The organism is Candidatus Hydrogenedentota bacterium, assembly GCA_019695095.1.
Lineage (GTDB): Bacteria > Hydrogenedentota > Hydrogenedentia > Hydrogenedentales > SLHB01 > JAIBAQ01.
In genome coordinates this window covers 57,672-111,476 of record JAIBAQ010000001.1, presented here as the reverse complement: position 1 = coordinate 111,476, position 53,805 = coordinate 57,672, and the positions used below count along the sequence as shown (strand labels likewise).

Sequence of the window (53,805 nt, the reverse complement as noted above, 5' to 3'; positions counted from 1 at the left end):
CTGTGCTTGGGGATGCGCGCGAGCGCTGCATCGAATTCGGTCCACGCGATGTCACCGGCGCGGTTGCCTTGCGCATCCACGGGCATGGCGGGAAGTGGCGGCCCGTAAATGACGGACACGCCGTGATCGAGCATGTCTTGCACGGCGCTGCCGGAGTATTGCGGCGCGTTGAAGCTACTCCAATTGATCTTCGCGTACACGGTGTCCGGAAGCGCGACCGGCCACACTTCAATTCGGATGGGGACAGTTCGGATAGCTGCTGGATTGGTCAGGCTTGCTAGATGAAGCGTCGCTTCGTGCGTGCCGGGGGGCAATCCGTGCGTGTCAATCTGAATCCAGAGTTGACGCGCCTCGCTGGGAGGCAGCGTTAACGTCTGCGCGTCATTCAGAAGCGGCAACGCATCCATGACGCTGGCTACCGTGGTTGCCGGCACTTGAATGCCTTCGCGCAACGTGAGCTTCGCGGCGATTTCCGGCGCAGCGGGAGCTTGTTGTGCGCCGGTAGGTTGCGGTGCGAACGTACACCGTACGTGCATCGGTGCGGACGTGAGATTGAGTATGTTCAGCGCGACATCTTCGAATTCGTTTCCATACGCTTGCACGGTCATGAGCGCGCCGGCGGCAAGCGACGCGGGAACGGCGGACGCATCGAACGCATCCCAGGGATTGGTGTCTTGCCAGCACGCGAAGGTGGCTGCATCTCCCGTGCGCCAGGCCGCATCGAGCGCGCCGACGAGTGCCTTGAGGCGATGGGCGCTTGCACGAAGTTGTGTGGCCTTTTCCGCAATCAGCGAGGGCTGTGCGCCGCCGATAGCGAGTTGCTTGACGGTATCCTGCATCGCCTTGAGCGCCGCAATCTGGTTGCGTAACGGCGACGTGTCGATGTGCGCGGCCTCACCCGACCGAAGCGCGCCTTCCGCTGCCTGCCACACTTCGGAGAACGCGCATTCCTCGGGCGGTTCTGGCGATGCGTCGCGTATGGCCACGAATACGGGTTTCAGTTGGCCGGGGACGTGCAGGCGCGCGACGACGCTGGCAGAACCCTTTTCAGAGAATGGCCAATGCAGATCCACATTGGTTGCCCCGGCGGGCAAGTCGACTATGCGGGTTTCGTCTGGCCCATTGGAGTAGATTGCGAGAAATTCGAGGTAAGCATTTTCCGGAACCGGCTCAGACCAAGTGAACGCCCATGTATTTTCGCCCCACATGACAGGACCCGCATCAATTTTAACGGTGCCTTGAGGGTGCATGTCGGTAAGTTTCTCGGGTGTGCCCAACGGCACGTTGCAGTTCGCGGTCATTGCGGAAGAGCCGCGCAGTGAAGGCCACGCGATGCGTCCCGTGGCGCCCCACGTCAGGCAATGCAGCTTGTTTGGATTCTCAGCGGCAACTACGACATCCAGTTTGCCGTCTCCGTTCAAATCGCCGATGGCGGGCGTGGCATTGGCAGCTCCACCCAGCGGAATCTTGCCGTCTATGGTGCCGTCTTGCCCGACCACGAAGACATTGGCTCCAGAACCATTCTCCGCGCCGCGCATGCCCGCGACGATTTCGAGGTAGGTATCGCCATCAATATCGGCAACCGCGGGAGCCCAGAAGAGGCCTCGGCCGCCCAACTCCACACGCCAGGCTTCTTCCCCGTTCGGTGCGGTCTTATACAGCCAATTCCCTTTGTCGCCATGCAGGACATCCAATTTCCCATCGCTGTCGAAGTCCACAGGGACGATCGAGAAGTAACTTTGTTGAACGTCGCGCGTGCGCCACTTGAATTGGCCGGTCGCGCCGTCGATTGCCATGAGCGCGGTCGCATTGCCGACGTTGCTGCGCGTGATCAGGATTTCCGCTTTGCCGTCCGCATCAAGATCGGCGATGACGGGACCCGAACGGCCGTAGGGAGCATGCTCGTGGTATCGCCATTGCGCGTGGCCCCAAGCGTCGAGGCAATAAACGTTGCCGTTATCGGTCCCAAAGACAATCTCCGGTGCGCCGTCGGCCTCGACGTCGCCGACCGCAATGCCACCCACGCGGAACCGGTCGCCAGTGAAACGCCAGATGGTCTCGCCCGTTGACGAGCAGCAAGTGAGCCAACCGTCGTCGAATCCGTAGAGGATCTCCTTGCCCTTCGAAGGCATGAGGTCGGCAGCAACAATAACTTTGAAGCCTCCGGCAGGCGTGACGCCGGGAATTGTCCAAAGGGTTTGACCGTTTGCGTCGAGACAAACCAGTGTGCCGTCCGCTAGCGCGACGAGAATCTCAGGGGCTCCGTTTTCATCGAGATCGGCAACAGTGGCAGGAGTGGCAAGGGACTGGGGCTGCTTGACGGACCACACAACCGATCCCGCGCCGTCAATTCGAATGACATTGAAGCCTGCGGTGACCACCACGCCTGTGGGAGCGGCTGCGTCGGGGAATAGGGTGGGCGAACCCGCGGACGCATCCAGATCCAAAGTCCATTGCGTCACCGCGTCTTGTCCCCACACTACCGTGGAAAGCAGAAAGGACATAGCCAAGCAAAGACGTTTCATCGGGAAGCATCCTCTGTGACGCACGCGTGCCGGAAGACCCTGCGGGAGCTCTGAGGAATTAGGCAAAAGCCGCATGCACATCTTGGGTTCCTTGAGTCAGCCGTATTCGGATCCATCGACGGCGAAACATGCGTTTGCAGGGCCATGAGAGCGCCTGCCCGAACACCAGTCTCCAGCGTCGAAGCTATCCAAGCGATAGTAAACAAGGACCAACATGGGATCAATGTTTCTCGCATTGTTGTGAAGTGAGTGAAGGCTTCGACAATCGACACCGTGAACGCTACACTGAAGGCAGTGCCGTCACTTGGGAGTGGCGCTCGTGCCGTACGCTTCGGAGGGGGGGCCATGCGACTAATGTCTGGTCTTGCAGTCATGCTTTGCGCATCCGTGTGCGCGTGCGCGGAAGACGCTGTCCGGCACACGGTTTGGTCTGGTTTCAATGCCTGGCTTACGCAAGGGGGAAATGGATTCAGTGTGCCCGCCACAAACACCACGGACTGGAAAGGTTTTGTGGCCGAGGGAAAGCAAATCCGCGGAGAGAATGAAGGCGATTCCTTTGCCTACACCTTCGATCGCGCAGGGACTCTCTATTTCGGAGTGATTCTCAGTGACGACCCCGATGGAGTCGAGCGGCTATCCGCGGCCTTGAATGGAAAGACGCTGGGGGTTATCACTGCCGATCGTTCGGGAGGCATTGCGCTCTGCAGTTTTCCGGGGCCTATTGAAGTGAAGTCGGGAGACCGCTTGACCTTTACCTGCGAGACGTTCGTGGGATACTACCGAATCTCCAAGTTGGTCTTTTCGAAGCGCCCACTAGTGCCGCCGCCGCCGGAATTCGACTACATCGAAGCTCGCAGTGCCGAGCCGGGTTCCGTTAGCGTCTTCTGGACGACGAACATTGCCACGCCCACCGGAAGAGTCGAATACGGCGCCGACGGTTTCACTTCATCGACGCAGTCTGATGCGACCCTTGCGCGAAACCATCGCGTTCTAATCAGCAATCTCGATGCGGATGTGCAGTATCAAGCGCGCATCGTAACGAAGACCGTTGACGGCGTTGAAGCGTCGTCGAAACCGTTCACGATGCGGGGCAGCCCCGCCGTGCCGCCTGTTACGAAGCCGCTGACGCTTCCGTTGATGGTAGGCGAGCCGACGAAAGCTCCGCGAAGAGGCTGGTCGGCGACAGTCGGCATGCCGTTCGCGAAAGGCTCCCTTCGCGACACCCAGGACCTTCGTCTATTTGACGCGCAGGGCAATCCAGTGTCGTTGCAGGCGGACTGCACCTGCCGCTGGCCCGATAATAGCGTGAAGTGGGCAACTCTGACCTTCTTGGCCGACTCTGCGTTGGGCGATTCGACGCCTACCTATCGCTTGGAAGCTCGACTTGAATGGCCCGATGCCCAAGAAATCTCCGAGCCACTTGTACACATTGCCGAGTCGCAGGAGGGCTGGACTCTGACTGCGGACCGCCTCGCGATGGTACTGCACCGGAACGCACCGGTCAGCATCGAAATCAGGGACATCGACTTGGACGGCGATGGCAAGATTGGCGACTCCGAACGAAATGTCTTCTCTTCCAAGGGCACATCCTTAGAAGTCACAACAGACAGCGGAAGGACCGTGACGTGCGGTGCCGTGAGCGAATTCTCCGTAGAGGAGAACGGCTCTTGTCGCGCGGTCTTCTGTTGGTCTGGCGCTTTGGAGGATTCTCCGTGGAGCTACACGATTCGTGCCACGGTGTGGCGTGGACAAACGAACGTCAAGTACGACGTCTCTATCGTGAACAACAGCGTTGATGAGCCGGTCTTCAAAGCCTTGAAGTCGGTATCGTTTTGCCTGTCGGCCGATGAAGGTGATGTGACCGGGTCCGTTGAGGGCCGCCCGATGAGCGCACTATCCGCAGACAAATCCGTGCGCGTTGTCCAGGATCGTGACTACCAGTTTTCTGTAGTTGAAGGTGGGCAGGTCACAACGGGCGAGCGAGCCATAGGTGTCGCAGCATTGGCTGGAGCGCGCACGCAGACGATGCTTTTCCTGTGCGATTTTCGCGAAATGTATCCGAGTGCGCTGGAAGCGACCGTTGACGGAATGCGGGCCGGTTTGATGCCCGAACTGAAGCCGGATACGTATAGCGACGATGAGAGCAAGAAGCGTTTCTCGGTCTGCTATCCCTGGTTTAAGGACGGAGACTACTTGATTCGCTCCGGGCAAATGAACCGGCGCACCCTTTATGTGGCATACGGTGCTTCCGATTCCCATCCTGATGCGGCGCAGTACGCCGCGTGGTTCAACGCGCCGCTTTTTCCGATGGCACCGCCGGAGTATCTATGCGGCACCGGCGTGCTTGGATGCCCCATTTACGCGCGCACTTCCGGCGTGTGGGACGCGTACGAGACGCAATTCGAGCAGGGATTCGCTTTGTTGAATGCCGACCGCGAGAAGACGCATTACTACGGTTGGATGAACTACGGCGATTGGTACGGGGAGCGAGGCAGTAACGCGGGCAACAACGAATACGATCTTGCATGGGCCATGGCCGTGCAATGGATGCGCACGGGCGACCGCCGTTATTTTGAGCGCGGACTTCAAATGGCCCGTCACTATGCGACCGTGGACACGCTTCATGGCACGCCCGCAGCGGAGAAGATCCCATGTTTGGTCTGGCAACATTCGTTCAATCACGTTGGTTCGTGTCAGACACCGCAAGAACTCTTCATGGACGAAAAAGTGTCAGAAGCCGCTACGACCAGCATGGCAGGCTATTTTCAAGGCAAATCCGATCCACAGGGCCACGTTTACGAAGAAGGACTATGGCTCTACGGTCAGTTGACGGGCGACGCGTTTCTGCGCAAGACGGCGGATCGAGTCTGCGATGGTCTTGCCCAATCGCTTACATCGGATTTCGATTTCAGCATCGAACGAGGCGGCGGTTGGCCGCTCATCAACATGACCGCGGCCTGCGAGTTCTCGAGCAATCCCTATTACCTTAACGCGGCTCGCATAATGGTGCAGCGCTGCCTGGAACGGCATGACCCGGTCACCGGCGCGTGGTCGCACACGCCACCGTTGAGTGAAACCAACGGAAAACCGGTCATCGGAGGAAAACCGTTTGCGGCAGGTATCCTCACATACGGGCTGCTGCACTACCTGGAAGTGGAACCGCTGGACCGCCCCGACGTTCGTAAGATGTTGGTGCGATCGGTCGATTGGCTGAAGGACGAAGCATGGATTAAGGACAAAGGTTTCGTCTATATCACGAACGCACCGGAGATCAGAGATTCGCCATCGCTCGGTTACGTCTGCGCGTTAAATGCCGATGCGGTCGCTTTCGCATACGAGGAAACGAAGGACTCCAAGTATCTCGAATTCTGGAAGGAAATGATGGCGAACCACTTCGAAAGACCGAGTGGAGGAATGGGAAAATCATTCTCCCAGAACTTCCGGCAGACGGTGTTTGGGCTGGCGCGCCTTCGCGTTTTGGGAGTTACTCAGTAACCGCTACACATAAAGTCGCGGGCGCGTGGTGTGTCCATGAGGAAGACCACACCGTTCTGCTACAATCCAGTTCTTGGGATCGAGTCGCTCATGGTGCGCGTCGGCGCATGTGTTACGGCTCGGTAAATACGCATCGGGACAACACGACGTTGTTGAGATGAAGCGCCTCTTTCGGTATATAGCCCGCTTGGTGCAGGGTACTGCCGCGTTCAAAAGCGCGGGCAGAGTGTTGCGATACGTCAATTGGCCTCGAGTATTTGTGGGCTATCCCGGCTATCGCGAGCGTATGGTGCGGTCTTTGGTGGCGGCTGCGGCCATTCACGCGGTGCTTGCCTTGGTCGTGCTCGCCATGCCGCGCACGCCATTTGTGCTTGCGTCGACCCCCAGCAGGTTGCCGTTCGTAGTCAATTTGCAGCCGGACGCCGAACCTTCGTTGTTCCCGCCGCCTGCGCCCCCGCCCCCGCCCCAGCCGGAACCGTTGCAGTATGTCGACACGGTTGCGCCGGCCGATGCGCCGGTGAATCCGGAGACGGATCTCATCGCCATACAAGCCTCCAAGGCGCGCGACACGTCGGACTCGAATGGCGAGGGTGCCGCCCCGCAAGTGGATGTGATTGGACAGTCGGACGAACTCCGGGGCGCAACACAGACTCCAATGCCTCCGCCTCCGCCGCCGCAAGCGCCCACTCAACCCGAGGCAAAACCTGAAGCGCCTCCTGCGCCTGATCCGGCCCAGGCGGACGCCGCTCCGAAGGCGCCAGTGCAACAGGCTTTGCCCACCGAAGCCGCGCAGGAAGCGCAAGCGGGGCCTACTCCCGAGCAAGCATCGACAGCCGTTGAAGCACAAGGCGAGGCCATGAAACTGGCCAAAGCGATTGAGCCCACGTTGCCCAATTTGTCGCCGGGCAAGACACAAGGACGTGTGGACGGTGGCGTTAAGAGCAAAGGATTCGTCAGTTTCGAGGCCATGGAGAGCGAGATTGCGCCGTATCTGAAGCTCGTACGCGATCGCGTGGAGAAACGATGGCGCGGGCTGATGCAGGTGCGCTATTCGGGCGCTTCGGAGACGAAAGCGGTGATGGATTGCACGATTTCTCCTGACGGGCGCGTTGTGTCGGTGGAGATTGTCGAACCTGGCTCGTCGGCAACCTATGCGGCATTGTGTAAAGAAGCAATCGAACGTTCGGGGCCGTTCCCGGCGTTTCCGTTCAAAGTGCCGGAAATGTACCGCAACGAGAACCTGGAGATCCGCTGGACGTTCAGTTTTCTATAGACCGTCGAAATCAGAATTCCCGATTCAATTTGGCGTCATCAAGCGCGGCGCGAACTCTTTGTGCAAGAAGGCGTTTCTCGATGGGTTTGTAGAGAAACGCGGATATTCCCAGTTGGCGCGCCATTTCAGGGGTCAGCGCCTCGCTGTATCCAGTCATGATAATCACCGGAAGATCGGGGCGTAACAAGTGCAATTGCCGGTACACTTCTTTACCTGTCATGCCCGGCATCTGCTGGTCCGTGATCACGAGATCGTAGAAACGAGGATACTTCGTAAGATGGCGGATGGTCTCTTGGCTGTTCGTCATTTCAACAATGTCATATCCAAGCCTGCGCAGCATGTCTCCGCAGACGCGTGCCACTTGTGGTTCGTCGTCTAGGATCAGGACTCGTTCAGTGCCCCCCGGGATGGGTGACGTATCGATTGCCTCGTTGGACGTAGTCTCTGCAACGCACGGCAAGAAGACTGTGAACTCACTGCCGCGCCCCGGCTCGCTCTTGACCTGAATGAAACCGCCGTGCGACTTCACGATCCCGTGAACCGTTGCGAGACCCAGGCCGGTTCCTTCGCCTTGCTTCTTCGTTGTGAAGAACGGATCGAAAATTCGATCGGCGATTTCGGGGGCGATGCCGCAACCCGTATCGGACACGACTACCTTGAGATAGTGTCCGTCCGTCGAAGTATAGTCAGACGCAACTTGGATATCCTGAGCCGAGCATTCCGCTAGCTGGATCTTGAGCACCCCAGGCCGTTCGCCAATAGCTTGATAAGCATTGGTGCAGAGGTTCATGAGGACCTGGTGAAGTTCCGTCGGATCACCAAGTACGCATCGATTGGTCTTGCAGATAGAGGTGTTTATTTCGACGCTCGTGCTCACGGTAGAGCGCAGCAGTTTTGAAGTTTCGCGCACCAGCAAGTCCACGCGTACCGGCTTGCGTTCCTGTTCTCGTTTTCGACTAAACGTCAAAATCTGCTGCACGAGGTCGCGCGCGCGAATGACGGCCTGACGAACTTGAGCAAGGTCCTGCAAAACTCGCCTGCGATCGTCCAGGCTGTCTTCTATCAGCTCTGTATAGCCCAGGATGGCGGCAAGGATGTTGTTGAAATCGTGGGCGATCCCGCCCGCGAGTGTGCCGATTGCCTCCATCTTCTGAGCCTGCCGAAGGCTTTGCTCGAGACGCAACTGCTTGGTGACGTCGCGTTGCACGGCTACGAAATTCCGTATCTGTCCGCCAGCGTCATTGACGGGTGCGATTGTAAGTTCTTCTTCGAAAAGCACACCGTCTTTCCGCTTGTTGGTAATTAGACCGGACCAGACTTTGCCTTCAAGGATGGTGTTCCAAAGGTCTTGGTAGAATTCGGCATCATGCCGTCCACTCTTGAGTATGCGCGGATTCTGACCAATGGCTTCATCAAATGAGTATCCGGTGACCCGGGTAAACGCGGGGTTCACGTACTCAATGGCGCCGCACTTGTCCGTTATGACAATGACTTCCGGCGCTGCCTTTATTGCTGCGTCGAGCCTGGCTCTGTCTGCCTCCGCCTGTATCCTCTGGGTGATATCGAGCACCACACCTTGAATGACGGAAGGTCTTTTGTTGTCGTCGTAAAAGCACTTGGCAACGCACTTGACCCAGCGGATCTCGCGATCCTTCCGGCAAATGCGGAGCTCAAGCGAGGATGCAGAGATACGTCCTCTCTTGAGTGCGATGAGTTCTCTCAAGAAGGCCTTCTTGTCGTCGGGATGGACGACGTTCTCCAAGCGTACTCTGCCGGTAAGAAAGTCTTCGTCGGAATAGCCGGTCATTTCACTGACCAGCCCGTCGAAAAGCGTCGGCTTGAAACCATCCCACATCACGCTGAACGCAATACCTTGGAAGTTCTCTAGAAACGAACGGTATTTCTGCTCGCTCTTTCGCAGAGCTTCCTCCGCGCTTTTTCGCTCCGAGATGTCCAAAATCAGCGCGACTACGACCGAACTGTGAGTAGCCTCATCCCGCAGTGCAAAGAGCGTCACGTCGCACCAGCACAAGTCGCCGTTCTTTCGGAGATAGCGTTTCTCCGTACGATACCGATCGCACCCCCCCTCTTTGAGAAGGGACATATACTTGTCTGTTTCTGCCCGATCTTCCGGATGCGTAACGGAGTGGTTGGACAGCTCCCTGAGCTCTTCTAGGGTGTATCCGAGAATGTCTTCATAGGCTTTATTGCATTCCAGAAAACGGCCATCAAGGTCGACAACCGCCCATGCCACGATGCCGCTGGTCATAAAGACGCGACTGCTAAAATCGTGCAAGCGCCGATCTCCGGGATCCTGGCCGACAGGAAGGGAGTGATTTGATTCCAGGGAAGGACTCCGGTGTGCAGTCGGACTGGCGTCCTGTGATTGGTGGGTATTGGCGGCGGAATTTTCGGGTTTGCGCGAGTAATCGCGTTTGGCAGTCATGGAAAAGCCTCACAGAAACTTGGCTGTTTAAATATTCCCAACTATGCCGTTTAGGGCATAGATCTGTCAAGAAATGGTGTCCGAGACGAGGAGATGACTCATCCGGCGTGCACGAGAGAGGAGCCGCTGAACGGACGCAGCAGCCGGTGCTGTGTCTATCCCCACAGTAGTGGAATCTGGCCGCAGGAACCGGTGAATTTCTCCTTCCGGAACGGTTGATACCTGTGTTGCCAGGGGATAGTATGATTGATAGAACCGGCCAATTGGCTCTGTCTGGGGGGTACCCCAATCCATGGAGGAGCACGTCGTGGAATCAAAGCCGTTTTCGACCAACAGTCAACCTACCCGCCGTCAGTTTCTAAAGACAACAGGGGCCGTCGCTGCGGGCCTAACGCTGGCGCAGTCTGCGGTGAGTCAGGCGCCCGTTGAGAAGCTCGCACTCAACGGCGGCCCGAAGGCCGTCACCAACCCAAACCCGGAGGCATCTCACTGGCCGCGCTATGGCGAAAAGGAAGAGCAGGCAGTGCTTGAGTTGGTGCGCAGTCCCGGGTACTCCCCTTTGGACGAGCTTGAGAAAGACTGGTGCAGTCATTTCGGGTATCCATTCTGCAAGGCGCACTGCAACGGTACGAGCGCGCTGGCATCGATGTTCTTCGCCCTGAACCTGCCTCCCGGCAGCGAGATTATGGTGCCGAGCTATACGTTCTTCGCGACCATTCTTCCGATGCGATTGTTTGGATACGTACCGGTGTTTGTGGACATCAATCCTCGCACACTGAATCTCGATTTGGAGGATGCGAAGAAACGCCTCACGCCGAACACGAAAGCCATCCTGCCCGTACACTGGATCGGGTTGCCCGCGGACATGGACCTCATCTGTGATTGGGCAAAGGAGAAGGGACTCATCGTCCTTGAAGACAGCGCGCACGCGCACGGCGCCAAGCTGAAGGACAAGTACACGGGATCCTGGGGCAAGATGGCCATTTTCAGCTTCCAGACATCGAAGCCACTACCAGCTATTGAAGGTGGTATGGGCGTGTATCAGGATGCGGAAGACCATGCGCGCGCGACCGCGTTCATGGACTATCAAATCGGAGGCGTCGCCAAGGAGAATCCGTACTTCAAGTACAAGGGTTCCGGTTTGGGACTGAAATTCAGGATGCACCCGATGGCCGCGGCGCTGGCGCGCTGCCAGCTTGTCGATCTTGAAGCACGTAACGCAGCGGGCGCCAAGCAGGTTCGCGCGTTGAACGATGCGCTGATTCAACTGCCAGGTCTGTATGAGCAGTCGAGCGGACGCAAAGACATGCAGCGTCTTCATTACTCGTGGAACATGCTGTTCATCGATGAGAAGGAAGCGGGCATGACTCGCGAGGCCGCCGTGAAGGCATTAAAGGCGGAGGGCGTGAATGCCGACGCCTTGCACTATTTGCCGCAACATACGTGCGCGGTATACCAGGAAGACGAGTGGTGGCATCACAAACCGGTTATTCCCGAATTGCCGGGAACCGACCAGGCGAACAATACGTGTATTGCGCTCCCGTATTGGACCATGGACGTGCCCGAGATGGTCGAGCAGTATACGAAAGCGTTTCAGAAAGTGTGGGCGCACCGCAAGGAACTTGCGTAGTGTGCCTGCTTTTTGGTGTTTGAGGGGAACTGAGCGGCGCCGGGCGCGTGAGGCACTCGGCGCCTTCATGTAACAGGAGTAGTGGAACGATGAATAGAGCGGCTTTGCGTTTTTCCGGTGTGGCGGCGCTTGTCGCGCTTGCGTTGCTTTCGTGTGCGGGTTTGCCTGTGCAGGCAGATGACGCGGGGAATCCCCTCGCGGTGCGTTTGGCGAGCTACGGCAAATTTCAAGATACAGCGTGGGAACATCTGCCAACACTGGGTATTCACTACATCTTCTTGAATGTGCCCAAACCGGACCAGATCGACGAAATCACGAAGAAACTCGCGGATCACAAGCTCACAGCGCTCGTGATGCGCGGTGAAACCGATCTTTCGAAGGAAACGTGTGTAGATGAACTCGGTGTGCAGTTGGCGACGTGCGCGAAGATGGACGTGAAGTACATGTTCATCTCCGCGAAACGTAATGATGCGCCAAAGGAAGTGGTCATAGAGCGGCTTCGCAAAGCGGGCGATATCGCCAAGAATTACGGCGTGACCATTACGCTCGAAACGCACCCGGATTTGGGAACGAACGGCGACGTGCAGGTTGAGACCATGAAAGCGATCAACCATCCCAACGTCCGCGTGAACTTCGACACGGGAAACATCACCTACTACAACAAGGGTGCGGATGCCGTGGCAGAGCTGAAGAAGAGTATCGACTACGTCGGAACGGTCGAGTTCAAAGATCACGACGGCGGGTTGGAATCGTGGGTGTTCCCCGTGCTTGGCCAAGGGATTGTGAAGTTTCCGGATGTGTGGAAGGTCCTGCAAACGAAGGGTTACAAGGGGCCGATCACAATCGAGTTCGAAGGCACGAAGGGCGTCGAGTTGACCGAAGAACAGACGAAAGAAGCAATTGCGGGGTGCGTCAAGTACGCGCGTTCGCTTGGCGCGACTAAATGAGTTCCTTTGGCACAGGCACGAAGCCGGCAATTGCTCGCGAGGGGGAGTGAGTACCATGGAGAATTCCGTTTACCGAACGCTTGAGTTTCCCGACTACGCCATGTTGGTCGGTTATTTTGTGCTGATGCTGCTGATCGGGGTCTACTTTTATCGCCACATGCGGGAGATGAAAGACTACTTCTGCGGGGGTAATGCAATTCCCTGGTGGTTGAGCGGCGTCTCCTTCTATATGACCAGCTTCAGCGTTGCCGCGTTCGTCTTCTACCCGTCTGTCTGTTACCGGCATGGTTGGGTTGGGGTGACCTTGCTTTGGGTCGCAGTGCCAGCAGCGTTGTTCAGTGCATTGGTGTTTTCCAAGTCGTGGCGGCGCGCGCGTATTCACAGCCCTGTCGAGTATCTGGAGACGCGCTATGGGGCGGCGTTGCGGCAGGTATTTGCGTGGCAGGGCGTGCCGGTGAAGATTATCGACGACGCCATCAAACTGTTTGCAACTGGGAAGTTCATCTCCATTTGTGTGGGAATGGATATCAAATGGTCGATTCTCGGTGCTGGCGGCATCATGTTGATCTATACGTTCATGGGGGGGCTTTGGGCCGTTGCCGTGACCGACTTTATTCAGTTTGTCGTGCTGTCCGTGGGCATCCTGGTCGTATTGCCGCTGTCCATTAACAAGGCAGGTGGACTGACGGCCATTTTCGAGAACTCTCCCAAAGGATTCTTCGATCTGACGGGAGGCGATTTTGGATGGTCGTACGTGCTGCCGCTGGTCATCTTGTACAGCCTGGCGTGGAGCAGCATCAACTGGTCCCTTATTCAGAAATACTATTGTGTGCCGAAAGAGAGAGATGCGCGTAAGGTCGGCCTATTGGTTGTCGCACTATACGTAATAGGGCCTCCGCTGATGTTCTTTCCGGCAATTGCAGCGCATGGCTTCATCCCGGACCTTAAGGATGCCGGCGACGTTTACCCGGCCGTCTGCTCGATGCTCTTGCCCGCGGGAATGCTGGGATTGGCAATCGCCGCGATGTTTGCCGCTACGATGTCGACACTCAGCGGCGACTACAACGTGTGCGCCAGTGTGTTGACAAACGACGTATACAAGCGTCTGTTCCGTCCAAAAGCATCCGAGTGGGAATTGGTGCAGGTAGGCCGTTTGATGACACTGCTCGTGGGAGTGATTGCCTTGGGCGCGGCCTTCCTCATGTCGCGCGGCAAGGCCGAAGACCTCTTCCGCATCATGGTCACCTTGTTTGGGGTGGCAACGGCTCCCGTTGCGGTCCCGATGTTGCTCGGACTGGTATCACGTCGAGTGACCAGCTTGAGCGCCATGGTCGGGTTCATCGCTGGGCTTTCGCTAGGTTTGGGCTTGTTCTTTCTCTCACGACATAAGGCCGATGTGGCGCTACTCGGGTTCCTGCAGTGGAAGCCTGCTACCGAAGATGTCATTTTCTTTGGCACCACGTGGAAGATGGAGATCTTCATGTTCATCAGCACCACCATTGTGACGTACTTGACCATGATCGTGGTGAGTCTTGCCAAGCCGATGACCGCTGATGAGCAAAGCCGCTGCGACGAATTCCAGAAGCGTTTGTCCACTCCGATAGGCGAACTTCCGGGCGATACCGTTCAGAGCGGGACTATGATGTCGCCGTTTCGAATTGTGGGAATTTGTACGATCTTGATTGGAGTGATGATGCTGGCCTTGATTCCGTGGCTTTGGGGGTCACCGGCAATCAAGTGGAATATCGGCCTGGGGGCCGCGCTCATAGCCATCGGAGTTGGGGCGATGTTCTTGCCGCAAGCTGATAAGACAGCAGCCTGACCGCATTGGATGTGTGTGTTGCTGCGTCCCTGTATCTTCAAGGTGCAGGGACGCGTTCTTGTTTAACCGAGCCCGTGCTCGCGCAATTTGGCGACGCGTTCCCCGCTCTTTGCATTCTCAAGGGCCGCTGCAAAATGAGTGTCAAAAGGAACGAGCAATTCACGCAATCGGTCGGCCCTTGCTCCCTTGATAATAGGCGCGCCACATAGTTGATCTATCATTCCGCGGAATTCCGCGTAGTCCTGATCGATGCCTTCCACGCGATAGTGAACTGGACGTGACGCGTCCGTTAAGCCTTTCGCGAGTTCCTCGACAGCAGGCAGCAGGCGTCCCTTCTGTGCCGGCACAACCGTCTCCAGCAATGCGAGGAAGAGAATCCGAAAGAGCATGTCCGCGACGCACTTGCCTGTCCTGCGGCGAAACTCGCGATACGTGATGATGGTCGCACTGAAGTGGACGATGCGGTTGGCCCCTTCCGCGACACGTATCTTCCCCGACTTGAAATCGAGATACTGCGCGTAGAGTAGCGTGTCGAACATGATTGGGCCGTGAGGCGTTTGGTGGAGCATAGCTTTCGCGTTGCCGGGAAGACGCGACCGGATCCACCGGTTTGAGAACATCAACTCCCACGTGCCCGGCAAGCTGTAGCCAATCTCGGTGAAGGACGGGTCCCATCGAGATTCCACGCCCAACGTATATAGTCCGCCTTCAACACATTGCCTATACTGTTGCTCAAGGAACTCCGCGTCGAGGAAGAAGCTGTCGGAGTCGTGCAGGAATATGTACTGGGCCGTCGCGCAGGATGCACCTTTCACGATGGTCATCCAATGCGAGCCGCTGACACCCAACTTGCGGCTAACCAGGCGATCCTTGGGGCCAATCTCGACGAACTGAATGCGCGGGTCTGTGAACTCCGATACGACGTCGCGTAATGCAGCACCTCCATCTTCGCCGTTGCCGTCGGGAATGACCAGGATTTGACGGCAATGGGCAGTGTCCATGGATGCCAAACCCTCGAGAGCAAAGCGCAAGAGGAACGGCATGTCCATCGGCATGGGCAATAGCACGGAATACCCTTCTTCTTCCCTGGGGAGGTGTCGCCAATGCGGGTAGAGAGAGTAGAGCACTGCCCTTCGCAAGGGTCGTAACAAGGATTTGAGCACGATACTCACGAGGTCCTTTGTTGTGTGTAGAAACCCAGATGCATTATGCAGCAGCCGGGTCACGCGTTCCATTTTCCCAGGAAGTCCGTTCGTAAATGACTTAAACTCACTAAATCCGGTGGGTTACATGTGTTGAGACTCAATAGGTTGTGTGAAAAGTAGGTTTTTAGACTTGACCAACAGACTTCGATTCGCTAGTTTAGAGACAGATAAACGATGTTATTCGGCATATGTGCTGCAACTGCTTCGTCATATGCTTGGGCATAATTCTATGTGCCGGACCTACCGGCAGATGTTGGAAAAGGAATCCATCGAATCCTCATGCGGGCCGCACAATATAGAAGGCTAGAGTTCGAAGGCGAGGCGTTAGACCAGATTTCGGGGTCTAACCGATTTCGGGTTGCCCCGCGGGCAAGAACCACGCACTCGAATTCGAGCTTCTTGGCTGTGATCGTTGTTACCGTATTTGCCGCCTCGCTTCTGGCGGGCGCCTACACGTTCCGTTCCTCCATTTTTGGCGTGGAAGACAGGGCGATAACGGCATTCTCCATGACGCTTCTCAAGAGTCTCTCCGAGAACCGTCTTGAAGATGCCCTGGCCGTGTGCCCGGAGGGTAGTAGCGCGGGCCAACTGCTGTATGAAGAGGAACGGCGTGTGTTCAAGCCGGGAGAGCAGGTAGAGACAGCCGCGACGCCCGAAGCGGCCCAAAAGCGCATCGACGGGCTTGCCCTCCTGCGTAAGGAACTTGAGTCCCAGGGTGTGTCGTGGTCGGACGTTCGTCCTGTGGCGTTTGGCGGTGTGCGCGCGCGCGTGTTAGATCCGCAACGGATGCGCGCAGCGGCCACCGCGCTAACCGGAAACATCTTCTTCTCGAGCGGGGGCCGTGTTTTTGCCGTTGAAGTGTCGGCATGGCGTTGCGATGGGCAGTATGTGTTGCTCGATGTGTGGCAAGGCGCTGCGTTGCCCACGGACGCCAGTGATGTCGGCGCCTATTCGAAAGAGCAATACCGGGAGTTTCAGAAAGAATCCGGTGCGGACGGCGAAGGCGCCGAAATCGAGAGAGCCAAGCACATTTACGTGCGCATGCCATCGTGATTGCTGGGGCGATACGGTAGTCTCTTTCTACGCTCTCTCAGACTCAGGGTCCCAATTCGGAAGCCGCTTCTGATTAAACGCCGCAATTCCCTCTACAGCCTCTTGCGAAGCGCGCGCCAGCTTGTGATGTTCGAGCGCGTAAGCGAGGTCGGCATCCACGGGTCGGGGCCACATTTCGCGGAGCATGGCCTTCGAATGCGCAATAGCTCCGGGCGCACCTTTCAGCACGGCCTTTGCCAAAATAGAAGCTTGTTCGACATGCGTTCCGGCAGGAACTACCCGGTTAACCAGGCCCATTTCAAGAGCGCGATGTGCGGTAACCAGTTCGCCAAGCACGAGTAGTTCCCTGGCGTCACGCTCCCGCATCTGCCTCCGCATAAACGTCATGACGAGTCCCGCAACGAGACCTCGCCTGACCTCGGGGTAGCCGATCTTGGTGTCTTCCGATGCGATCACGAGATCGCACGCGGACATAATCCCCGCACCCCCGGCGATAGCCGCGCCATGCACGGCAGCGATGGTAACCGCGCGCGATTCGGAGATGGTCTTAAGCGTACGCGCTACGAGTTCTGCCGACGTATGCGCCAAGTCGCGTTGCTGCGATTCCTTTAGATCAAGCCCTGCGCAAAAGACAGGACCCGCGCCCGTTATGATAATGATTCGTTGCGACTCGTCCGCATTGGCCGTATCCAGCGCGTCGCAAAACGCTTCCATCACCGGGATGCTGAGCGCATTTCGGCGCTCGGGACGATTCAGCGTCAACACCACAATCCCGGTTTTCGGATGTTCGGTAAGAACCGGCGAGTTACTCATGTTTACCGTGAGCCTCGGGCGCCTGCCGGCGCCTTAAGACACGCTTCATGCATTCCTTCTTCAATCTCAATCGGCATTTCTAACGCCACCTGACCCACGGCTTTGCCCTGCGCGTCTACCCGCAGCGAACGGCTGCCCCCTCCCGCCAGAACTTCTGGCAAGACGAAGTTCAACGTGTTCAGGTTGGGGACCTCGTACCGTTTCACTTTCTCGCAACCCATGGGTTTGAAGAAGGCCTCGACGCGATCCGCCGTCAGGTAACTGCGCAGAAAATCGTAGCCGTCTTGCGTGTAGGCGAAGATACCCAGGGTGGCCGCCGCGCCCTTATCGCCGGAGCGCGCGTGTGCAATTTCGCCAAGGCGGATGGTGATACTGGGCATCGCGGGTTCCTCTCCAATTCGCAAGATTTGTTTGCTGAATCCCCATACAGGGAGCAACACCCTGGTCTGCTTTGAACCAGAGCCCCAGGAAACGAAAGAACCGATCGGAAGCCAACACTACAGCCACTTGATTGTATCGCATCGCGTCGGCCGAGGAAACTTGGACTCTTGGGAGTGGCGGGGACGAAGCGGTTGTGCGTGTAGGGGCGTACATTTGAGGATGAAGTCATGAAGCACCACACATTAGGGGAAGTAGGGTTCACAACCGATTGAAGTTGAACGAGCATTCGTCTCTTGGGGGACCGCCATGGACGCATATCTTTTCCAAGACCATCGTTTCGCGGATGAGCCGCCCCGCCTGCACGCTAACCAGTACACGCGGCGCGCGCACACTTGCTTGCTCACTGGATGGGGGATAGAATTCAGCTTTCCTGCGTGCGGGGCTTGTGAGTTTGCCTGGGATTGTGTAAGGCATTGGTTATCGAAAGGGTTTGCGTCATGGCGGAGAAGTTTCGAGCGGCGGTGATTGGTTGCGGGGCGATTTCCGAGCGATTGCATGTGCCGGATTATGCGGTGTGTCCGGAAGCGGAGATTATCGCGTTTTGCGATCCACTGGTATCGAAAGCGCGGGAATTGGCGCAGCAGTTCGCGCCCCATGCGCGCGTCTATTCGAATTACAGGGAGATGCTGAAGAAGGAGAAGCCAGATGGCGTGACTGTTGCGCTTCCGAATTACCTGCACGCTTCCGTGACCATCGATGCATTAAAGGCCGGTTGCCATGTGCTGGTGGAGAAGCCCATGGCATGTAACTCCGCCGAAGCGAAGGCGATGGTAGAGACCGCCAAGAAAATGAAGAAGCTGCTGATGGTGAACCAGAGCCAACGGAGGTTTCCGGTCCATCGAAAGGCAAAGGAAGTGCTCGATAGCGGAATCCTCGGGAAGATTCTCCACGTTACGGGGCAGTTCGGTCATGAAGGACCCGAGAACTGGAGCCCGACGGGCAAGTGGTTCTTCCGCAAGAAGGAAGCGCGATTCGGCGCAATGGCCGATCTCGGAGTCCATAAGGCGGACCTCATCCGCTTCCTGACCGGCAAAGAGATTTCGAAGGTATCGGCGTACATGGCGAACATTGAGAAGAAAAACTCGACTGTCGATGACAACTTGGTGTCGTGCTTCACGTTTGAGGACGGAACGGTGGGCACGTTGTGTGCTTCGTGGACGGTAAAGGGAATGGACGCGTCATACACCATATTCCATTGCGCCAACGGGACGCTCCAGGTCGCGTTGCAGGAAGAAAAGCCGCTTGTGGCTCGTCTTGTGAACCCTGCGTGCGAAATCGTGTTTGAGATACCGGCTCCGCTGAACCACTATCCGGGTTCGTGGGGCGTTGACGTGAGCGGCGGGTTCGTGCGCGCGGCGCTGGGACTCGAGAAACCGTATTGTTCGGGCGAAGAGGGGCGCAAATCGTTGGAAGTCATTCTGGCGGCAGAGAAGTCCGCGCTTACGGGCCGATCCGTTGCAGTGAAGCCCTGAAAGGGACAGTGCGCATGAAGCAAATGACAGTTGCGCTGGGCAAGCGCGCCTATCCGATCACGATTGGCGAAGGCGCGATTGAATGTCTGGCGGAGACACTTACCTCACTGGGCGCAAAGGGGACGGTGGCCGTTGTTACGGACACGAACGTGGCGCCGCTGTATGCCGATTTGGTGGCGGACGCAGCAGACCGCGCGGGTGTGCACGTGCGCGTGTGCGCGATGGCCGCCGGTGAAGAGCATAAGCGGCTTTCCCAGATAGAATTCCTGTGCGGTGAGTTTCTGCACGGCGGGCTGGACCGATCCAGCGTGGTGGTTGCCTTGGGCGGCGGCGTGGTGGGAGACGTCGCAGGCTATGCGGCGGCATCGTTCATGCGCGGCGTTCGTTTCGTGCAGATCCCGACCACGGTCGTGGCGCAGGTCGATTCCAGCGTCGGCGGCAAAACGGGAGTGAATCACCCCCTGGCAAAGAACATCATCGGCGCGTTTCACCAGCCTTCCGCGGTGATCGTCGATTTGAACTTTCTGCGTTCGCTTCCGGATCGCGAGTTGCGCGCGGGCCTTGCTGAAGTGATTAAGCACGGTATGATTGCCGATGCGAACTTGTTCGAGTACATGGAGAACAATGCGAAGGCGTTGCTTCAGAAGGACCTCGCAGCACTCGAGTATCCGATTGTGCGTTCGTGCGAGATTAAGTCGGAAATTGTCGTTGCGGACGAGCGCGAGCACGGTGTGCGAGCGAACCTGAACTACGGCCACACATTCGGGCACGGAATTGAGGCCTCGTCGGGGTATTCGACGTTTCTGCATGGCGAAGCGGTTGCGCTCGGCATGCACGCGGCAGGCATGCTGTCGCGTGAACTCGGACTGGTTGATGCGGGGTTCGTGGAGCGGCAGCGCGCATGCATCGCATCGTACGGGCTCCCGGTAGTCTGGTCCGAAATACCGATTGAGCAGACCTTGGAAGCGATGAAACACGATAAGAAGGCACGCTCCGGCACGCTGAAGTTTGTGGTTGCGGACTCGGTCGGGCATGTCGTGCATCGCACGGACATCACGCCGGACCAAGCGCGGCGTGCGCTTGAAGCGTTGCGTGGGTAGCTAGATAACCTGAGGACGACGTATGCCGTTCGGTGGCGAGAATGCGGAGAGTTATTACGACGAAGGCTTGACGGCGGGCATGAAGGGGGAGTTGGGCCGGGCGGCGAAGTGCTTCGAGAAGGCAATTCGCCTGGACAACTCGTACGCGGCGGCTTATCACCAACTGGGAAAGGTCTGCCTGAGGATGGGAGACCCGCAGCGAGCGATCGACCTCATTGCTCAGGTAGTCAAGAAGAAGCCTGCGCAAGCGGCGCCTCGCCTGGATCTGGGATATGCGTTTCTGGCAGCGGGGCAGCCGCAGGAGGCCCGCAAAGAATTTGAGCAGTTGTTGGGCATGGACCCGTCGAACGTGCGCGCAACAATGGGTCTGGCGCAAACATATTTCGCTGACTGCAACTGGGATATGGCGGTGCGCGAGGCACAAGCCGCGGTTGCCAGCGGAGGCTCCAATTTCGCCGCTCTGTTTCTATTGGGACGCGCGGCGAAATTCGCGGGCAATCTCCTGTTGTCGAACTCGTCGTTGGAATCGGCGGACAAGTTGCTGCAAAAATCCGTTGAATTGAACCCCGACCAGCCGGAGGGGCACTATCTTCGCGGTGAGGTGTATTTTGCGCGGGACGACTTTCCGAAAGCACTGGAGCACTATCGGGCTGCCGACGATCGTATTGGCGAGACTGAGTCGGACCGGTACTTTACGGCCTTCGGGGAGAGTTTCACGCAGTTGGATGTCCTTGCCAAGCAGGGCATGTGTTACGAGCGATTGGGCAGGGCGGACCGCGCGAGAGAGATTGGCGAACGCATTGTGGCGCGCAATCCGGACCATAGGCTTGGCCAGTCGTTGCGGAACAGCCAATAGAAGGGTAGCCGCGCTTAGAGTGATGACGAGGGCCGGCGATAACGAGAAGGACGCGGGTCTGCTATGGGCGACGTAAACGTCCAATTGGTGCGCGAATTCTTCGAGCTCAATCTGTTTCAGGTCATGACGAATTGGCAGCAGACCTCGCGGCGCTTGCGTCCGGGAGAGAATGCCGGCCAGCTCTTTGTTCAAAACACCAATCCCGGTCATCCGCGTGAATTGCCATTCTTGCTGCATCCCGCAGACCTGCCACCAATTGAGCGGGCGGTGGTCGAAGTGCGCGCATGGCATGGAGACCGGTTCTATCCGTCGGTAATCGAAGCCAATCCGGTGCTTTCGAGCTTCGTTTCGGATGAATCGCTGGCTCTGGCGCGAGACCTTTTCGGCGGGCAGCCGTTTCGCACCATTCTGGTTCTTTCCGAATTGCCCGCTTCCTCGGAATTGCGCGCGCGGTCGCTTCACTTATTGCAGCAGACCGGCGTGGGCCATGTCTTCGAATTCCCGCTGGTCCTTCGCGACCTCATAGACAAAGTGGACGAAAGCGGCAATTACGGTGCGTCGGCAACGCTGCAGACGTTGCGCTTGCTGAAGCGATACAAGCTCGTCCGGCACCAGCAGATGGAATTCGCATTTCCGCTGGGGTCGCAGAGTGTGGATGTCTCTGTTCGAATGGACGCCGCGATTGAAGAGGAGGATGACCAGCAGGAGTAGCCCGCAATTTGCACCGGCGCGATTGAGCGCCGACGCAAATTGCTCACGTGCAAAACGTTGAGGTTATGCCATGAGGATTTCTCGCGAACACACTCTGTTTTCGGAGAACCGCTTTGTTTTTCGCCGCAAGTCTCGTAAACACAATGCTTACGAGAGAGGTTCAAGTGTGTTCGTGAGAAATCCGGGGTAGGCTGTCCGAAATTCGTTTATGCAGAATGCACTGACGTTGCCGTTGCGGTCCCATGAATGACGTGACCGGAGTGGCGCGGTTTATTGGTCGGGGATTCACAATTTAGGAGAGGGATTACAATGGCTGCTGCAGGAACTACTGAGGCGCCTGCGCCGGGGCGCAAGCTGGCTGTAGACGTGTTGCGTGGGTTTGTCATGTTCTGGATTATTGGAAACGACTCTTACAGCGAAGCGTTCAAGGCGATCAGTCCCACGGGAATCGCGGGCTTCTTGTCACGGCAATTGACCCATCCCAAATGGGAAGGATTTGTCTTTTACGATGTGATCTTTCCTACGTTCTTATTCGTTATTGGTATCTCGATTACCTTGTCCCTGGACAAGATTATCGCCAATGAGGGACTAACAGGCGCCTATAAGCGCATCTTCCGGCGTTTCCTGCTAATGTTCTTTCTGGCCTTCATTTACGACGAGGGGTTCGCGAAGATTCACGAAGAGGATGTCTTGTGCGGCGTGATGCAGCGCCTCGCTTTGTGTTACCTGTTTGGAAGCCTTATCTACTGCCACGTGAAGAGTCCACGCGGGCTCTTGATTACCTTTGTAATTCTAGTTGGCTCGTATTGGGCGTTGATGTCGTTTGTGCCGATTCCTGGCCGCGATACGGTATCGTTCCTGCGCAGGGAGAATTGGAATGACTACATCAACATGACCTTCAATCCGTACCACGATTCCGATCCGGAAGGTTTCCTGAGCACGATTCCCGCAGTTGGCTCGTGCATTATTGGCCTGCTCGTTGGACTGTTCCTGAAGAACAAGACGGTTCCGGAACAGAAGAAGGTCTGGTATCTCTTAGGCGCCGGCGTGGTGATGATTGTGCTGGGTTATTTGTGGTCCTTTCAGTTCCCCATCATCAAGCGAGTGTGGTCGCCTTCCTATGTGTTTGTCGCGGGAGGGTGCAGCCTGCTCTTGCTTGCGTTCTTTCAGCAGCTACTGGATATCTGGAAGGTGCGGACGACGCTCTTTACGCCGTTTCTGTGGCTTGGAAGCAACGCCTTGGCCGTCTACATGGCCGTGAACCTGGTTTCATTCGAGAGCATCGCGGAACGATTGGTGGGCGGCCCCATTGCCGATGCGGCCGGACGCTTCGGGCCGATGTTGATTACGGTTGTGTCGGTGGCGCTGAGCCTTTGGCTGACGAAGTTCCTCTATGATAGGAAGATCTTTATTCGCGTATAAGTGCTGGCGTCTACTTTGAAGACGTTGCCAGGAACTTCTGCAGATCTTCGAGGGTCGGGTCCAGTATGTCCGTCTGAGCGAGGGACGCGCCGTCGCGAATGACATAGAAGCGCGGCGGTTCCGTGCCGATGAGACTCATGAATTGAAGGGCCTCAATGGCCTTCAACGGGAAATGGGGATCTGTCAGTGTGCGAAACTCTTCCATTTCTTCTTCCGTTCCGAGCATCAAAGACACGATTGGCAGAGCATCCGGCTGTTCCGCAAGCTCATTCAGCACGGCAACTGCAGCTTGGCAGTGTTCGCAGGTAGCGCTCAGCATCGCAACCAGGTATTCGTCTTTGCCGAGGTCGTAGGTCATTCCCTCGTCTTCGATTACGTATGCAGCAAAGGGTTTGTCCGCGGAGGTGGGCTTGGTGGGAGGCGACTCCGGGGCGGGCTTGCCGAATGCGGCAGACACGGCGACGACAACGACACCAAGAACCCCCAAGGCATAGCCGACGCGCGTAGGTCCGAGGCGTGTCGGGCCTTCGGAGGTTTCGCGTTTCTTAAGCAACGGAATTAGGCCTGCGACAACCATAGCCAACAGGACGACGTTCTTTCCGATCGAGACTCCGGGTCCCATTTTTATGTAAGCGCCAAAGCAACCGCAATCCTTGAGACCTTTGAAGGCCCACGCGTAGGCGATGAGTGCGGTAAAGCCAACTAGGAGGCCGCCGGTCGCCAGTAGGACTAAGCCACGTAATCGCAGGCCCATGAGCAGCGCGGTGCCGAACGCCATTTCGACGCACACCATCGTGTTTGCCACGAGGGGAACCAGAGTGGGTTCGCGCACGACCCCGTAATAACTGACTTGAACGGCAAAGGCGTGCAGGTCGAGGGCTTTGGTGACAGCGCTGAAAATGAACACCGCGCCGAGGAGTATTTCGATTGCTCGTAAGTATTTCATGGCCGTATTGTGGCAGAGAGACACGGTGGGGCTCAATTCTCGGACGGGACGAGCCAGTGTAGTGAATCGCAACTAAGGCAACATATTGGTCGACCTAAGGAAAGAGTCAATAGCGGCGGAAAACAGGGACTGACACAAGCGCAGCGAAGCGGAGACGTGTCTGTCCCAGTTTTCCGCCCCCAAAAACAAGATGCTATCGATATGAGTCGCTCCACTGGAGATATTGAACCTTGACAGGCAGTTGCGCGTCTCTACGGCGAAAGGCAGAAGAATCGACGTGCGAACGAAGCTGGAAATAGAGAGCGAACTTTGCCTCTTGCGCTGGCGGCAGGGGGAGGGGCATGCGTTCGAGAGGCTGGTCCGCCTGTGGGAACGGCGTTTGTTTTACTACATCCGGCGCATCGTCGTTGCCGAGGAGGATGCGTGGGATGTGCTTCAGGAGGTTTGGACCGCAGTGTGGCGGCAGGGGGCCGGGTTACGCGACGTAACGGCATTTCGCAGTTGGGTTTATCGGATTGCGCACAACTGCTCGGTGAGCCATCTGCGGCGGACCTCCCGTTGCGAGGCGCTTGAGGGAGTGCTGGACGAGCCGCTTTCGGGCGAGGATGTGACTTTTGATAGGGACGAGGCGGCACGGATTCATGCGGGGCTCGAGCAACTTCCATCGGGTCATCGCGAGATACTCACGCTGTTCTTTCTGGAAGAGTTTTCTCATGCCGAGGTTGCGGAGATCCTAAATATCCCCGTTGGCACGGTGAAATCCCGGCTGTACTACGCAAAGCGCGCGTTGCGGGAGCGGCTGGATTCGGAGACGACGTCATGAACAGACAATCGTTCGCGGAGCAATTGCTGGCGCAGGAAACAACGTCGTCAGAGTGGGAACTCCGCTACAGAAAGGAGTTGGAAACCATGACGGAACGAAGCCTCAAACCATTGGAAAAGGTGCTTTACGGATTCGCCACGGGCATGTGCATTTGCTTCTTTGTGGGTTTTGCCGTTGCTGCTGTCTTGTCGTGGGGCCGCCTGCCCCACTTGAGTACACTTGGATTTGCCCTTGGCTCAGTCTTCGGACTTGCATTTGCGGTGGTAACGACTCAGGTACTCAGGCGGGGCCGCTTCAATATGAAGAAAGACACCGGCAAGATCACGGGTATCGTGTGGATGTTTCTCATTGCGATGATGACGATCTTCCTCGTGCAGGGTCAGCAGATGCCGGATACCGCCAAGGGCACGCAGATGATCCTGGTGGGGCTTGTGTTCTTCGTGACATTCGGCGTCGTGGGCATGCTCCAATACAATATCCAGCAAGCGGAACTGCGTCTGCGTGAGTCCCTGCTCAAAGTGGAGATGCAGATTGCGGAGTTGTCGGAACGCTTGTTGCCGAAGGGGTCGAAGATCCCGGAGAATTGACTGTGTGACTTCAACGCACAGAAAGAGGGGGACGGGATGCTTCGAACGGCGATTGTGGCGGTAATAGCGTTTGGCGGATTCGCGGCGATTGCGCAACAGCCCGCAAAACCATTGGCCTTGCCGACGAAAGAACAGGCGGCGTGGCAGGATTATGAGTTGGGGATGTTCATTCACTTCGCGCCAAATACGTGGCAGGACGAAGAGTATGACAAGCGGACAACGCCGCTCAGCGAGATCAATCCGGCGCAATTGAACACGGACGAGTGGGTAGCCGCGGCGGAGTCGTTCGGGGCGAAGTACATCGTGTTTGTTGCGAAACACGTCGGCGGGTTCTGCATGTGGCAGACCGACACCACTTCGTATGGGATCAAGAACACGCCTTGGCGAGATGGCAAGGGCGACGTGCTGAAAGACCTCTCGGAATCGTGCGCGAAACGCGGCATGAAACTGGGCGTGTATCTGAGTCCGCGCGACGATACTCTTGGCGCAGACACCGGCGGCGTGTGCAAGACGCCCGAAGAACAGAAAAAGTACGACGCGATTTACCGTCAGCAGCTTACCGAAATCATGACGAAGTACGGCGAGTTGGCAGAGATTTGGTTTGACGGAAGTACGGGCATCGAGGTGGGCGATCTTCTCAAGCAGTACGCGCCGAAGGCGATGTACTTTCAGAGCAAATACGCGACCATCCGCTGGGTCGGTAACGAAGATGGGTTTGCGCCGTATCCCGCGTGGAACGCGGTGAGCGAGGCGGCGCGCGCGCGGGGCGCGACGGCCAAAGACGGCGACCCCAACGGGAATGCGTGGCTGCCGAATGAGTGCGATGCGCGTATCCGCAGGGACTGGTTCTACAGCTCGAAAAATGGGGACACGCTGAAGAGCGTCGACGATCTGCTGGAAATGTATTACCTGTCGGTGGGGCACGGCGCGGTATTGCTGCTGAACATGACGCCCGATACGACGGGGCGTTTCCCGGAAGCGGATGTGAAGCGGCTGGCCGAGTTTGGGGCAGAGATCAATCGCCGGTTCGGGAAGAGCCTCGCGGAGACGGGCGGCCAAGGGAGCGTCGTGGAATTGGCGCTGGACAAGCCCACGAAGATAGACCATATCATCACGATGGAAGACATTACGCAGGGCGAGCGCGTGCGCGAATACGTGATCGAAGGTTTCATTGATGGCGCGTGGAAAGAACTGTGCAATGGCACGGCGATTGGGCACAAGAAGATTGACCGCATCGAAAGCAGCACGGTGACGAAGGTAAGGCTGCGCGTGACCAACGCCGCGGCTGAACCGCAGATACGGAAGCTGGCGGTGTACAAGACAGAGCAGTAGCGTGAGTAGGTGGGTGGTGAGAGGGACATGGGACATGGGACATAGGACCTATGGGTCCCATGGGTCCCATGAGGCCTGTTGAGCCAGCACGGATAGGGGGACACGCGACTCTAATCACGTGGCCGAGGACGCTCGATTACTCGATGTCTTGAGTAGGCCGAGCTAAGTCATCTTCAAGGATTTGGCATTGCGCCACTTGGCCGATGTCGGTTCCAGTGACTTGCCAGACAAGGTGTTTATCTTCGGTGACTTCGAAGAGGTGCGCGCCCGAACGATTTTCCGTGTCTTTCGTGTTCCAGTTGCAGACGAGCGTGTGGCCGTTCTTCAAGCGGTGAATGCCTGCGAACACGCCGATTTCCACGTCCGGGATATCCTTCTGCGTCAGCGACCAAACGATGTTGTCGTTGCGATCGTATTCGGTGACGGCCCCGTCGGCGCTGATGAGGGTGTTGCCGTTTTCGAGGCGGAGCGCGCACACCGGCGTGGGGCGGCGCGGGAACTCGCGGATGACATTTCCTGCGGCGTCGTATTCGCGCACTGCGCCTTCGGCGGTGAAGGGTACGAGATAGGTGCCTTCGGGCGTCTTACGGCACATGCGGAATTGGGCGTGCGGCGTCTTCTCGGTCGTAGACAGTTTCACCTCACGGACGATTTCACCCGCACGGTTAACTTCGATGAGTCTGCATTCGCCAACGATGCCGATCATGACGTTGCCGTCGGGCAGGGGTTGGCAGTTGGGTATCTCATTGGGCTTCTCGGTTGTGTACTCCCAGACGATTTGTTTGTCGCGCGTGATTTCGCGCACACCCTGGTAGTAGGTAGTGAGGATATTGCCATTCGGGAGCATCCACACGTCTTGCGGATGCGGCAGGCCGTACTCCCAGACGATCTTGCCGGACTTGTCTCTGATCGCGATCCGGTCGTGAACGTGTTCGGAGAAAAGGATGGGGAAGGGGCCTGTCAGGTTGTCGTGCCAGAAGTTGCCGCGCATGGCGGGCTCGGAACCGTCGATCCCCGTGGGATTAGCGGGATCGACATCGAGCGTCGGCCACACGAGTTCGCCGTTGAGTTGCGCCGATTCGCGAATGTAGGAGCCGAGGCGCAGCGAATTGCAGTCGAGCCATTGAATGATTTGATGACGCTCTTCGGGAGAGACGGCATCGCGATGCGCATCGGACAACAACGCTTGCCCGATCTTCGAGGCGCGCGCGCCGAAGCGTCCGGGAATGGTGCGCGAACCTCCGTGAACGCCGCTGTATGCGGTAGTCATGTCCGTGAACATCGCGCCGGAAAACCAGAACGTATAGTCCTCTTTCAGAGCCTCATAGCTCATGTCTTGGGGACCCTTGGCTTTCTCCTTGTGACACGGCAGGCACTTTTGCTCGAAGATGGGCTTGATCTGCCGGTAGTAGCTGACGGGTTCGACGGGGCCGCACTCCGGCTCCAGTTTCGAAGGTGCGCGGCGCATGGCGAGTGGCTGCGTGTCGCGGCGAGCGGCCTGCTGCGTGTTCTCGTGGCATCCCAGGCAGGAAAGCTGCTCGCCGGGATGGACGAATGCCGACGACCGCATAGACTGTACGGCCATAAAGTTCTCGTCGAGTATTTGAAAGATGAGCTGCTTGGCGACGGGCGCTTCGAAGTAGGCACTGCCGTCGTCTTCCACCGGGACGATGCCCAAGGGGATGCGCGGCGTGTTTTCGCGCTCATATCCGATCATGGGCTCGCCAATATTCGAATTGGATTTTGGGATGTTCTGCACGATGCGAAGCCACTTTATTTTGGCGCCTTCGGGAAGTGGTAGATCGGAGTCGTACACATTCATGACAGCGACGGTGGCGTTGGGCGCGGCGTCGCCGGGCTGTTGCCGCACCTTGGACGGGATGACTGCGGGGACGGGGCGCGGTCGAACAGGAATCGGTTCGCAGAGGCGGAGGCGCTCGTCTTGCGCGCAAGGCATGGAACGCAAATCGCAAAGCACTTCTTTGTTGCCGTAGCGGTCGACGAGCGCAAGATTCTCCCATACGTTGCAGAGGAAAAAGTCTTCGCTCAATGGCCACGGCGTGCCGTATTTATAGTGGCGGCGGTTGGGCATCTCGGTTTCGGGGAAAGGCTCGTCGGGAGTGACGCGCCTGACCTGGCTCATGTGGTGGTCGTCTTCGTGGCGCAGATCGAGGATGCACAACGACCCGTACACCTCGCCGTGATGCGGCGCGGCAGTGAAGACATAAAGCGGCGAATTGGGTATTGAGCGAATCCCCATTTCGACGAGCGGCGCGCCAAAGCGGCTGTCCCATTCGCGTCCGTTTTCGACACGATACGGTTCGTGGTCCGGGAACGTGTGGTAGGGCAAGGGGTAGTTGCCGTGGGGAGCGCGTGGATTTGTGCCATCGGGATTGCTGATCCAGAAACGCGTTCCGAGGCAGTTCTCGCGGTCCACATAGTCCCAGCGCGTGAAGACCAACTGTCCGGAGTTGTTGACGGAAGGATTCCACTCGCTGGTCTCGAAGTAGCTCAGCGGGCGGATGTCGCTGCCGTCGTCGCGCATGGAGAAGAGCGTGTAACTGCGTACGTTGAGCGGATCCGCAAAGCAACGGATAAATCCACCGCGACGTTCGGAGACAAACGCAATGCGCCCATCGGGCAGCCAGCACGCGTCGAAGTCGTTCACGTCGCCGTCGGTGAGTTGCACGAGGTTGGAACCGTCGATATTGACCTTGAAGAGATGGAAGCAAGTCTTCTTCGAGTAGATCCACTTGTGCTCGCTGTTCTCGGTCCACGCGAACACGACGGTCTTGCCGTCGTACGAGAGATCGGGCGTGGCAAACGCGCCGTAATCGAGTTTGCGGCCCGCGAGACGGCCGTTCTGCACGACGGAGTCCGCGAGTATGTTGACGATTTCGGGTTTGGCTTTGAAGTTGCGGACCATGTAGAGGCCGCCGCCGGGCAGCGCATTGAACCCAAAATACTGCGTGACGAAATGGCCGCCCTGTACGTCGGCTGTGGATGGGTTGGAGCGCACCGATCCTTCGAATGTGCCGCGCGCGACGAAGAGGATGGAGTCGAAATCCAGAAGCGAGTTGCCCAGCACGAGTTGCCGGCGAATGGCGCATACGGCGAAGTAGAGGGCTTTGTAGTCATCCGAATCACGCGTCGCCCCGGAGGCCTGCTGCTTTAGAACATTCAGATCGGCGAGTAGCGCTTCAACAGCTTCCGATTTGCCGTCGCGAATCAATGCCGCAGCGAGAGTCTCCGTGCGGCGCAGCACGGTTCCGAGGGGGCCGCCGTCGGAATCCAACGTGAGTGCGGACTCGTCGTAGACTTCGCGTTTCAACTTTTCGGGGTCGGGGCCGCCAGGACGGCTCTCCGGGTATTCCTTCTGACCGTTCCACTGGTAATCCCAACTCCATTCGCGGAGCGCGGCGTCGGAGACTTGGTCGGCGGCGATGGATTTTAGATTCAAGCGTTTCACGACGCCGTCCAACGCGGCACGCACTGGAGCCGTGTCTTCGGCCGGTGGCAAGGCTTGGAAGGCCGTGGACATGCCGCCGGGGACTTCCAGTCCCTTCTTGTATGCGGCCTGCGTTGGCTTCAGTTTCCCGTCATGCGCACCCTGTGAGGAGTCCTTTGTGACAGCGTCGGCGGCGAAATGCCAAAGTCCGATCGTGGAATCGTCGGTTGCCAGCTCAGTGGAGGGCAAGCCCGCAATGTCACGAGACACGTTAGAGATTCGGATGTCATCAATAAGTCCTGCGCACGACATACCGCCTTCGGCCAGTCCGCCGAAGACCAGCGGCCCTGGAACACCCGGCTGGGCCGGGGCAGCAGCGTCGAGACGGCCAACTTCGGTTCCATCCACGTACAAGCGGGCTTGGGTTTCCTCAAGCACAAGACCAACACTGTGCCAGTTCCCGTCTGCGACGCGCGCAGTTGTGTGCACGTGATCAGGGGAACGGCCCGGCAGGTAGGCGTGCAAGATGCCATCTCCGGGCGTCGTGAAGATTTCCCAATGCGTGGCCGATGCCTTCGTTTCGTTGGCGACGAGGATATTGTATTGATCGCTGGCCAGCAGCTTCACGCGGCATTCTATAGTTAGGGGGAGACGAGAGAACGCGGGGTCTGCGGCTATCTCAATGGCGCCGTCTCGTATGTCTAGCGCATGCCCCCACGCGCCTTCCTGTGGCCCAGCTGCGGCAAATACACATGCGAAGGGGACCAATAAGACGAGAACGAAACGCACAAGAAAGGTACGACGGGTCATGGTGCTCTTTCTCCCCCGGAAGATTCTGAGAAGTAGTCTACCAGAGCGAAAGGGTAATAGTTGAATTCAAGGTCGGACACACAGGATTCCTAAGTGAAACGTGGCTGAATTCTCCAGTAAGGCTTAGATTTCGGCGATAGTAAGAACCTTGTGAATCACAGAAAATAGTTCTATAATGCAATGGTTGCATCGCACACTGAGAATAATCCTTCGTCAGGGGGGCAAGGATTGGCAGGTTCTCATTTGTAGAAGGGGGAACAAGAATGCGTCGAGTATTGCCGCTGCCTGTATGTCGGATTGCGTCCACTTTCATAGCGCGTGGATGTCACCGGAAATTTCGATTTGCCTTGCTCGCCTGGGTCGTCGCGACGCTAGCTCCGTTCGGAAATGCGCAAAGTACATTTGAGGATCCCGTGCTACATCTCAGCGCCTCCACGGCAGATGGAGTGAGTTCGGCCACGAATGGGAATGGTGTCTGGATCATGGCCTGGAGTGTCGCCGATAGCAGCCTTGGGAACGGCTGGGACAGCGATATCTACTATGCCAGGTCTGGCGACGACGGAGTCACTTGGTCCGCGCCTGCGCTTCTACTGGACGATATGGCAGTGGATGGAACGTCAGATTGGGATCGTTATCCGACCATAGCGTACGGAAACGGGGCGTGGGTCGTGATGTGGAACAATGGGGACATCTTTGCGACACGCACTGTTGACGATGGTTTGAGTTGGTCCGATCGCGTTCGGGTGAACAGTCAGGTGGCTACTGACACTTTCTTTGCGTTACAAGCCAAAATTACAACGGACGGCCAGGGCACATGGGTCGTCAGTTGGTATTTCGGAGAGCGTGTTGGGGAGCTTACGGCAAAATATGCTATGCACGCCTCGGTGTCCACGAATAACGGTGTATCGTGGGCTACTAGGTCCATCATTCAGTCATTGGCGGTAACAACAACAGAATGGCCCGTGCTGTCGAGCGCGGTTGTCTATTCGGGTTCGGGGAACTGGATCCTTGCTTGGAGTTCCAACAACAGCCTCGGCGGGACGATTGGAACGGATTGGGACATCCTATTTTCCAGAAAAGTCAGCAGTGCCAGTTCATGGTCGCTTCCTCAGGCGCTTTCGCACACCGCAATCGGCGACGATTCCGACGGGTACCCTTCGATGGCATCGGATGAAGCTGGAAATGTCGTACTCGTGTGGTCTTCAAAAGGAACGCATGGTTTTAGCGATGATTCCGATGACGATCTTTTCTCCCTTCGCTCAGCCAATCATGGCGCCACTTGGTTTCCAATGGAAGAAATGACCGTAAGTGATGGCTATGCGAGCACGGACACATACCCAAGTATTGCCACGGACAGGCGAGGACGTTGGCTGACTCTTTGGTCCGGGGCTAGCTCGGAGTCTGGAACGATGATTTCGACTGATGCCGGGGCTACTTGGACGACCAGGAGCGCCTTGTCGTCGTGGATACCCTACTATAGTGATACGTATTTGGTCGCGGGCAAGAACGGAACCTGGCTGGGCACATACGTCGCGACTGGTTCCCCCGATCGCGTGTATTCCATGGTCTCGCGCTACGACTTGAATGGACCGAGCGGCGACAGCGACGAAGACGGGATCGCAAACGGTGTCGAGACCACTGCTGACTCGGATCACGATGGGACTCCAAACTACCTGGATGCGGATTCTGATGGCGACTGGATGTCTGACGTCGATGAGGGTGTAGCCGACGGCGACTCCGACGGATTGCCTAATTACTTGGATACCGATTCTGACAACGACGGAATTGCAGATGGTATCGAAGTGGAAATGGGAACCGATCCCTATGATGCCCTGGAGGTACCGCAGGTGCCTTTAAGTGGAGTACCTGTGGTGTTAATCTTGATAGCGGTGATTGGCTTCGTGACTGTAGCCAAGCTCCAAATGAGAAGAGCGTGAACGACTTGCGAGACCGATGGCGTGGCGGGATGCAAAGGTGATGAGGCTTCTTCTCTTTTTGGGTCTTTCCGTCATAATAGGCACGAGCCTTTTCATGGCTTTCGGCGGTTCGGATCGGCTCCTGCAGAGATACGGCCCTGTTACGCTTTGGCTGAAGGGCTGGGACGGAGAGGAGACAATCCCTGATCCGCGGGCCGAGCATGAGCTAATCCTTCATCCCGCAAGTTCGAAGCCGGAGATTCTGGCCGTTAAAGTGGAAGCCACTCCCGGAGACTCGGCTCGATTCTTGTTGCCAGATGGCACTACTTTGGCCAGCTTGCCCGATGATCGGGGCCGCCTTAGAGTCGTTGATTGGTATGGCGGCGACTGCACGATTCGCTATATCCCAGGAAAGGTCTCCGGCGAGGGAATCAGGGTGAAGTGGGTCTTTGGAAGTTCGCACGACTAAGGACTGCCTTCTTGGCGAACGTCCATCGTCCGTTCCTGGGTGACTCGGTGCTACGTCAGCCCTTGTAAGTGTCTGGCTTTGCCTTGTCGCGCTTTTGGTGTTCGTGTGCTATCCTGTTGCGGCGATTGACCGGCGAGGGGGGCAACAGCGGCTCGCGGGACGGTTGGCGAATGAAGATAAACAACTCCCCTGGCAATACTATCTGCGCGCGAGCGGCGGCGGATTGCAGACTGGGCGGAACAGGAGGAACGGGGACCATGAGCAAGGACAAGGGCAAAAAGGTCTATCTGATTTCGAACGGCGACTTTCGGGATTCGGCGGGTGTCGTGTGCTGGCCGATGCAGGAAGAGACGTTGAAGGCCGTTAAGCAGGCCTTCACGAAGCTCGGTGTAAAGACCGAGGTGTATCCCGATTACGACAAGAAGCGGAAGCACGGGTTTCTGACGAAGCAGTGTGAGGGGACATCCGTCTTCTCGAAGATCGATCCGAATGCGCCGGTCGTCGTTGTGCTGAGCTGCTGGGCGTACGCGCACCACGTTAGCGGTCCGCTGCAGACGCACAAGGGGCCCATCCTGTTGCTCGCGAACTTCGACGGAACATGGCCTGGTCTTGTCGCCCTGCTGAACCATTCCGGCACGCTTTCGCGTTTGTCGGTGGAGCATTCCCGCCTGTGGAGCGATCACTTCCTTGATGACGAGTACTTCATGAAGAAGCTCGGCGAATGGGTGAAGACCGGCAAGACGACACACAAGATGGATCACGTGGTTGACGCGTCGAAGCTGAAGCTTTCGAGCAAGGCCGCAAAACTGGGCGAAGAACTTGCTGCGGACATTCGCAAGAACAAGCGCATCATGGGTCAATTCGATCCGGGATGCATGGGGATGTTGAACGCGGTCCTCGACCCCGGCAAGGTCGGCGCGGCAGGTATGCCGATCGAATACCTGAACCAGTCCGATCTGCTCGCCGAGATGAAGCTCGTGAGCGATGAAGAAGGTCAGAAGTACCTCAACTGGCTGGTGAAGAAAGGCGCTTGGTTCGATTGGGGATACGATCAGTTCAAGCAGCTCACGCACGCGCAGGTGCTTTCCCAGATGAAGATGTACGCTGCGGCGGCCCGTATCTACGAACGCTATGGGTTGGCGTCGGTTGGTATTCCCTATCAGTACGGACTCGTGCGTTCGGTGCCCGCATCGGACTTGGTGGAAGGCATGCTGAACAACGCCGACCGTCCCGACGTGGTCAGCCCGGCAACCGGGAAAGTCATCAACAAGGGCAAACCCATTGTCCATTTCAACGAAGGCGACCTCGGCGCTGGCATTCCGCAGTTGCTGATGCACGATATCTACCAGATGAAGAAGATGGATCCCGAAACGACATTGCACGACGTACGCTGGGGACGCGAGTACGACGGCAAGTTCGCGTGGGTGTTCGAGATTTCCGGCGGCGCTCCTCCCGCGCACTGGAACGGCTGGAAGAACACGAAGATCTACCGTCAACCGGCGATGTATTTCCCGCTGGGCGGCGGCACGTGTTCTGGCATATCGAAGCCTGGCACGATCACGTGGGCGCGTTGTTACGAACAGTTCGGTCAGTTGGGCATGGACTGCGGCACGGGCGAAGTGCTGGAAATGCCCGAGAAGGAAGTGAAGGATCGCCTCGACAAAACGACGCCGGTGTGGCCGATTGCGAACGTCTACATTCCGGGTTACGACCGAAACGAGTTGATGGCGTCCCACATGTCGAACCACATTACCATTGGCTACGGCGATATCGTTCAGGAACTCGTGAGCGTGTGTCTCAACCTTGGTATCCCGACGCGTGTCGCGGGCGACGTGAAGAATACGTTGAGCTGAAGATGAAGATGCGATTCGCAGAAGGCAGTTGATCTCAAGCGCTCGTCAGCGATGGCGGGCGCTTTTTTGTTGTCATTTTTAAAAGTAAGCACGTGTCATTACAAAGACAAACGGGAGCGTGTGTCATGGGGCAATTCCTAGTCGGTTGCGATGTGGGGACAGGTGGAACCAAAGCGGTGGTGATGGACGTCGAAGGGAACGTCCTGGGTACGCACTATATCGAGTATCCACTCATCACAACGAAAGAGGCCTGGGAAAAGTACCCCGGGGCCAAAGCCGAACATGACCCCGAGTGGTATTGGAATGCGGTGGCGGACACCATCGCAGTTTCAATCAAACAATCCAAGGTCGATCCGAAAGATATCAAAGGTGTTTCAATTAGTGCGTTGTCGCCCGCGTGCATTTGCGTGGACAAAGATCTTCGTCCGTTGGCGAACGGGCACATCTGGATGGACCGGCGGGCGACGGCCGAATGTGAGTGGTTGAAGCAGAATATCGGCGATGAGCGCGTCTTCAAACTGAGCGCGAATCCCATCGATCCCTACTACGCTACGGCGAAGCTGATGTGGGAAAAGGCGAATCGTCCGGACTTGTATAAGAAGACCTACAAACTTCAGACGGCGGCGGACTATCCGTGCATGAAGCTGACCGGAAAGGCAGTGACGGACTATTCGAACGCATCGCTCATTGGTATCGCGTTTGACATCGTGAAACGAAAGTGGGACACGGCGCTGCTTGAAGAAATTGGCCTTGACCCGGACAAGCTACCAGAAGCGTTTGCGTGCGACGAAGTGATCGGCGAGGTGACAAGGGAAGCCTCGGAACGTACAGGGCTTGCGGCGGGCACGCCGGTGGTCGCGGGAACGGTGGACTGCAATGCGGCATGGGTTGCGGGCGGCGCGGTAGAGCCCGGCTCAACGCAGTTGGTCATGGGTACAGCGGGCGTGTTGGGCGTGGTACACGAGACGCCGACGTTCACGAAGGACATGATTACCATTGTGCACACGGCCAACTCGCGCACGCTCTACACGACGCTGGCAGCGCTGGTCTCTTGCGGGGCGTTGATCCGGTACTTTCGCGACAACTTCGGACAACTCGAATTGACCGCGGAGAAGATGACGGGACGCGACGCGTACGTGATGCTGAACGACGAAGCGCGCAACGTGCCGCCGGGCAGCAATGGGCTAATCGTGTTGCCGTACTTCATGGGCGAACGCACACCGATATGGGATACGCACGCGCGTGGCGTGGTATTCGGCCTGAGTCTCGATCATGGGCGCGGCCATCTCATTCGCGCATTGATGGAAGGCGCGGGTTACGGTCTGCGGCACAACTTCGATTTGATGCGCGCGAGTGGCGTGAAGATGGACTTGCCAATGATTCTGAGCGAGGGCGGCGCGCACAGTCCCATGTGGCGACAGATTATCGCGGACATTCTTAACGTGGAGTGTGCCTACGCTCAGTCGTCGAAGGGCGCCCCGGTTGGCAACGCGGTGGCGGCAGGCGTCGGCGTTGGCATCTACAAGAACTACGACGTGGTGAAGAACTGGGTTCGGCTAGGCGAACACTCGAAGCCCAATCCGGAGACGCACGCGAAATACGCGAAACTCTACGCGATATACCGCGATTTGTATCCTCTTCTGAAGGATCAATACGTGAATCTCGCGGAAGCGATTCAGTAGCGGCGTTACGCCTGAATGTGTGGTATTGTTGAGCCGCTCGCGCGGACGCGAGCGTGGCGATACCGCCATGGCCGAACCCTGGCTGCAAGGAGACTCCTATGCCCCGCGGATACCGACTGGTTCTTTTGACTACCGCTTTCTTCTGTGCCATCGCAGCGCAAGCGCAAGATGCGCCCGACCCAGAAAAGCCGGGACCTTTTCCTGTCGGAGTGACGACGCTACAGCTTGTCGATCACTCGCGGACGGACGAGTCGAGCAAGGGACCGAGGTCGTTACTGACGGAGATTTGGTATCCGGCAACCGACGAGACCAAGGAACTTCCGAAAAACAGCCTTGTCGATTACTACCTGGGCGGAAAGAACATTGGGTACATGATCGCGATGGGCCTCGCCTTTGGCGCGGATATCCGGGAAGTAAGCAAAACGTTTCCGAGCATCGCCGTGCGGGACGCGCGTGTGCGCGACGGAAGATTCCCGTTGATCGTGTTTTCTCACGGGAACGGCGGTTTGCGCACGCAGAGTCCCTTTCTGTGCGAGCATCTCGCCAGTCACGGCTACATCGTGGTCGCGCCCGATCACACGGGTAATTGTGCCGCGACGGTGGTCGGCGAAGAAGTGGTCATTTTCAACGAGGACATGAGAAAGCAATCGGAGGTGGATCGTCCCAAGGATGTTTCATTTCTGATTGACACCATGATTCGATTCAGCAAGGGGGGAGATAGCCGCTTCTTGGGCAGAATCGATGCCGAGCACATTGGCGTGACGGGCCATTCGTTCGGCGGCTACACCAGCACGCTGGTTGCGGACGCGGATCCGCGCGTGAAAGCGATAGCGCCGATTACAGGAGTCGCGAAGTCACGAACGAACTACAATTGTCCCGTGTTAGTCGTCGTTGCAACCGAAGACAAGACCATTAAGGCCGAAGGCAATGATCGGGCGCGGCTGTATTATGAAGAATCCAAGGGGCCACACTATCTCGTGGAATTCAAGAACGCCGGCCACTTTTCGTTTACATGCATGTACTACTTCAAGCCCGACTTTGGCGACGGCGTGGGCCAGGGAGAGCGAATCACAAACGGAGAACCCATTACGTATCTACCAATGGAGACTGTCTACCGGCTGACGAATGGATATGTCACCGCATTCTTCGGACGTGAGCTTAAGAACATCGGCGCCTACGAAGAGTTTCTGCAGTCCAATCCCGACCCCAATGAGTTGATCGTCAAGTGGCAAAGGCCCGCGGCCACAGCGGAAACGACTAGCGGAGGCTGATTGACAAGGCGTATTACGTGCGCGTGTGCGTGAAACCAGACAGACCTGGCGTGACTTGCGCCTTGTCTTCTGAGCCCACCACGAATGGAACCGTGTACGCGGCGGAAGGCATGACGTAATACGTTGGATTTGAAATGCCGGCCTCGAACAAGTCGGCACGCGCCATTTCGAGCGCCTCGGCAATCGTGGCGGCTTTTGTCGCTCCCAACAGAGAGACGGCCTGATCTGGGAGTTCCGTCACGAGGATGGCAGAAGGTCCCTTCTCCACCGTAGACAGCGCCGTCTGTCCGTATATCTCACTGGCCTTTCGAAGTTCGCGAATAATGGCCTTCGCGCTTCCCAAGCGTAACCACGAGGCATACCGTTCGCTTCCAAGACCCTCGGCGCAACTGGCAAGCAACACGATCCGGCCGCCGGGCTCCATGGCCTGGAACGCATTGTAGAGCGCCTTGTGCGATTGGATGAAGTTCCTAGCCTCACCCGCGGAGGCGATCACCAGGTTCGCCCGCTTGCGAATGTGAACCGAATAGAGCGAGCGGGCATATTCGGCGGCGGCGCGATGGGCCGCGTCTAGTTCACCCGCAAATACGCGCGCGATTCTTCCTTCCTTGTCGAGGACCGTGTTGATGATGCAATCGACTCGCGCCAAGCGGGCTCCTTCGAGCATGTCTTCCGCCACGGGGTTTCCATCAAGCGCAGCGATTCGCACGGCCGGATTGAGCCGGTCTTCGTGGGCATGAAGATTCATGGCGTGGTTGTGCGCAATTGTCCGCGACGAACTGATCCCCGGAACGATCGATTTCCTGCCGCCGCCGAATCCTCCGAAGTAATGCATCACGACCGTACCCGTCGCGATGATTCGGTCGCAGTCGTACACGCGTTTGTTGATTTCTATGGGCGTTCCGCGAGAGGTAATCCCGATGTATATGAGATTCGATTCGTCGTTAGGGTCGTGTGTGTAGCACCGGCTGCGCAGGCGCGCGTACATTTCCGGTCCGAGGATCCGCGCCTGTTCCTCGGGTGTGGGCGGCCGGTGGGTTCCGCTGGCAAATACGACAATGATCGACTCGTCGAGTATGCCGCGATAGTTGAGGCCACCGATGAGGACCGGCAGGACCTGGTCGACCGCCGTGTTGCGAAATGCATCCGAAACGACTATCGCAATGCTCTCTCCGGCATGGACGAGTTCAAAAACACTCCGGTCGAGACCGATAGGCTGCTGGAGGGAACCGAGGATCTCCCGCTGCGGATCCGCGAGGGCCGGAACTTCCGCAATCTCAAGTACGTCGAGGCAACGCCCCCAGGGGAGCATCGCTTCGACGGACTTGTTTCCGTATCTGAGATGGAGGTCCATGGACATCTAGTATATCCATTTACTCGTTCGCGTGCACCTGTGATTCAAAGTAGGCTTGCTGCAGGTGGTAGTACTTGGCGCGCCATGCGCGATCGCTGTCCCAAGAAGAGATGTTGTCTGCACGTTTCCGGGGGTCCTCAATTCCGGGATCGCCATCGATACCGGCCGAATACAACTGGTAAGTAGTCGGCGCAAGGTACTTCTCGTCCAGCTTGAGCGCCACCGAGCCGGGAGCTTGATAGGCATCGGAGGGGACATAGTAATACGAGTGATTCCAAGCATCCTGAGGCGGACCCTCCGGTAAGTAGTTGACGGTCTTGGACAAATATGCCGTAGCAAGGCTCAAGCCCATTTCGCCCGCCGGTGGATAGGCGCCTAGATCGGCCCGATACGTCTCAATGGCGTTGGCCAGCGAACGCAACGTGGCTTCCGTGCGGAACATTTGCGCTTTGGGCGAATTCTGCGGGGTGCTGAGCGCGACGATTGTGTATGTTGCCACGAAGCTCACGACCGCGAGAATAGGGAAGAACAGAAGGATGTACTTCCCGGAGATCGTGCGCCTAGAAGTCGAAGTCGATGTCATTGGGTGTTTCCCTATCGGCCATGCACAACAGCCAGACTGCAGCGAAGATTACGCACTCCAGGTACGCCATTACGGCGATAAGGGCGATCCGGTGGGGTAAACCATCGAGAGGACCCGGCGTCTCGGAAATCGACAGGATGTGGCTGGCAACTGCGTCATGCACTACCAACTGAAACACGCAGACTGCAAGGACGATTCCGCTTTGCTGCAATTGCCGTGACAGCGGCGACAGCGCCTCGGAAAGACGCTGCCATTGGAAATGCCCCGTGAACATGATGCATGCGCCGATGGGTACGGTGGCGATATTCATGACCAGCGCGACGATATGGCAGATAGCGGAAATTGCATTTAGCTTGCCGCCATACAATTCGGGGTTTCGAAGCCACATGGCCGCGAATGTGACGAAATCCAAGAGGATCCACATGGGCAAGAATCGCTTTGTGGCTTCCCAATCGTCGCGGATTCTCCAGAGAGGCTTGTCAATCTCTTTTCCCATGCGCGCAAAGACTACGCACCTCACGGCGGCCAAGACGGCTATGAAAAACAGGGAAGACAGAAGCCCGTACGCTCCAATCTGCAGATCCTTGTTGTCCATCCCCGTCTGTTGAAGTACTGCGGCGTCTGCCATTGAACTGAGCAGAACGGCCAAGGCCGCCGCTCCGCAGTAAATGCCTACAGGCAAGAGGTTGCGTTGAACCGCGTCGATTGCGTTCCGGAGAAACTGCACCGAAGATTACTCCTTGGGCAGACTGGGGTCGAGAAAGGCTTGCTGACGGTGCATCACGAAGTGCGCTATGGCCTCTCTTGCCTGGTCGTCGATACCGGTAAAGGTGGCGCGGACCAAGTGGCGGCCGCCCGACAGCGGCGCCGAAGATACGAGCCGCGCATCGACTGTGACGGGTTCGAGCCCTGAGACATTGAACTCCAGCGTCACGCGGATGAGTACCTGTGTGGGAATGGCTTGAGGCGCCACCAACGCAAGACCCCCCGCGCTAATGTTCGTGATACGGCCCCGCAGCTTCGTGACGACCTGTCGATCCTTGGTGTCTTGCGTGTTTCCATCCACGGGCGCATTCAAAATGCCAATCGTCACATTCTGCTCATACCTGACCCGGTAGAAATCGCGCGCCTGGACGCGGGTGAGCTCCGAAGTGTGATAGAAGAGCAAGGCCGGCGGCTCCCGGTCTTCGCGGGCAAACCGCACCGTAAACATGTACCGCGCATCCTCTTCTCTCCACAGACGGACGCGCAGTTCCTCATTTCTTTCGAAAACCGGACGCTCCTCTGTCGCGCCGACGATCCGCACACCCAAGTAGGCCTCGTCGATGCTCGCGACCGAACCGCGAATCCACTTGGGCGGCGCCGCCGACACGCGCGAAATCCAAATCTCCTGCCCTGTGAACAATTCGCGGGTCGAGTGAATACGTTGTCCCAGCGGAACATAATCCAATGCCAGGCGTCCGCGAATGTCACGAAGGAGAACCCCGGCCTGCTCAAAGGCGGTCAAATCTCCGGCGGTCTTGATCTGTTCCATTTCGGATTCGACGGCCTTGTCGAATGTGTGCCGCACCGAGACCATATGGTGAGGATCATCCGGAGACCAGCGCTTCGCTACGTTTTCGAGCAGCTTCTTTTCGTCCGGCGTCAGTTCCTTTTCACGGGCTATTGCTTCCAGGGTCTTCCAGGATTCCAGGCGGTGCCGTTTGCGATTCTTGGACTGCCGGACGTACTCGAATCCAACTGCGGCGAACATCAGCGTGCCGAATGTTGCTGCAAGCCATTGGATGGTGTCGGGTGACGATATTGCCGTACCTAAAGCCATAGCTTTCCCTATTTCCTAAACGCTGCCTGGTTGTCTCAAGACGCTGCACAGCAAAGGATTACCTCCATCAGTATACACAGGGCGTCCTTCAATGTCTCATTTGCCGGTCTTCGCCGTTCACTGACGTGCTTTGGGGACTATACGGGTATGTTGTTCTCGGAGGCACTCCCGCGTACCATTTTCGCGAGTCTGTCGCCACGAAGCGCAGAAAGTACCGGGGTGTTCGTCTATGCGTGTGCTCAGTATGGGAAAGCCGTTCTTCTGCGACGTTTCCCCCGTGTCCTTGTATCGTGGTCCTCATGAGATAAGGACTCTGGGCGAGGATGTGACGTGTGATTTCCAGTTTGATCCGAGGCAGGACTCTGCCGGGGATGCCATCCGGCGGATTGCGTGCACCTGGGCGCCGGATCTACTGATGTGCTGGATGCCCGAAGCATATCCTCCGCCTTTCGGAGTCGAGCACGCGCCCATAAGGACCGTTGCGCTTGTGTCAGACTGGAACGTCTATCACCCCATCCTGGCACCCAATTCCGCTCGATACGACCTGTTTTTGTGCGATCAACGCGGCGCAAACGTCTTGGACGCCGAGCTCATCCAGCCAATGCATGCGATGCCGCTGTATTCCGCCGTCACGCCTATCCATCGGAAGATGGACATCAAGAAGGACATCGACGTTTTGTTCGTGGGCAACCTGAGTACAGCGGCTCATCCGGTCCGGGCGCGCTATCTGGAACGCCTGGCGCGACTTTCGGATCGTTACCGCATCGTGCTTACGGGAGGCGCGTTCGGCGACGACTACGCGAGACTGCTGAATCGGGCGCGTCTGGTGTTCAACCATTCGATACGCGGCGAGTTGAACCTGCGCGTCTTCGAAACGCTCGCCTGCGGTTCCACTGCTCTTCTGGAATCAGGTAACCTCGAAGTGCGCGGCCACGTGAACCCCGGTGAAGAAATCGTGCTGTATGACGCGGACAACTTCGAGGATTGTATCGCCCAGCTCTTGGAACACCCTGAAAAGGCTCAAGAAATCGCAGACGCCGGGCATGCACGCGCCTCGGAATTCGCTGGCGAGAATCGGTTGACGGCATTAATTGACTGGATTGCCAATGCGCCGGGATCCGGCCGCCCGTTTTGCCAATTACCCGAGCACGAACAACGGTATCGCGACATCCTTATGTACGGTCAGTCGCGCTATGCGGGTCATGGAGAGTGGGCAAAGAGTCTTTTGCCCGAGCTCATGGACCGTTGTCCAGACGATCCCCGCGTGTGGAGTATAACCGCGCAAATAGGGCTTTCGAGTCCAGGCGCCACGTTATCGGACGAAATTCTTGATGCACTCGAACGTGCACACGCCTGCATGCCCGAATCGGCCGTACTTGCGCTGAACGCAGCCTTGGGGTGCGCAGCACGCGGCGACGACAAGAAAGCGCTTGGCTACTTATCGAAAGCGGTGCGATGCGAGAGCAGCAGTGGCGAGACCTGTCTGCTGGGGCCGCCCGAGGATGCATTTGTGATCCGTTGGCGGCGCTCCGTGGCTGAGCGAACGGCAACGATCGCCATGGTACATGCGGAGGCGCACATTAGGATGGCCAACATTCTTGCCGCGCACGATGACCTGGCCGCAGCCGAGGAACATTTGAGATGCGCCGAAGACCTGGATGCCGAGAACACGAGCGGCGTCCTTTTCGGGGCGGAGCTGCTGTGGAAGACGGGGAGGAAGTCTCATGCCGCCGAACGGTTGTACCATCGGATGGCGGATCTACCCTTGAGCATAGAGGCGCGGCAACGACTATGCGACATGTTGGCGGAGCTGGGTTTGCGAGCGGATGCGCTGGCCCTTGCGCGCGAAACGATGCAAATCATGCGCGCATTTGTCGACGATCCCGCAACAGTCTAGTGTGGTGAATCGTAATTGGGGCAACATTGTGGTTGACCCAAGAAAGAGTCAATAGCGGCGGAAAACAGGGACTGACACAAGCGCAGCGAAGCGGAGACGTGTCTGTCCCCGCTTTCCGCCCAACCGGGCGCGCGCCTCAATCGAGCACCAGTAAAAAGCGTCCGATTCCGCCGTCGTACTTGACTTCTTTCGGATCGATATCGTGCTCGAGGCTGGTTCCCGTGTAGTACATCCACCACGAGTTTGGTTTGTCTCCCTGCACGACCCCGGGCATGACATAGACCCCCTTTGAATCGAAGGTGGTTCCAATGCCCACGATTGGCTCGCGCCCTTGCCGTGTAAAGTGAATCCCGTCGCGGCTCCACGCCAAATGGCTTTCGACTTTCTGTTGCTGTGTGTAGAAGGCAGCGGGCAGCATCACGTAGAGCCGATCGGCCAGCTTTGTTGCCGCATTCGAATAGAATTGCAGTTCCGCGGGGTCCTGGGCATCGTGACTGAAGATCTCGATGGGATCGGGAAAACTTCCGAAGTGGTCAGACTCGGTGTAGCCGACTGCGCGAGCGCCTTTAAAATCGCCCCCTTGCCACACCCGTGTGTAGAGGCGGTATTTGTCTCCGTCCGGTATGCAGGCGGTTGTTGTATCGGAGTTCTTGGGGCTGATTGGCTCCGGCAAAAGCGTCCATTTCTTGCCGTCCGCGGAAACAGCACCGTACACCCACCAGGCCTGCTTCTCCTCGTTCAACTTTTGCCAGATCATCTTGTACTTCTCGTTGGCGTCCTTGCTTTCGTCAATGAAAACGCACGAGAAGGCGAATCCGCCGATCTGCCGTCCATAAAGAAGAAGATTGTTATTCTTGTTGCCATGGTATTCGACAATTCCGAGGTCAGGTTTCGACCAATGAACGCCATCGTTCGATTCCGCGTAGCAGAGTGATGAGTCGTCGTCGCGTTTGTACTGGCCGTCGTATGCGCCGTACCACATGCGCCAAAGACTGCCCTCTCGTATGACAGTCGCCCCCGAAACGCAGTGGCTTTCCCAAGGCTTGTCTGCCTTTAGGACGGCCTCTGCGCTGCGTTGCTCGACGTGAAAGACGGGCGTGGACTCATTTTGGCTATCTGCCGCCGCATGGACACGTCCGGTGATCGCGCACGACATCAGAAACAAGGTCAGCGCAGTGAGAGTGCGTGAATAGCGTTTGTGTGAGTCTGTTGCGCGTGTGTGAAGAAAACCTGAGTTACGCTTCGCTCTTCGCATGGTCCGTCTATCTCCCCCCCCCATTCCATACGCCCCGTTTGCGACTACACGAATACGGTATCCTTTTCGAATCGCGCGGGTCCACCTGTGTTATTGCGATATCCGCAACGGTAGAATGCAGTCTGACTGTTATCAGGGGACGGCACTGGAAATGGGATGACCAAGTAACGATGTCATTGCCCAAAGAGATCAGGGATTGCATCCGGCTGTGTGCGGAGAGCGGCCGGATGAATCCCGAAGCCGTAGGGTGGTCACGTCACCCTGTGCATGTGTGCAATCTTCGAGGATTCTACCCACGAAAGAAGAAATGGGATTACTGGTGTATCGTGGGAGACCGCTTTCTGTTCTCCACCACGATTGCGCACATCGACTATCTGTCGGTCGGCGCTTTATATTTCTTGGAATATGCGTCGAATCGATATGCGGAGCATGTCGTCGTAAAACCATTCGCCCGCACTCCGATCATGCCGGAAACAGTTGAAGGTTCGATCCAATTTGAGCAAAAAGACACGCGCATCGCGTTTGAAAGCGCAGAAACCACGGTCCGTCTTTCAATTCATGCAGATTCATTCGCGGGACAGCCACTCGACGCGGCGATTGAAATTGTGAGGCCTGCGGAGCACGAGACTCTCAACGTTGTCATCCCATGGAGTCCGACGAGGTTTCAGTTCACGTCAAAGCAGCATTGCCTGCCGTCTCGGGGGACCATCCGGTGGGGCAACGAGACGTTTGAGCTTGTTCCCGATGCAGCGTTTGCGTGCCTGGACTTTGGCCGCGGAATTTGGCCTTATCGCACCACCTGGAATTGGGCCGCATTCTCCGGCTACAGCGGCAGTGACGTTATCGGTGTCAACATGGGTGCCAAGTGGACCGACAACACGGGGATGAACGAAAACGGGATTCTGCTCAACGGGCGGCTGTATAAGTTGTTTGATGAAGTCGCCATCGAATACGACTGCCGAGATTTTATGCGCCCTTGGCGCATGAATTCCGAGTCGAGCGACGCGATCCGGCTTACCTTCGTCCCATTCTTCGAGCGTGCAGATGATACGAACCTCTTCGTGGTACGCTCCACAACGCATCAGACTTTTGGCCGGTATCAAGGGACGATACGGGTCGAGGATAGGACGATACCTGTGGATGGAATTGTGGGCTGGGCTGAGGAGCATCGTGCTCGATGGTAGGTGGAACATGATTATGAAGACACTCATTGGCATTTGCGTTGCCGTATGTGCGGGAACCGTCGTTGCGCCAGTCGAAGCGGCGGAATCATATGACATTGTCGTCTATGGCGGGACCTCGGGAGGAGTCGCGGCGGCCGTACAAGCCGCGCGCATGGGTAAGACCGCTGTCGTGATCGAGCCGGGCCGTCATTTGGGCGGTTTGTCATCGGGCGGGCTTGGTGCTACGGACATCGGGAACAAGAAGGCTATTGGGGGGATATCGAGAGAGTTCTACCAGCGGCTTGGCAAACACTACGGTCAACCTGAAGCATGGACGTTTGAGCCTCACGTCGCGGAAGACACGTTCAAATCGATGATGGCGGAAGCGAAGATCCCCGTGCTCTACGGCGAACGGCTTAACCTTGAGAAGGGTGTTGAGAAAGACCAAGGCCGGATAATCGCCATCGTCATGGAGAGCGGGCTACGCGTTGAGGGGAAGGTATTCATCGATGCGACTTACGAAGGCGACCTGATGGCGAAGGCCGGCGTTTCGTATCACGTGGGCAGGGAGGCCAATAGCGTGTATGGCGAGACGCTAAACGGTGTGCAGACTAAAAACGCCAAGTCCCACCAATTCGAGTGCGCCATCGCCCCGTATATCGTGGAAGGCGATCCGTCCAGCGGATTGCTGCCCAGTATTCACGACGGCGGACCTGGTGAAGAAGGAGCGGGAGACAAACGCATTCAGGCTTACAACTTCCGCATGTGTCTGACGAATGACCCGGCAAACCGGATGCCGTTCCCAAAGCCGCAGAACTACGATCCACTGCGTTACGAGTTGCTGTTGCGGTATCTCAATGCCGGTCACTGGACCGTTTTGGGATTGTCGACGCCCATGCCGAACAAGAAGACCGATACCAACAACAAGGGCGCATTTGCCAGCGATAACATCGGCATGAACTATGAATACCCCGACGGCGACTATGCGGTTCGAGAGCGGATCTTCAACGAGCACAAGGATTACCAGCAGGGACTGATGTGGTTTCTCGCCAACGACCCGCGTGTCCCTGAAAACGTGCGGAATGAGGTCAACCAATGGGGGTTGCCAAAAGATGAATTTGTCGACTCAGGCGGCTGGCCACATCAGCTTTATGTTCGAGAAGCGCGGCGTATGATCTCCGACTACGTGATGACCCAACATAATTGTCAGGGGCAGGAAGTGGTCGACGATGCCGTAGGTCTCGCCGCCTATACGATGGACTCGCACAACGTGCAGCGCTACGTCAAGGACGGACGCGTGTGGAACGAAGGCGATGTCGAAGTCGGCGGATTCCCGCCATATCCAATAGCCTATCGTTCGATCCGGCCCAAGCAGAGCGAATGCGTTAATCTGCTGGTTCCAGTTTGCCTTTCCGCGTCGCATATTGCGTATGGCTCGATACGGATGGAGCCGGTGTTCATGGTGTTAGGTCAATCCGCCGCGACGGCTGCGTCCATGTCCATAGATGCGGGCTGCGCTGTCCAGGAAGTGGATGTGAAGCGTCTTCAAGAACGCCTACTGCAAGACAAGCAGATATTGACGTGGGTTCCCTGAACCAAGTTGTGGCGAGACTTCTCGCGCGGGACATCTTGAATAAGGTTGACTTTGCCGAGCCGACTGACTAACGTACGGCCATGAAAACTCAACACGTCTCTTCGCGAATTCAATATGGTAAGTGGACCCTTGCGGGGGTTCTGCTGAGTCTCGTGATTGCAGGAAGCGCAGTGGCTGCGGAACCAACGCCCAGCGCATTGGAAGCAGACTCCAAAGGCTGGGTGGACATCATACCTTCCGCGGACCTGAAGGGGTGGTCGCGCGTAGCGGTTCCGCCCAAGGATCCGCTTGGCAAGCAGCAGTGGCACGTCGAGGATGCCGGGAAAACGCTGGTCTGTGAAGGCGACGGCGGTCATGACATGTTGTTGTGTGACCGCGAATTCGGCGATGCCGTGTTTCACTTTGAGTTTCGTTACACGAAGGTCGAAGGGAAGACAGGCTACAATAGCGGCGCGTATGCGCGCAATTCCAAAGACGGTTCACTTTGGCATCAAGCTCAATTCGGTGATGCGGACGGGGGCTATCTCTTCGGCGAAACGCTTGGCCCAGACGGCAAGAAGAAATCGTTTGGCACCAAAGATGAGGTGAAAGACGGGCGCGTGAAACCTGCCGGTGAATGGAATACGCTGGAAATCACCGCGAAGGGCAGCGAACTGACTCTATGGGTGAATGGCGCGGTAACCTGCAAAGTGAACAACTGCGGCAACCCCAAGGGTTTTGTTGGGCTTGAAGGCGAAGGATATCGCATCGAATTCCGCAACCTTAAGGTCAAGGAACTGAAATAATCATCGCCGCGGCAATGTAAACCTACCCATACGGACCGGATTGTCCATATTGCTACCCCGCAGTTCCTCGAAAGACACATTATGCCGCGTTCAACAGCGGCGCATTCCTGCAACCTACTCCGGCTGTAATTCCTGGGGGCTTTAGTCAAGCTCGCTGACATCCTGAATCACGTTGTGTGTCTAGTTCCAAAGAGATCACGCAGATGCGGATTGAGGAAGCGTCCGTGTGGGTCAAGTTGAAGCCGCAACGTATGGAAATCCCCCCATTTCGGGTAGGATGCCTCCAGTTCATCTGAAGATAGACTATGCAATTTGCCCCAATGCGGGCGGCCGTCATATTTGCGAAAGACCTGTTCTGCCGCGTGAAAGTACTCGTGATAGTCCATGCCGCGGAATTGGTGCAACGAGATTGTGACGCTGTCACGTCCGTAGAATGGGCTCAACCAAAGGTCGTCCCCCTTCACGAAGCGGTATTCGATGGGGAAGCTGACCCCGAAGCGCCGGGATTCAACCAGCCGCAGAATCTCGTGCAGGGCTTCCGGACCGTGCTCGGCTGGAAGCGCGTATTCCATCTCGTTGAATCGTACGAGACGGCGCGTGGACAGGACTCTGTGTCCGTCGTCGATTTCCTCACGGCGGTTTGCGGTGCGCGCGGTGAAACGGCTGATCGCCGGACACCATCGTGAGTTTATTCGGCCCAGGGCTCCTACAAGTCCGAAGCACATATTCTCCAGCAAAACTTCGTCTACCCATTTCACTGCGGGACGCGTCGATGGTGGCGCGCTGGTACTGCGATGCCACTTGGCCATCGCCATGCTCGTGTGGGGAAATACGAAGAACTCGTAGTGACGGCACTCGCGCGCGAATGATTCCGCCTGTTCGATCGCTTCGCGTACGGGTAACGTGTCGGCAACGTAATGAAGGCGATACGACGGAACAAGTTTGAGCCGTACCTTCGCGAGGACCCCCAGCGCGCCAACAGAGACCGCAACGGCCTTCAACGTATCCGAGCCGGGCGCGCATTCGACAATTTCCCCGTCAGCGGTGACAAGCGTGACCGACTGAATGAAGGTGGAAAGGCACCCGAATTCGATTCCCGTACCGTGGGTGCCGGTACTCACGGCGCCTGCGATGGACTGAACATTGATGTCGCCAAGATTCGGCATGGCCAAACCGTGTTCGGCTAAGAGATGATTCAAGCGCCACAGCTTTGTGCCGGCCCATACCGTTGCTTCGCACATCTCGCGATTGACATCGAACACTCCCTGCATGGCATCGAGCGACAGGAGCGTGCCGTCTGTGGCGACTATGTCGGAAAAGGAGTGGCCTGAACCAACAACACGAATGGGAGAATTGCCTTCGCGGACTGTCCGCTGAAGCTCTTCCAATCCAGATGGTATTTCTATGCGTTCCGGGGCGCAACGAACACGGCCGGACCAATTCGACCATTTCCTATTTCCCACGGCGTCACCTCGCGTGTTGGCGTCCAACTGTAGTTGGGCTCAGGAGGCATGTCAACAGTGGAAGGTGCGGTTTCCAACATTGCGTTGTTGCCGTGGCGGTAATCGAAGAATATACTGATAGCTAGATTTAGGGTTGAGGGCTGTTCTCGTAAACAGGTTAAGAGGGAGGGTGAAGCTATGCAGTGCAGTTTCGCTCGGTATTTGCAGTTGCTGTCTCTTTCGCTAGCACTTGTTTGGGGAGTTGTCTCGACGGATGCCGCGACATTAACGGTCGGCTCATTCAATGTTGAATCAGGCGGAGCCACTCTGGACAAGACTGCAGAGGCGCTGGCCACAGTGGAGAAAGACGAACAATGTGATTTGTGGGGCCTGTGTGAAGTAACAGACAAGAGCTGGGCGCAGCAGTTTGAAGTGGCTGTGGAGGCTGCCAGTGGACACGACTTCTCGTATGTGCTAGGTACGACTGGCAGGACCGACCTGATGGCAATCGTGTACCGTACAGATCGCCTGGAACCCAAGGACGAAGCTGTGGAGCTTCACTATATTAATCCGGAAAACAAGGTGCGGTCTCCGCTGGTGATTCCTTTTCTGGACAAGGACACCGGCGCAACCTTTTACTTCATGGTTAACCATCTCTACCGGAGCAATAACAATGCGAGGCATACGCAGGCATCGCAGTTGAACGAGTGGACGCGTGCACAATTGACAAAGGATCCAACGGTGGGCGTAATTGCTGTCGGCGATTACAACTTCGATTACCGCGTATCGGATGAAGGACACGACAAGGGCTTTGACAATATGATTAGCGATGGCGTGTTTGCTTGGGTTAAGCCCGGCGCGCTCATTCCGTCGCAGTGTAACAAAAACTATAAATCGATCCTTGACTTTGTATTTACTGCAGGCCCGGCGCAGCAATGGAAGGCGAATTCCACGATAATCCCGATGGCCAGTGATTACTGCAGCAACGGGGACAACAGCGATCATCGCCCGCTTGTTGCCCATTTCGAGATTGGCGAATCACACAAAGATGATGAGTTGATTCGCCGCATTGAAGCAATGGAGAAATCTCTGTCCGAACTCAAGACGATTATTATGCAGCGGAACTAGTCCTTTTCTTCACAGGAAGTAAAAACGTTGCCGCGTGGAACCGGCTTCGTGTTCCACGCGGCTATTCGAATCGCTTAGCTTGCGATGACGGTTTAGCTGCGGCGCTTCTTGCCCATGCGTGAAGCCGCCAGACCGGCGAGTCCCGTGCCCATCAGAAGCATCGAGGCCGGTTCCGGTACCACCGCCGGAGGATGGCACTTGGCCATGCCCTGACCAAATTCTTCGCTTACGGAAGCATTGATGCTCTCGCTCGCCGACGCGACGCTGAATGTATTGCTTGCGTAAGCCGACGAAGTCGACGTTGCCGACGCAGACTGATTCAACGACGGCTGCTGCGGCGTCATAAAGACCGGGTTGGAACCCAAAGTCGCTTGTGGAAGTCTCCACCCAGAGATGACGCTTGAATCCAGCCCCTTCGCATACGCCGCTTCGGAAGAAGAAGCGTTTGTGAACGCCGCCATTCCGTCCGTGTTCTCCAAGAGCTGCTGGCTGAGCAGGTTCTTGCCAACCAACGGGGTGTACCGCAACTGGCCTCTTGAAGTCGCAGGCATCCAGGCGAACGGAATCGCCGTATGAACTGAAGACGAATTCCAGTCCCACATTCCAACGCGATCCGCCAAGCTTTCAAACAGTGCGCTGTTCTGGCCAAGCAGCCACGCCTCGGGATTTGTCATGTCGGCAAGCGGTGTCGAGTACGTGGGCATCATAGTTGCCCCAACCGGCAGAGCAACGAACGCTAGTGCAACGATCGAGAGTGCAACGGCCAGGCGGCGAGTCGAGATCTTCATACTTCCTTCCCCCTCATTCTTTCCCAGCCTCAACTGGACTGGGAAGGTATTCATCAGTCTTGTGGGGGTATAGAGCATAGGATGTGCCGATTTTGGCGCAGAGTTGGAAAGGCTTAAGCAGGAATGCCTTACGCAAGTACACGAAAATCGAACGATGGTTCAAGAGTTGTCAAGTTTGGATAAATGTGTCGCCAAAATGAGCATACTTTCTGTTTAAAGGTATCGAATTGGCAAGAATTTACTAATCCAACAAGGGCTATTGTCTTGGGGAATCAAGCCCGATTGCCTTGCTTATGACGAAGAGGGGTCGTTGCTGCAGCTCAATCATGGCTCGCCCAACATATTCCCCGATGATGCCAATCAGTAAGCATTGGACGCCGCTCACGAGCAATAGACCGAGCATGCCCCATTCCAGCAAAGACGCGGGGTTCGACCGAAGCAGGAGCCCCAGCGCCGCAACCATGGACATCGAGATGATGAAGACGCCCAGCCAAAGTGCAATCCGAAGTGGCAAAGTCGAAAACGCTGTTAGGCCTGTGACGGCAAGGCGCAGGCTTCTCAGGAAGGAATACTTCGTCTTGCCGTGCATGCGGCGTTCTTGCGTATAGTCCACGACGGAATGAGCATATCCCGTCCATGAACTGAGCGTGCGCATGAGCCGGTTCCGCTGCGGACACGCGTTCAGGACATCCACCACGGCGCGGTCCAACACGCGGAACTCACCCGTGTCGAGAGGGTAGTCCCATCCGGTCGCGGCACGCATGACGCGATAGAATACGAATGCGAAGGCCCGTTTGCTCGCGGCGTGTTCGATCCGGCGAATGCGGCGTCCAGCCACAATCTTGTAGCCTTCCCGCCAGCGTGCGAGCATTGCGGGGATGACCTCGGGGGGATCCTGCCCGTCCGCATCCATAACAATGACGGCATCCCCCGTCGCTGCCTGCAAGCCCGCCGTTATCGCCGCGTCCTGCCCGAAATTGCGCGTGAACACGAGGGCGCGAACGCGCGCGTCACGAGAATGGAGCTCGTTAAGAACTTCCGCAGAATTGTCTGTGCTGCCATCGTCGACAACGATCAGTTCCCATTCGCAGTCCACCCCGGCCAAGACATCGGTCAAGCGCTCATACAATGGGACTAGATTGGGGGATTCGTTGAGCGCAGGAACAACGATGGAAATACGTACCGCAGACGAAGACAACTACGACTCCTTTCCTGTCGGCTAGGCTGATAGGACTACCGGAGTGTGGCGAAAACAATGCGGGCGATACCCCTGCACATTCGCCATTACGCAACACAAGCCTTCATAACGCCCCAAGCTTACGTCGTGGGCCGATAATATACAATGGCTGCGCCTGGCGCAGTCGCAATCTCGATCGTCAGTTTGGCGAGTTCGTTTCCTGACACGGTCTTCGTGTCTTGGGTATCTTCGAAGGAAATCACATACTTCATGTTCTGGTCGACTCCTTTCAGCGCAAGGATTCGGGACGCGTCTTGGCTTTCGGAGCGCCGGAACACGATGATCATGCCATCGTTCGATTCGGCCCGGTGAAACTGATAGCCAAACCACTGCCGTTCCGATGCGTCGTGGGGGAAAACGGGGTAGAAATCTCCCAGCAAGAACGGCCGCACCTTCTTCGATATCGCTA

The 53,805-nt window shown here is 57.1% G+C and carries 40 protein-coding genes (1 of these 40 cut by a window edge); 24 read left to right on the top strand and 16 right to left on the bottom strand.

Annotated elements, in window-relative coordinates; genetic code table 11:
• The coding region (locus tag K1Y02_00420) for an FG-GAP-like repeat-containing protein (GenBank protein ID MBX7254791.1) at positions 1-2,525 on the bottom strand (2,525 nt) is incomplete at its 3' end.
• 345 nt (positions 2,526-2,870) lie between these two features.
• Here K1Y02_00420 and K1Y02_00415 point away from each other — a divergent pair.
• Together K1Y02_00415 and K1Y02_00410 are read left to right on the top strand one after the other, a co-directional pair.
• Positions 2,871-6,020 (top strand): fibronectin type III domain-containing protein, encoded by a 3,150-nt coding sequence (locus K1Y02_00415; protein ID MBX7254790.1) that lies wholly within the window; start codon positions 2,871-2,873, stop codon positions 6,018-6,020.
• Between the two features lie 157 nt (positions 6,021-6,177).
• Positions 6,178-7,293 carry a TonB C-terminal domain-containing protein gene (locus K1Y02_00410; protein MBX7254789.1) on the top strand — a complete coding sequence of 372 codons (1,116 nt, stop codon included), beginning with the start codon at positions 6,178-6,180 and terminating at the stop codon, positions 7,291-7,293.
• 10 nt (positions 7,294-7,303) lie between these two features.
• On the opposite strand, the gene K1Y02_00405 is transcribed toward K1Y02_00410, so the two are convergent.
• Positions 7,304-9,589: a PAS domain S-box protein gene (locus K1Y02_00405; protein ID MBX7254788.1), complete on the bottom strand. Its 2,286-nt coding sequence runs from the start codon at positions 9,587-9,589 to the stop codon at positions 7,304-7,306.
• Positions 9,590-10,031: 442 nt separating this feature from the next.
• Between K1Y02_00405 and K1Y02_00400 the strand changes: the two genes are divergently transcribed.
• From K1Y02_00400 to K1Y02_00390, 3 genes are all read left to right on the top strand, one after another.
• On the top strand, positions 10,032-11,369 hold the full coding sequence (locus tag K1Y02_00400) for an aminotransferase class I/II-fold pyridoxal phosphate-dependent enzyme (protein ID MBX7254787.1): 1,338 nt from the start codon (positions 10,032-10,034) through the stop codon (positions 11,367-11,369).
• Between the two features lie 89 nt (positions 11,370-11,458).
• Positions 11,459-12,316, top strand: coding sequence for a sugar phosphate isomerase/epimerase (locus K1Y02_00395; protein ID MBX7254786.1), 858 nt, complete (start codon positions 11,459-11,461; stop codon positions 12,314-12,316).
• 55 nt (positions 12,317-12,371) lie between these two features.
• Positions 12,372-14,138, top strand: coding sequence for a hypothetical protein (locus K1Y02_00390; protein MBX7254785.1), 1,767 nt, complete (start codon positions 12,372-12,374; stop codon positions 14,136-14,138).
• Between the two features lie 62 nt (positions 14,139-14,200).
• On the opposite strand, the gene K1Y02_00385 is transcribed toward K1Y02_00390, so the two are convergent.
• Positions 14,201-15,205 (bottom strand): hypothetical protein, encoded by a 1,005-nt coding sequence (locus K1Y02_00385; protein MBX7254784.1) that lies wholly within the window; start codon positions 15,203-15,205, stop codon positions 14,201-14,203.
• A gap of 537 nt (positions 15,206-15,742) precedes the next feature.
• Between K1Y02_00385 and K1Y02_00380 the strand changes: the two genes are divergently transcribed.
• Positions 15,743-16,396, top strand: a complete 654-nt coding sequence (locus K1Y02_00380; GenBank protein MBX7254783.1) for a hypothetical protein — start codon at positions 15,743-15,745, stop codon at positions 16,394-16,396.
• Positions 16,397-16,423: 27 nt separating this feature from the next.
• Here K1Y02_00380 and K1Y02_00375 read toward each other — a convergent pair whose 3' ends face one another.
• Both K1Y02_00375 and K1Y02_00370 read right to left on the bottom strand, forming a co-directional pair.
• Entirely contained in the window at positions 16,424-17,209 is a 786-nt protein-coding gene (locus tag K1Y02_00375) for an enoyl-CoA hydratase/isomerase family protein (protein ID MBX7254782.1), read from the bottom strand.
• Positions 17,210-17,211: 2 nt separating this feature from the next.
• Positions 17,212-17,589, bottom strand: coding sequence for a hypothetical protein (locus K1Y02_00370; protein ID MBX7254781.1), 378 nt, complete (start codon positions 17,587-17,589; stop codon positions 17,212-17,214).
• A gap of 498 nt (positions 17,590-18,087) precedes the next feature.
• Between K1Y02_00370 and K1Y02_00365 the strand changes: the two genes are divergently transcribed.
• The 5 genes from K1Y02_00365 to K1Y02_00345 all read left to right on the top strand — a co-directional run bounded on the left by K1Y02_00365 (position 18,088) and on the right by K1Y02_00345 (position 23,211).
• Positions 18,088-19,122 (top strand): Gfo/Idh/MocA family oxidoreductase, encoded by a 1,035-nt coding sequence (locus K1Y02_00365; protein MBX7254780.1) that lies wholly within the window; start codon positions 18,088-18,090, stop codon positions 19,120-19,122.
• Between the two features lie 14 nt (positions 19,123-19,136).
• Entirely contained in the window at positions 19,137-20,222 is a 1,086-nt protein-coding gene (gene aroB, locus K1Y02_00360) for a 3-dehydroquinate synthase (protein ID MBX7254779.1), read from the top strand.
• A gap of 22 nt (positions 20,223-20,244) precedes the next feature.
• Positions 20,245-21,078 carry a tetratricopeptide repeat protein gene (locus K1Y02_00355; protein ID MBX7254778.1) on the top strand — a complete coding sequence of 278 codons (834 nt, stop codon included), beginning with the start codon at positions 20,245-20,247 and terminating at the stop codon, positions 21,076-21,078.
• 63 nt (positions 21,079-21,141) lie between these two features.
• Positions 21,142-21,789, top strand: a complete 648-nt coding sequence (locus tag K1Y02_00350) for a hypothetical protein (GenBank protein ID MBX7254777.1) — start codon at positions 21,142-21,144, stop codon at positions 21,787-21,789.
• Between the two features lie 309 nt (positions 21,790-22,098).
• Positions 22,099-23,211 (top strand): hypothetical protein, encoded by a 1,113-nt coding sequence (locus K1Y02_00345; protein MBX7254776.1) that lies wholly within the window; start codon positions 22,099-22,101, stop codon positions 23,209-23,211.
• Between the two features lie 10 nt (positions 23,212-23,221).
• On the opposite strand, the gene K1Y02_00340 is transcribed toward K1Y02_00345, so the two are convergent.
• Positions 23,222-24,157: a hypothetical protein gene (locus K1Y02_00340; GenBank protein ID MBX7254775.1), complete on the bottom strand. Its 936-nt coding sequence runs from the start codon at positions 24,155-24,157 to the stop codon at positions 23,222-23,224.
• 277 nt (positions 24,158-24,434) lie between these two features.
• Here K1Y02_00340 and K1Y02_00335 point away from each other — a divergent pair, with 277 nt between their 5' ends.
• The 3 genes from K1Y02_00335 to K1Y02_00325 are packed head-to-tail and all read left to right on the top strand — an operon-like array spanning position 24,435 to position 26,899.
• Positions 24,435-24,980: a sigma-70 family RNA polymerase sigma factor gene (locus K1Y02_00335; GenBank protein ID MBX7254774.1), complete on the top strand. Its 546-nt coding sequence runs from the start codon at positions 24,435-24,437 to the stop codon at positions 24,978-24,980.
• Positions 24,977-25,567, top strand: a complete 591-nt coding sequence (locus K1Y02_00330) for a hypothetical protein (protein MBX7254773.1) — start codon at positions 24,977-24,979, stop codon at positions 25,565-25,567. The genes K1Y02_00335 and K1Y02_00330 overlap by 4 nt, the downstream gene beginning before the upstream one ends.
• Positions 25,568-25,603: 36 nt before the next feature.
• Complete coding sequence (locus tag K1Y02_00325) at positions 25,604-26,899, top strand: alpha-L-fucosidase (GenBank protein ID MBX7254772.1); 1,296 nt, start codon at positions 25,604-25,606, stop codon at positions 26,897-26,899.
• A 136-nt stretch (positions 26,900-27,035) separates the two neighbouring features.
• Here the strand turns inward: K1Y02_00325 and K1Y02_00320 are convergent, their stop codons facing one another.
• Positions 27,036-31,157 carry a hypothetical protein gene (locus K1Y02_00320; protein MBX7254771.1) on the bottom strand — a complete coding sequence of 1,374 codons (4,122 nt, stop codon included), beginning with the start codon at positions 31,155-31,157 and terminating at the stop codon, positions 27,036-27,038.
• Between the two features lie 1,160 nt (positions 31,158-32,317).
• Between K1Y02_00320 and K1Y02_00315 the strand changes: the two genes are divergently transcribed.
• From K1Y02_00315 to K1Y02_00295, 5 genes are all read left to right on the top strand, one after another.
• Positions 32,318-33,094 carry a thrombospondin type 3 repeat-containing protein gene (locus tag K1Y02_00315; GenBank protein MBX7254770.1) on the top strand — a complete coding sequence of 259 codons (777 nt, stop codon included), beginning with the start codon at positions 32,318-32,320 and terminating at the stop codon, positions 33,092-33,094.
• A gap of 37 nt (positions 33,095-33,131) precedes the next feature.
• On the top strand, positions 33,132-33,542 hold the full coding sequence (locus K1Y02_00310; GenBank protein ID MBX7254769.1) for a hypothetical protein: 411 nt from the start codon (positions 33,132-33,134) through the stop codon (positions 33,540-33,542).
• Positions 33,543-33,799: 257 nt separating this feature from the next.
• On the top strand, positions 33,800-35,395 hold the full coding sequence (locus tag K1Y02_00305; GenBank protein MBX7254768.1) for a fucose isomerase: 1,596 nt from the start codon (positions 33,800-33,802) through the stop codon (positions 35,393-35,395).
• Between the two features lie 125 nt (positions 35,396-35,520).
• Positions 35,521-37,077, top strand: a complete 1,557-nt coding sequence (locus K1Y02_00300; protein ID MBX7254767.1) for an FGGY-family carbohydrate kinase — start codon at positions 35,521-35,523, stop codon at positions 37,075-37,077.
• Between the two features lie 98 nt (positions 37,078-37,175).
• On the top strand, positions 37,176-38,348 hold the full coding sequence (locus tag K1Y02_00295; GenBank protein MBX7254766.1) for a dienelactone hydrolase family protein: 1,173 nt from the start codon (positions 37,176-37,178) through the stop codon (positions 38,346-38,348).
• Between the two features lie 13 nt (positions 38,349-38,361).
• On the opposite strand, the gene larA is transcribed toward K1Y02_00295, so the two are convergent.
• Genes larA through K1Y02_00275 form a run of 4 tightly spaced genes read right to left on the bottom strand, consistent with a single transcriptional unit; the run spans position 38,362 to position 42,107 of the window.
• Positions 38,362-39,708, bottom strand: coding sequence for a nickel-dependent lactate racemase (gene larA / locus K1Y02_00290; protein ID MBX7254765.1), 1,347 nt, complete (start codon positions 39,706-39,708; stop codon positions 38,362-38,364).
• A 13-nt stretch (positions 39,709-39,721) separates the two neighbouring features.
• The gene (locus K1Y02_00285) at positions 39,722-40,285 is read right to left on the bottom strand and encodes a type II secretion system protein GspG (protein ID MBX7254764.1); all 564 of its coding nucleotides are present in this window, start codon (positions 40,283-40,285) and stop codon (positions 39,722-39,724) included.
• The gene (locus K1Y02_00280; protein MBX7254763.1) at positions 40,263-41,012 is read right to left on the bottom strand and encodes a hypothetical protein; all 750 of its coding nucleotides are present in this window, start codon (positions 41,010-41,012) and stop codon (positions 40,263-40,265) included. Before K1Y02_00280 ends, K1Y02_00285 begins: the two co-directional genes overlap by 23 nt.
• Positions 41,013-41,018: 6 nt before the next feature.
• Positions 41,019-42,107, bottom strand: a complete 1,089-nt coding sequence (locus K1Y02_00275; protein MBX7254762.1) for a PilZ domain-containing protein — start codon at positions 42,105-42,107, stop codon at positions 41,019-41,021.
• 229 nt (positions 42,108-42,336) lie between these two features.
• On the opposite strand from K1Y02_00275, the gene K1Y02_00270 reads away from it, so the two are divergent.
• A complete protein-coding gene (locus K1Y02_00270; protein MBX7254761.1) occupies positions 42,337-44,004 on the top strand; it encodes a glycosyltransferase in 1,668 nt (555 codons plus the stop codon).
• A gap of 136 nt (positions 44,005-44,140) precedes the next feature.
• Here K1Y02_00270 and K1Y02_00265 read toward each other — a convergent pair whose 3' ends face one another.
• Positions 44,141-45,259, bottom strand: a complete 1,119-nt coding sequence (locus tag K1Y02_00265) for a hypothetical protein (GenBank protein MBX7254760.1) — start codon at positions 45,257-45,259, stop codon at positions 44,141-44,143.
• Between the two features lie 227 nt (positions 45,260-45,486).
• Between K1Y02_00265 and K1Y02_00260 the strand changes: the two genes are divergently transcribed.
• The 3 genes from K1Y02_00260 (at position 45,487) to K1Y02_00250 (ending at position 48,801) form a co-directional block, all read left to right on the top strand.
• Complete coding sequence (locus K1Y02_00260; protein ID MBX7254759.1) at positions 45,487-46,443, top strand: DUF2804 domain-containing protein; 957 nt, start codon at positions 45,487-45,489, stop codon at positions 46,441-46,443.
• Positions 46,444-46,456: 13 nt separating this feature from the next.
• Complete coding sequence (locus K1Y02_00255) at positions 46,457-48,016, top strand: FAD-dependent oxidoreductase (GenBank protein MBX7254758.1); 1,560 nt, start codon at positions 46,457-46,459, stop codon at positions 48,014-48,016.
• Between the two features lie 80 nt (positions 48,017-48,096).
• Complete coding sequence (locus K1Y02_00250; protein ID MBX7254757.1) at positions 48,097-48,801, top strand: DUF1080 domain-containing protein; 705 nt, start codon at positions 48,097-48,099, stop codon at positions 48,799-48,801.
• Between the two features lie 167 nt (positions 48,802-48,968).
• Here the strand turns inward: K1Y02_00250 and K1Y02_00245 are convergent, their stop codons facing one another.
• A complete protein-coding gene (locus K1Y02_00245; protein ID MBX7254756.1) occupies positions 48,969-50,264 on the bottom strand; it encodes an FAD-binding protein in 1,296 nt (431 codons plus the stop codon).
• 177 nt (positions 50,265-50,441) lie between these two features.
• Here K1Y02_00245 and K1Y02_00240 point away from each other — a divergent pair, with 177 nt between their 5' ends.
• Positions 50,442-51,371, top strand: a complete 930-nt coding sequence (locus K1Y02_00240) for an endonuclease/exonuclease/phosphatase (GenBank protein ID MBX7254755.1) — start codon at positions 50,442-50,444, stop codon at positions 51,369-51,371.
• A gap of 92 nt (positions 51,372-51,463) precedes the next feature.
• On the opposite strand, the gene K1Y02_00235 is transcribed toward K1Y02_00240, so the two are convergent.
• The 3 genes from K1Y02_00235 to K1Y02_00225 all read right to left on the bottom strand — a co-directional run.
• Positions 51,464-52,159, bottom strand: a complete 696-nt coding sequence (locus K1Y02_00235) for a PEP-CTERM sorting domain-containing protein (GenBank protein ID MBX7254754.1) — start codon at positions 52,157-52,159, stop codon at positions 51,464-51,466.
• A gap of 256 nt (positions 52,160-52,415) precedes the next feature.
• A complete protein-coding gene (locus K1Y02_00230) occupies positions 52,416-53,357 on the bottom strand; it encodes a glycosyltransferase family 2 protein (GenBank protein ID MBX7254753.1) in 942 nt (313 codons plus the stop codon).
• A 119-nt stretch (positions 53,358-53,476) separates the two neighbouring features.
• Positions 53,477-53,805: the 3' portion of an alpha-galactosidase gene (locus K1Y02_00225; GenBank protein MBX7254752.1), read on the bottom strand. It continues 1,681 nt past the right edge of the window; only the last 329 of its 2,010 coding nucleotides appear in the window; its start codon lies beyond the right edge, outside the window — the gene reads right to left on this strand; it ends in the stop codon at positions 53,477-53,479.

Bases quoted from the DNA above. Each gene is read 5' to 3' on its own strand.
- K1Y02_00415 (MBX7254790.1), top strand. From the start codon at position 2,871: ATGCGACTAATGTCTGGTCTTGCAGTCATGCTTTGCGCATCCGTGTGC.
- K1Y02_00410 (MBX7254789.1), top strand. From the start codon at position 6,178: ATGAAGCGCCTCTTTCGGTATATAGCCCGCTTGGTGCAGGGTACTGCC.
- K1Y02_00400 (MBX7254787.1), top strand. From the start codon at position 10,032: ATGGAGGAGCACGTCGTGGAATCAAAGCCGTTTTCGACCAACAGTCAA.
- K1Y02_00395 (MBX7254786.1), top strand. From the start codon at position 11,459: ATGAATAGAGCGGCTTTGCGTTTTTCCGGTGTGGCGGCGCTTGTCGCG.
- K1Y02_00390 (MBX7254785.1), top strand. From the start codon at position 12,372: ATGGAGAATTCCGTTTACCGAACGCTTGAGTTTCCCGACTACGCCATG.
- K1Y02_00375 (MBX7254782.1), bottom strand. From the start codon at position 17,209: ATGAGTAACTCGCCGGTTCTTACCGAACATCCGAAAACCGGGATTGTG.
- K1Y02_00370 (MBX7254781.1), bottom strand. From the start codon at position 17,589: ATGCCCAGTATCACCATCCGCCTTGGCGAAATTGCACACGCGCGCTCC.
- K1Y02_00365 (MBX7254780.1), top strand. From the start codon at position 18,088: ATGGCGGAGAAGTTTCGAGCGGCGGTGATTGGTTGCGGGGCGATTTCC.
- aroB (MBX7254779.1), top strand. From the start codon at position 19,137: ATGAAGCAAATGACAGTTGCGCTGGGCAAGCGCGCCTATCCGATCACG.
- K1Y02_00355 (MBX7254778.1), top strand. From the start codon at position 20,245: ATGCCGTTCGGTGGCGAGAATGCGGAGAGTTATTACGACGAAGGCTTG.
- K1Y02_00350 (MBX7254777.1), top strand. From the start codon at position 21,142: ATGGGCGACGTAAACGTCCAATTGGTGCGCGAATTCTTCGAGCTCAAT.
- K1Y02_00345 (MBX7254776.1), top strand. From the start codon at position 22,099: ATGGCTGCTGCAGGAACTACTGAGGCGCCTGCGCCGGGGCGCAAGCTG.
- K1Y02_00340 (MBX7254775.1), bottom strand. From the start codon at position 24,157: ATGAAATACTTACGAGCAATCGAAATACTCCTCGGCGCGGTGTTCATT.
- K1Y02_00330 (MBX7254773.1), top strand. From the start codon at position 24,977: ATGAACAGACAATCGTTCGCGGAGCAATTGCTGGCGCAGGAAACAACG.
- K1Y02_00325 (MBX7254772.1), top strand. From the start codon at position 25,604: ATGCTTCGAACGGCGATTGTGGCGGTAATAGCGTTTGGCGGATTCGCG.
- K1Y02_00320 (MBX7254771.1), bottom strand. From the start codon at position 31,157: ATGACCCGTCGTACCTTTCTTGTGCGTTTCGTTCTCGTCTTATTGGTC.
- K1Y02_00315 (MBX7254770.1), top strand. From the start codon at position 32,318: ATGGCATCGGATGAAGCTGGAAATGTCGTACTCGTGTGGTCTTCAAAA.
- K1Y02_00305 (MBX7254768.1), top strand. From the start codon at position 33,800: ATGAGCAAGGACAAGGGCAAAAAGGTCTATCTGATTTCGAACGGCGAC.
- K1Y02_00300 (MBX7254767.1), top strand. From the start codon at position 35,521: ATGGGGCAATTCCTAGTCGGTTGCGATGTGGGGACAGGTGGAACCAAA.
- K1Y02_00295 (MBX7254766.1), top strand. From the start codon at position 37,176: ATGCCCCGCGGATACCGACTGGTTCTTTTGACTACCGCTTTCTTCTGT.
- larA (MBX7254765.1), bottom strand. From the start codon at position 39,708: ATGTCCATGGACCTCCATCTCAGATACGGAAACAAGTCCGTCGAAGCG.
- K1Y02_00285 (MBX7254764.1), bottom strand. From the start codon at position 40,285: ATGACATCGACTTCGACTTCTAGGCGCACGATCTCCGGGAAGTACATC.
- K1Y02_00275 (MBX7254762.1), bottom strand. From the start codon at position 42,107: ATGGCTTTAGGTACGGCAATATCGTCACCCGACACCATCCAATGGCTT.
- K1Y02_00270 (MBX7254761.1), top strand. From the start codon at position 42,337: ATGCGTGTGCTCAGTATGGGAAAGCCGTTCTTCTGCGACGTTTCCCCC.
- K1Y02_00265 (MBX7254760.1), bottom strand. From the start codon at position 45,259: ATGCGAAGAGCGAAGCGTAACTCAGGTTTTCTTCACACACGCGCAACA.
- K1Y02_00260 (MBX7254759.1), top strand. From the start codon at position 45,487: ATGAATCCCGAAGCCGTAGGGTGGTCACGTCACCCTGTGCATGTGTGC.
- K1Y02_00255 (MBX7254758.1), top strand. From the start codon at position 46,457: ATGAAGACACTCATTGGCATTTGCGTTGCCGTATGTGCGGGAACCGTC.
- K1Y02_00250 (MBX7254757.1), top strand. From the start codon at position 48,097: ATGAAAACTCAACACGTCTCTTCGCGAATTCAATATGGTAAGTGGACC.
- K1Y02_00240 (MBX7254755.1), top strand. From the start codon at position 50,442: ATGCAGTGCAGTTTCGCTCGGTATTTGCAGTTGCTGTCTCTTTCGCTA.
- K1Y02_00235 (MBX7254754.1), bottom strand. From the start codon at position 52,159: ATGAAGATCTCGACTCGCCGCCTGGCCGTTGCACTCTCGATCGTTGCA.